68 protein-coding genes, 1 other RNA gene and 1 pseudogene are annotated in these 44,378 nt (G+C 41.9%); 60 read left to right on the forward strand and 10 right to left on the reverse strand.

Annotated elements, in window-relative coordinates; all coding sequences use genetic code 11:
* The 3 genes from rnr to ssrA all read left to right on the forward strand — a co-directional run.
* A partial coding sequence (rnr, locus tag ciss_RS03620) for a ribonuclease R (RefSeq protein WP_201787764.1) occupies nt 1-1,970 on the forward strand: 1,970 nt, incomplete at its 5' end.
* Between the two features lie 84 nt (nt 1,971-2,054).
* A complete protein-coding gene (gene smpB / locus ciss_RS03625; RefSeq protein ID WP_011343238.1) occupies nt 2,055-2,504 on the forward strand; it encodes an SsrA-binding protein SmpB in 450 nt (149 codons plus the stop codon).
* Nucleotides 2,505-2,507: 3 nt separating this feature from the next.
* Nucleotides 2,508-2,866, forward strand: a transfer-messenger RNA (tmRNA) gene (gene ssrA, locus ciss_RS03630).
* A 446-nt stretch (nt 2,867-3,312) separates the two neighbouring features.
* Here the strand turns inward: ssrA and ciss_RS13785 are convergent.
* The 7 genes and pseudogenes from ciss_RS13785 to ciss_RS03675 form a co-directional block, all read right to left on the reverse strand.
* Nucleotides 3,313-4,368 (reverse strand): annotated as a pseudogene (locus tag ciss_RS13785) (recombinase family protein); the annotation flags it as partial.
* Between the two features lie 79 nt (nt 4,369-4,447).
* Entirely contained in the window at nt 4,448-5,005 is a 558-nt protein-coding gene (locus tag ciss_RS03650) for a hypothetical protein (RefSeq protein WP_075864948.1), read from the reverse strand.
* Nucleotides 4,989-5,558: a hypothetical protein gene (locus ciss_RS03655; protein ID WP_075864949.1), complete on the reverse strand. Its 570-nt coding sequence runs from the start codon at nt 5,556-5,558 to the stop codon at nt 4,989-4,991. The genes ciss_RS03650 and ciss_RS03655 overlap by 17 nt, the downstream gene beginning before the upstream one ends.
* Nucleotides 5,559-5,742: 184 nt before the next feature.
* On the reverse strand, nt 5,743-6,558 hold the full coding sequence (locus tag ciss_RS03660; protein ID WP_075864950.1) for a thermonuclease family protein: 816 nt from the start codon (nt 6,556-6,558) through the stop codon (nt 5,743-5,745).
* 30 nt (nt 6,559-6,588) lie between these two features.
* Entirely contained in the window at nt 6,589-7,695 is a 1,107-nt protein-coding gene (locus ciss_RS13520) for a thermonuclease family protein (protein WP_075864951.1), read from the reverse strand.
* A 94-nt stretch (nt 7,696-7,789) separates the two neighbouring features.
* The gene (locus ciss_RS03670) at nt 7,790-8,212 is read right to left on the reverse strand and encodes an ImmA/IrrE family metallo-endopeptidase (protein WP_075864952.1); all 423 of its coding nucleotides are present in this window, start codon (nt 8,210-8,212) and stop codon (nt 7,790-7,792) included.
* A 109-nt stretch (nt 8,213-8,321) separates the two neighbouring features.
* Complete coding sequence (locus ciss_RS03675; protein WP_075864953.1) at nt 8,322-8,732, reverse strand: helix-turn-helix domain-containing protein; 411 nt, start codon at nt 8,730-8,732, stop codon at nt 8,322-8,324.
* A gap of 145 nt (nt 8,733-8,877) precedes the next feature.
* On the opposite strand from ciss_RS03675, the gene ciss_RS03680 reads away from it, so the two are divergent.
* The 40 genes from ciss_RS03680 (at nt 8,878) to ciss_RS03865 (ending at nt 30,287) form a co-directional block, all read left to right on the forward strand.
* On the forward strand, nt 8,878-9,132 hold the full coding sequence (locus tag ciss_RS03680; protein ID WP_075864954.1) for a helix-turn-helix transcriptional regulator: 255 nt from the start codon (nt 8,878-8,880) through the stop codon (nt 9,130-9,132).
* A 14-nt stretch (nt 9,133-9,146) separates the two neighbouring features.
* Entirely contained in the window at nt 9,147-9,302 is a 156-nt protein-coding gene (locus tag ciss_RS13790; RefSeq protein ID WP_369689004.1) for a double zinc ribbon domain-containing protein, read from the forward strand.
* Nucleotides 9,303-9,511: 209 nt separating this feature from the next.
* Nucleotides 9,512-9,712 carry a hypothetical protein gene (locus ciss_RS03685; protein ID WP_075858028.1) on the forward strand — a complete coding sequence of 67 codons (201 nt, stop codon included), beginning with the start codon at nt 9,512-9,514 and terminating at the stop codon, nt 9,710-9,712.
* Nucleotides 9,713-9,795: 83 nt separating this feature from the next.
* Nucleotides 9,796-10,269 carry a helix-turn-helix domain-containing protein gene (locus ciss_RS03690; protein ID WP_075864955.1) on the forward strand — a complete coding sequence of 158 codons (474 nt, stop codon included), beginning with the start codon at nt 9,796-9,798 and terminating at the stop codon, nt 10,267-10,269.
* Nucleotides 10,270-10,313: 44 nt separating this feature from the next.
* Complete coding sequence (locus ciss_RS03695) at nt 10,314-10,568, forward strand: hypothetical protein (protein WP_075864956.1); 255 nt, start codon at nt 10,314-10,316, stop codon at nt 10,566-10,568.
* On the forward strand, nt 10,569-10,811 hold the full coding sequence (locus ciss_RS03700) for a hypothetical protein (protein ID WP_075864957.1): 243 nt from the start codon (nt 10,569-10,571) through the stop codon (nt 10,809-10,811). It abuts the gene before it with no gap.
* The gene (locus ciss_RS03705; RefSeq protein ID WP_075864959.1) at nt 10,812-11,114 is read left to right on the forward strand and encodes a DUF6166 domain-containing protein; all 303 of its coding nucleotides are present in this window, start codon (nt 10,812-10,814) and stop codon (nt 11,112-11,114) included.
* Nucleotides 11,115-11,429: a hypothetical protein gene (locus ciss_RS03710; protein ID WP_075864961.1), complete on the forward strand. Its 315-nt coding sequence runs from the start codon at nt 11,115-11,117 to the stop codon at nt 11,427-11,429.
* Complete coding sequence (locus ciss_RS03715; RefSeq protein ID WP_075864962.1) at nt 11,429-11,938, forward strand: helix-turn-helix domain-containing protein; 510 nt, start codon at nt 11,429-11,431, stop codon at nt 11,936-11,938. Before ciss_RS03710 ends, ciss_RS03715 begins: the two co-directional genes overlap by 1 nt.
* Entirely contained in the window at nt 11,931-12,797 is an 867-nt protein-coding gene (gene bet, locus ciss_RS03720) for a phage recombination protein Bet (RefSeq protein ID WP_075864963.1), read from the forward strand. The genes ciss_RS03715 and bet overlap by 8 nt, the downstream gene beginning before the upstream one ends.
* A gap of 63 nt (nt 12,798-12,860) precedes the next feature.
* The gene (locus ciss_RS13260; RefSeq protein ID WP_166503978.1) at nt 12,861-13,064 is read left to right on the forward strand and encodes a hypothetical protein; all 204 of its coding nucleotides are present in this window, start codon (nt 12,861-12,863) and stop codon (nt 13,062-13,064) included.
* A gap of 2 nt (nt 13,065-13,066) precedes the next feature.
* Nucleotides 13,067-13,372 carry a LysM peptidoglycan-binding domain-containing protein gene (locus ciss_RS03725; protein ID WP_075864964.1) on the forward strand — a complete coding sequence of 102 codons (306 nt, stop codon included), beginning with the start codon at nt 13,067-13,069 and terminating at the stop codon, nt 13,370-13,372.
* A gap of 9 nt (nt 13,373-13,381) precedes the next feature.
* Nucleotides 13,382-14,143: a cyclic nucleotide-binding domain-containing protein gene (locus tag ciss_RS03730; RefSeq protein WP_075864965.1), complete on the forward strand. Its 762-nt coding sequence runs from the start codon at nt 13,382-13,384 to the stop codon at nt 14,141-14,143.
* Nucleotides 14,088-14,894: an ATP-binding protein gene (locus ciss_RS03735; RefSeq protein ID WP_075864966.1), complete on the forward strand. Its 807-nt coding sequence runs from the start codon at nt 14,088-14,090 to the stop codon at nt 14,892-14,894. The genes ciss_RS03730 and ciss_RS03735 overlap by 56 nt, the downstream gene beginning before the upstream one ends.
* Nucleotides 14,895-14,899: 5 nt before the next feature.
* Nucleotides 14,900-15,256 carry a YopX family protein gene (locus tag ciss_RS03740; protein ID WP_075864967.1) on the forward strand — a complete coding sequence of 119 codons (357 nt, stop codon included), beginning with the start codon at nt 14,900-14,902 and terminating at the stop codon, nt 15,254-15,256.
* Nucleotides 15,249-15,650: a single-stranded DNA-binding protein gene (locus ciss_RS03745; protein WP_075864968.1), complete on the forward strand. Its 402-nt coding sequence runs from the start codon at nt 15,249-15,251 to the stop codon at nt 15,648-15,650. Before ciss_RS03740 ends, ciss_RS03745 begins: the two co-directional genes overlap by 8 nt.
* A 258-nt stretch (nt 15,651-15,908) precedes the next feature.
* A complete protein-coding gene (locus tag ciss_RS03755; RefSeq protein WP_075864970.1) occupies nt 15,909-16,184 on the forward strand; it encodes a hypothetical protein in 276 nt (91 codons plus the stop codon).
* Nucleotides 16,177-16,323, forward strand: coding sequence for a hypothetical protein (locus ciss_RS13265; protein WP_166503979.1), 147 nt, complete (start codon nt 16,177-16,179; stop codon nt 16,321-16,323). Before ciss_RS03755 ends, ciss_RS13265 begins: the two co-directional genes overlap by 8 nt.
* Nucleotides 16,324-16,339: 16 nt before the next feature.
* The gene (locus ciss_RS03760) at nt 16,340-16,747 is read left to right on the forward strand and encodes a hypothetical protein (protein ID WP_075864971.1); all 408 of its coding nucleotides are present in this window, start codon (nt 16,340-16,342) and stop codon (nt 16,745-16,747) included.
* Between the two features lie 60 nt (nt 16,748-16,807).
* Entirely contained in the window at nt 16,808-17,020 is a 213-nt protein-coding gene (locus tag ciss_RS03765) for a hypothetical protein (protein WP_075864972.1), read from the forward strand.
* Nucleotides 17,021-17,422 (forward strand): RusA family crossover junction endodeoxyribonuclease, encoded by a 402-nt coding sequence (locus ciss_RS03770; RefSeq protein WP_075864973.1) that lies wholly within the window; start codon nt 17,021-17,023, stop codon nt 17,420-17,422.
* Nucleotides 17,423-17,680: 258 nt separating this feature from the next.
* Nucleotides 17,681-18,334: a hypothetical protein gene (locus ciss_RS03775; RefSeq protein ID WP_201787765.1), complete on the forward strand. Its 654-nt coding sequence runs from the start codon at nt 17,681-17,683 to the stop codon at nt 18,332-18,334.
* Nucleotides 18,335-18,365: 31 nt separating this feature from the next.
* On the forward strand, nt 18,366-18,581 hold the full coding sequence (locus tag ciss_RS03780) for a hypothetical protein (protein ID WP_235837232.1): 216 nt from the start codon (nt 18,366-18,368) through the stop codon (nt 18,579-18,581).
* The gene (locus ciss_RS03785; protein ID WP_075864975.1) at nt 18,578-19,081 is read left to right on the forward strand and encodes a hypothetical protein; all 504 of its coding nucleotides are present in this window, start codon (nt 18,578-18,580) and stop codon (nt 19,079-19,081) included. Before ciss_RS03780 ends, ciss_RS03785 begins: the two co-directional genes overlap by 4 nt.
* 159 nt (nt 19,082-19,240) lie before the next feature.
* Nucleotides 19,241-19,441: a hypothetical protein gene (locus tag ciss_RS03790; protein ID WP_075864976.1), complete on the forward strand. Its 201-nt coding sequence runs from the start codon at nt 19,241-19,243 to the stop codon at nt 19,439-19,441.
* A gap of 121 nt (nt 19,442-19,562) precedes the next feature.
* Nucleotides 19,563-19,742, forward strand: coding sequence for a hypothetical protein (locus tag ciss_RS03795; RefSeq protein ID WP_143298467.1), 180 nt, complete (start codon nt 19,563-19,565; stop codon nt 19,740-19,742).
* A 141-nt stretch (nt 19,743-19,883) separates the two neighbouring features.
* On the forward strand, nt 19,884-20,447 hold the full coding sequence (locus ciss_RS03800) for a type IV toxin-antitoxin system AbiEi family antitoxin domain-containing protein (protein ID WP_075864978.1): 564 nt from the start codon (nt 19,884-19,886) through the stop codon (nt 20,445-20,447).
* On the forward strand, nt 20,425-22,257 hold the full coding sequence (locus ciss_RS03805; RefSeq protein WP_075864979.1) for a phage terminase large subunit family protein: 1,833 nt from the start codon (nt 20,425-20,427) through the stop codon (nt 22,255-22,257). The genes ciss_RS03800 and ciss_RS03805 overlap by 23 nt, the downstream gene beginning before the upstream one ends.
* Before the next feature lie 17 nt (nt 22,258-22,274).
* Nucleotides 22,275-22,502 carry a DUF6148 family protein gene (locus ciss_RS03810; RefSeq protein WP_075864980.1) on the forward strand — a complete coding sequence of 76 codons (228 nt, stop codon included), beginning with the start codon at nt 22,275-22,277 and terminating at the stop codon, nt 22,500-22,502.
* On the forward strand, nt 22,499-24,052 hold the full coding sequence (locus ciss_RS03815) for a phage portal protein (RefSeq protein WP_075864981.1): 1,554 nt from the start codon (nt 22,499-22,501) through the stop codon (nt 24,050-24,052). The genes ciss_RS03810 and ciss_RS03815 overlap by 4 nt, the downstream gene beginning before the upstream one ends.
* Nucleotides 23,997-25,082, forward strand: coding sequence for a head maturation protease, ClpP-related (locus tag ciss_RS03820; protein WP_201787766.1), 1,086 nt, complete (start codon nt 23,997-23,999; stop codon nt 25,080-25,082). The genes ciss_RS03815 and ciss_RS03820 overlap by 56 nt, the downstream gene beginning before the upstream one ends.
* Nucleotides 25,082-25,438, forward strand: coding sequence for a head decoration protein (locus ciss_RS03825; protein ID WP_075864983.1), 357 nt, complete (start codon nt 25,082-25,084; stop codon nt 25,436-25,438). Before ciss_RS03820 ends, ciss_RS03825 begins: the two co-directional genes overlap by 1 nt.
* An 18-nt stretch (nt 25,439-25,456) precedes the next feature.
* Nucleotides 25,457-26,473, forward strand: coding sequence for a major capsid protein (locus tag ciss_RS03830; protein WP_077177424.1), 1,017 nt, complete (start codon nt 25,457-25,459; stop codon nt 26,471-26,473).
* A gap of 12 nt (nt 26,474-26,485) precedes the next feature.
* Nucleotides 26,486-26,680 carry a hypothetical protein gene (locus ciss_RS03835; RefSeq protein WP_075864984.1) on the forward strand — a complete coding sequence of 65 codons (195 nt, stop codon included), beginning with the start codon at nt 26,486-26,488 and terminating at the stop codon, nt 26,678-26,680.
* Between the two features lie 4 nt (nt 26,681-26,684).
* Nucleotides 26,685-27,008: a hypothetical protein gene (locus ciss_RS03840; RefSeq protein ID WP_077177425.1), complete on the forward strand. Its 324-nt coding sequence runs from the start codon at nt 26,685-26,687 to the stop codon at nt 27,006-27,008.
* Complete coding sequence (locus ciss_RS03845) at nt 27,005-27,568, forward strand: phage tail protein (protein ID WP_075864985.1); 564 nt, start codon at nt 27,005-27,007, stop codon at nt 27,566-27,568. Before ciss_RS03840 ends, ciss_RS03845 begins: the two co-directional genes overlap by 4 nt.
* Nucleotides 27,565-28,023: a hypothetical protein gene (locus ciss_RS03850; RefSeq protein WP_075864986.1), complete on the forward strand. Its 459-nt coding sequence runs from the start codon at nt 27,565-27,567 to the stop codon at nt 28,021-28,023. The genes ciss_RS03845 and ciss_RS03850 overlap by 4 nt, the downstream gene beginning before the upstream one ends.
* The gene (locus ciss_RS03855) at nt 28,020-28,295 is read left to right on the forward strand and encodes a hypothetical protein (protein WP_075864987.1); all 276 of its coding nucleotides are present in this window, start codon (nt 28,020-28,022) and stop codon (nt 28,293-28,295) included. Before ciss_RS03850 ends, ciss_RS03855 begins: the two co-directional genes overlap by 4 nt.
* A 4-nt stretch (nt 28,296-28,299) precedes the next feature.
* Nucleotides 28,300-29,751 carry a phage tail sheath family protein gene (locus ciss_RS03860; protein ID WP_075864988.1) on the forward strand — a complete coding sequence of 484 codons (1,452 nt, stop codon included), beginning with the start codon at nt 28,300-28,302 and terminating at the stop codon, nt 29,749-29,751.
* A gap of 14 nt (nt 29,752-29,765) precedes the next feature.
* A complete protein-coding gene (locus tag ciss_RS03865) occupies nt 29,766-30,287 on the forward strand; it encodes a phage major tail tube protein (RefSeq protein WP_075864989.1) in 522 nt (173 codons plus the stop codon).
* Between the two features lie 49 nt (nt 30,288-30,336).
* On the opposite strand, the gene ciss_RS03870 is transcribed toward ciss_RS03865, so the two are convergent.
* Complete coding sequence (locus ciss_RS03870) at nt 30,337-30,636, reverse strand: hypothetical protein (RefSeq protein ID WP_075864990.1); 300 nt, start codon at nt 30,634-30,636, stop codon at nt 30,337-30,339.
* A gap of 49 nt (nt 30,637-30,685) precedes the next feature.
* Here ciss_RS03870 and ciss_RS03875 point away from each other — a divergent pair, with 49 nt between their 5' ends.
* From ciss_RS03875 to ciss_RS03935, 13 genes are all read left to right on the forward strand, one after another.
* Complete coding sequence (locus tag ciss_RS03875) at nt 30,686-30,970, forward strand: phage tail assembly protein (RefSeq protein ID WP_075864991.1); 285 nt, start codon at nt 30,686-30,688, stop codon at nt 30,968-30,970.
* 26 nt (nt 30,971-30,996) lie between these two features.
* Nucleotides 30,997-31,128 (forward strand): hypothetical protein, encoded by a 132-nt coding sequence (locus tag ciss_RS13665; protein WP_268874193.1) that lies wholly within the window; start codon nt 30,997-30,999, stop codon nt 31,126-31,128.
* A gap of 3 nt (nt 31,129-31,131) precedes the next feature.
* Nucleotides 31,132-33,528 carry a phage tail tape measure protein gene (locus ciss_RS03880; RefSeq protein ID WP_075864992.1) on the forward strand — a complete coding sequence of 799 codons (2,397 nt, stop codon included), beginning with the start codon at nt 31,132-31,134 and terminating at the stop codon, nt 33,526-33,528.
* Entirely contained in the window at nt 33,521-33,730 is a 210-nt protein-coding gene (locus tag ciss_RS03885; protein ID WP_075864993.1) for a tail protein X, read from the forward strand. Before ciss_RS03880 ends, ciss_RS03885 begins: the two co-directional genes overlap by 8 nt.
* Nucleotides 33,730-34,743 (forward strand): phage late control D family protein, encoded by a 1,014-nt coding sequence (locus ciss_RS03890; protein ID WP_075864994.1) that lies wholly within the window; start codon nt 33,730-33,732, stop codon nt 34,741-34,743. The genes ciss_RS03885 and ciss_RS03890 overlap by 1 nt, the downstream gene beginning before the upstream one ends.
* On the forward strand, nt 34,743-35,222 hold the full coding sequence (locus tag ciss_RS03895; RefSeq protein ID WP_075864995.1) for a phage baseplate assembly protein V: 480 nt from the start codon (nt 34,743-34,745) through the stop codon (nt 35,220-35,222). Before ciss_RS03890 ends, ciss_RS03895 begins: the two co-directional genes overlap by 1 nt.
* 12 nt (nt 35,223-35,234) lie before the next feature.
* Nucleotides 35,235-35,624 carry a phage tail protein gene (locus ciss_RS03900; RefSeq protein ID WP_075864996.1) on the forward strand — a complete coding sequence of 130 codons (390 nt, stop codon included), beginning with the start codon at nt 35,235-35,237 and terminating at the stop codon, nt 35,622-35,624.
* 32 nt (nt 35,625-35,656) lie between these two features.
* Nucleotides 35,657-35,953 (forward strand): GPW/gp25 family protein, encoded by a 297-nt coding sequence (locus tag ciss_RS03905; RefSeq protein ID WP_088775855.1) that lies wholly within the window; start codon nt 35,657-35,659, stop codon nt 35,951-35,953.
* Entirely contained in the window at nt 35,946-37,067 is a 1,122-nt protein-coding gene (locus ciss_RS03910; protein WP_075864998.1) for a baseplate assembly protein, read from the forward strand. Before ciss_RS03905 ends, ciss_RS03910 begins: the two co-directional genes overlap by 8 nt.
* On the forward strand, nt 37,060-37,623 hold the full coding sequence (locus ciss_RS03915; protein ID WP_075864999.1) for a phage tail protein I: 564 nt from the start codon (nt 37,060-37,062) through the stop codon (nt 37,621-37,623). The genes ciss_RS03910 and ciss_RS03915 overlap by 8 nt, the downstream gene beginning before the upstream one ends.
* On the forward strand, nt 37,624-38,469 hold the full coding sequence (locus ciss_RS13455; RefSeq protein WP_075865000.1) for a phage tail-collar fiber domain-containing protein: 846 nt from the start codon (nt 37,624-37,626) through the stop codon (nt 38,467-38,469).
* Between the two features lie 344 nt (nt 38,470-38,813).
* Nucleotides 38,814-39,782 carry a Kelch repeat-containing protein gene (locus ciss_RS03930; protein ID WP_075865002.1) on the forward strand — a complete coding sequence of 323 codons (969 nt, stop codon included), beginning with the start codon at nt 38,814-38,816 and terminating at the stop codon, nt 39,780-39,782.
* A gap of 13 nt (nt 39,783-39,795) precedes the next feature.
* The gene (locus ciss_RS03935; RefSeq protein WP_075865003.1) at nt 39,796-39,987 is read left to right on the forward strand and encodes a DUF4907 domain-containing protein; all 192 of its coding nucleotides are present in this window, start codon (nt 39,796-39,798) and stop codon (nt 39,985-39,987) included.
* Between the two features lie 180 nt (nt 39,988-40,167).
* Here the strand turns inward: ciss_RS03935 and ciss_RS03940 are convergent, their stop codons facing one another.
* Complete coding sequence (locus ciss_RS03940; RefSeq protein ID WP_075865004.1) at nt 40,168-40,386, reverse strand: hypothetical protein; 219 nt, start codon at nt 40,384-40,386, stop codon at nt 40,168-40,170.
* A gap of 79 nt (nt 40,387-40,465) precedes the next feature.
* Here ciss_RS03940 and ciss_RS03945 point away from each other — a divergent pair, with 79 nt between their 5' ends.
* From ciss_RS03945 to ciss_RS03960, 4 genes are all read left to right on the forward strand, one after another.
* Nucleotides 40,466-40,879, forward strand: a complete 414-nt coding sequence (locus ciss_RS03945) for a phage holin family protein (RefSeq protein ID WP_075865005.1) — start codon at nt 40,466-40,468, stop codon at nt 40,877-40,879.
* The gene (locus ciss_RS03950) at nt 40,869-41,618 is read left to right on the forward strand and encodes a peptidoglycan recognition protein family protein (protein WP_075865006.1); all 750 of its coding nucleotides are present in this window, start codon (nt 40,869-40,871) and stop codon (nt 41,616-41,618) included. The genes ciss_RS03945 and ciss_RS03950 overlap by 11 nt, the downstream gene beginning before the upstream one ends.
* A gap of 242 nt (nt 41,619-41,860) precedes the next feature.
* Complete coding sequence (locus ciss_RS03955; RefSeq protein ID WP_075865007.1) at nt 41,861-42,100, forward strand: hypothetical protein; 240 nt, start codon at nt 41,861-41,863, stop codon at nt 42,098-42,100.
* Complete coding sequence (locus ciss_RS03960; protein WP_075865008.1) at nt 42,093-43,127, forward strand: hypothetical protein; 1,035 nt, start codon at nt 42,093-42,095, stop codon at nt 43,125-43,127. Before ciss_RS03955 ends, ciss_RS03960 begins: the two co-directional genes overlap by 8 nt.
* Before the next feature lie 211 nt (nt 43,128-43,338).
* On the opposite strand, the gene ciss_RS03965 is transcribed toward ciss_RS03960, so the two are convergent.
* Nucleotides 43,339-43,692, reverse strand: a complete 354-nt coding sequence (locus ciss_RS03965) for a hypothetical protein (RefSeq protein ID WP_075865009.1) — start codon at nt 43,690-43,692, stop codon at nt 43,339-43,341.
* Between the last annotated feature and the right edge of the window lie 686 nt (nt 43,693-44,378).

Genomic DNA, 44,378 nt, shown 5'->3' on the forward strand with positions numbered 1-44,378 from the left:
AGATTCAGGGGCATCCGAAAGGATTTGCCTTTTTAATACCCGAAGACCGGGAAAAGCAGGATGTATTTATTTCCCCAACCAATTTAAAAGGAGCAATGCATAACGACCGGGTACTGGTAAGATACCTTCCCTTTTCCGATGGTAACCGCCCGGAGGGAGAAGTGGTAAAAATTTTAGAACGGGCCAATAAAACGGTGGTGGGGAGTTTCTACCGGCGGCGGCACTATGGCCTGGTGGAACCGGATGATGAACGGATAACCAGTGCCATAATTATTCCCCTGGGGAAAAAGGGAGTAAAAGCAAAGAACGGAGAAAAGGTGGTTGTGGAGATTACCGTTTATCCCCGGAAAGGAGAACTTCCAGAAGGTAAAATTATTGAAATTTTAGGCGATCCCCAGGATCCTCAAACCCGCTTAAATGCTATTATAAAAAAATACGGTCTTTTAGATTCCTTTAAGCCTGAAACCATCAAAGAAGCCAGGGCTATTTCCCGGGAAATTGACCCGGAAGAGCTAAAAAACCGCCGGGATTTAAGAGGGGAAATGATTGTTACCATTGATGATGAAGATGCCAAGGATTTAGATGATGCGGTGAGCTTAAAAAAGCTTTCTAACGGTAATTACCAGTTGGGGGTGCATATAGCCGATGTCTCGTATTACGTGCGGGAAGGTTCGGCTCTGGATAAAGAAGCGTTAGAGCGGGGGACCAGTGTTTACCTTGCGGGTAAAGTGTTGCCGATGCTTCCCCCGGAGCTGTCCAATGGGATATGCAGTTTAAACCCGCAAGTAGACCGGTTGACCCTATCGGTGGTAATGGAAATTACTCCTGCCGGAGAAGTGGTAAGTCATGAAATTTTTCCGTCGGTTATTAAAACCCGGGCCCGGCTTACCTATACCATGGTGAAAAAAGCTGTTTTGGATAAAGACCCCAAAGCCCGGGAAGAGCTTGGGGATTTGGTGCCCATGCTGGAGGAAATGGCCAACCTTGCCATGATTTTAAGAAAGCGTCGACTTGAGCGGGGAGCAATTGATTTTGATCTTCCCGAGGCTAAAGTAATTCTGAATGATAAAGGGGAAGTGGTGGATATCGTCCGGCGGGAGCGAAACATTGCCCACCAGCTAATTGAAGAGTTTATGTTAATAACTAACGAAACGGTAGCGGAAAGATTTTTCTGGCAGGAAGTGCCGTTTTTGTACCGCATTCACGAAGATCCCGACGAAGGGAAAATTCACAGCTTAAAAGAGTTTTTAAGGCTTTTTGGTTATAACTTAAAGGGTGGCCGGGACGGAAAATACCACCCCCGGGAATTTCAACGGCTATTGGAAAAAGTGGCGGGGAGAAAAGAGGAAAGGGTAATTAATGCGGTCATGCTGCGGTCAATGAAGCAGGCCCGTTATTCGGCGGAAAGAATCTGGCATTTTGGGTTAGCGGCGGAATACTACACCCACTTTACTTCACCCATTCGCCGTTATCCCGATTTAATGATTCACCGGATAATCCGGGAAGTATTAGAAGGGAAACTTACGCCGCGACGGGAAGCAAAACTTGCCAAAAATTTACCAAAGGTTGCCAAGCAGTCGTCGGAAATGGAGCGCCGGGCCATGGAAGCGGAACGGGAATCGGTGGAAATGCGGATGGTTGAGTTTATGGCAGGGAAAGAAGGTACCGAATACGATGCTATAATTTCCGGGGTAACTTCTTTCGGTTTTTTTGTGCAGTTGCCTAATTTAATCGAAGGGTTAGTGCGCGTATCTACTTTAGAGGACGATTACTATCTTTATGATGAAAAAAGTTATGCCCTTATAGGCCGCCGTACGAAAAAGGTGTTTCGTCTGGGGGATGAAGTACGGGTCAGGCTGGTTAAAGTAAACACTGTCGCAAGAGAAATTGATTTTGTACTTGTAAAAAAACTTGGAGAAAGCCCCGAAACAAATGAATCGGCGGAAGAAATTTTGGAGCGGTTAATGTAGAAAAATTTCTAAGCAAAAATTTTAGAAAATATGATATAATAACTTAAGTCATGTATGTTACGAATTTTTAAGGGGTATGTTTTTATGGAAAAGATAATTGCGGAAAATCGCAAAGCTTATCATGACTATCATATTCTCGAAAAATACGAGGCAGGAATAGCATTAAAAGGAACCGAGGTTAAATCCATTCGCCTGGGCCGGGTAAATTTAAGAGACAGCTTTGCCCGGATCGAAAACGGTGAGCTCTGGCTTTACAACATGCATATAAGCCCTTACGAGCAGGGGAACCGCTTTAACCACGAACCAAAAAGACCCCGGAAGCTTTTAATGCATAAAAGGGAGATTATGCGCCTGTTTGGTAAAACCAGGGAAAAGGGTTTAACTTTGGTACCATTAAAGCTTTACTTTAAAGGAAATTATGCTAAAATAGAATTGGGCTTAGCTAAAGGGAAAAAGATTTACGACAAACGGGAAGAGATGGCCAAAAGGGATGCAGCCCGAGAAATTGAAAAGGCTCTGCGAGCTCGTTATTAACCCGGGGGCGTAAAGGGTTCGACGGGGGAGCGAAGGGCCGAAAGTAGCGAGGCGAGGACCCCATCTTACCTCGTTAAAAATGGTGGGAAAATATAACTGCCAACGAAAACTACGCTTTAGCTGCTTAATAACGCAGCTACGTCCTGACGGAAGCTTGCCCGGGGCTTCTGTCGGGGCGTGACCGGACCGGGCTGGCTTATGAAGGGTGTCCCGGCTCTTCATAAGCGAGATTTTACGGGATAGCCCGATTGTGGCCTGCCGGTAGGCACCAATCGGGTGAAAGCTAAAATACCGGCTGCCCTCGGAGAAGCTTTCGGTTCTTGTCCTCCGGACGGTGGGTTCGATTCCCCCCGCCTCCACCATCAATAACCACAGTTATTTTAAATTCAACGTCGGTTTTATCATTGTTTACAGTAACTTTATCAATAAATTCCTGGCAAAGCGATTTAAGAGCGACTGGATCATTACTATCCAGTTGCTCTTTTTTGCTTTTTAAGAAGGCAATAATATTGTCTTTGGTGACAACGTTATCCTGTAACTTTAAATACCACTCCTGGAGTTGCACTTCGAGGGTGGCTTTTTTGCTTTCTAATAATTTTAGTTGCTCGACGATAGAATTTACGGTTGATGCTCCATTAGCCAAAGCATTGACCAGGTTGGCTATTTTTCTCTCTGTTTCTTTTAACTCTTTCTCAATATATTTAACTTCTTTCCCCATTTCTTTTTTCTGGCTGGTAAAGCTTGAGTAAATTTTCTCGGCCAATTCCGGGATAGCTTTTTCCGCAAAAAATCTTTCTCTTAATTGCTTTAAAACAAACTCTTCTACTAACTCTTTCCGGACCTTTTGGGAATTGCACTGCCCGGTCCGGCCGTTATAATTGCAGGTATAATAATATAGCTTTTTATGCTCTTTGTTTTTTTTGGTAAGATAACTTGATGAATCGCCTATCATTGCATTCCCGCATTCACCGCAATAAATTAAGCCAGAAAGGAGATAAACTGTTTTAGCTTTATTAGAAGCTCTGTTTCTTTTCCTTTTATCCATGATGGACTGAACCCTCCAAAAAAGTTCTTCATCAATAATAGCCGGAATAGCGCCAGGGATTTCAACGATTTCATCAGGTGCTTTACTTAAATGATTGTTACGTTTACCTTCCTTTTTTGAGACACTACGATTGAAAACATAAATACCAATGTATTTCTTATTACGTAATATCTCAAAAATGCTGTTTTTACCAAAAGGCTTGCCTTTTTTTGTTTTAAAGCCGTGCTGATTAAGAGTGAAAATAATGTCGTTGTAACTTTTGCCCTGGGCATACAACTCAAAAATAAGCCTTACAATTCTTGCCTCGGATTCATTCACTACAAGCTTTTTGGTTTCCGGATCAACATCATATCCTAAAGGTGGTAGCCCGCCATTGTGTTTGCCTTGGAGGGCATTTTCCATCATGCCCTTCATTACTTCCCGGGCTAAATTGCGCGAGTAGTATTCGGCTAAGCCTTCCAGAACACTTTCAAGGATAATGCTTTCCGGGCTGTCGTCTAATTGCTCCAATACACTTTCAACTTTAACGCCGCAACGTCTTAATTCCCTTTTATAAATGGCACTGTCGTAGCGATTTCGTGCGAAGCGGTCTAGCTTATGAACCAGGACCACGTCAAATAAGCCGAGCTTGGCCTCGTTAATCATTCTAATAAAGTTTGGCCTGTCATCAGTTAGTGCTGAACGTGCTTCATCAGCGTATATTTTGACAATGTGGTAGCCTTTTTGCTTTGCATATTCAGAGCAGGCCCTTACCTGGGCAGTTATAGATTCTTCGCGTTGGTTGTCACTGGAAAAACGGGCATAGATTACGGCACGCATATTACTACCTCCAAAACAAATGTTCGATTAAGGGAATAAAAAGAAAAAGCGGTGGGCCGCTTTAGTCTAATTTTTTAAGTTATTTACTAATCAAAACAGTAATAACCATTGTTGCAATGCCTATTATGGTTGTAACAGCCATGGTAATAATGAATTTATTTGATTGGTCAATTTTAGAATTCATAGAATCTATTTTTTGGTCAATTGTAGAATTTATAGAATCTATTTTTTGATTGATTGCAAGAAACTCTTGGTGTCTTTGATTATCTCTATCACGTATTTCTGATAAGGTTTGGCTAATCATTTGGGCGACTCTTTCTTCAGTTGCTCTTAATGATGCCTTCATATCACTTATATCCCGGTCTAATTTATCTAAATATTTTTCTTGCCAGTCCATATTTATCCCCTCTTCTTTAGAAGCTGTAGCCTCTTCTTGGCTTTTCTTTAAAATAGTATTTGCCATGCTTACTTTTAGTGTATCATAAAGAAACGAGGTTTTTAAGAGATCTAACATCTTTTTTTCGTCTATCGGGATGTAAAAAGTAAGGAATTTATCAGTTAAGGAGGGCTGGTCAATTTGAGGATTTTTGTTTATTCCTGGCATAAAGATTACATTTTTTTCAGCTGTTTCCTTCATTTCGCCCCACTTCTTTCTCCTTAGTTTTTGAGAGGATATCATTAAGTATCTGAATCGTAGTTTCTAAATCTTCGACTGTTATCTCTAAATCCAATTTTTCCCCATCTAAGCGAATAATTGTAATTAAAGGAGGTCTATCATTATAAAAAGAAACATTAACACCTGCAAACCTAAGAGGAGAAGCTACTCCTAATGAAGCTTGTTTTATAATTGGACTTATGGTTTCGTGAAATATCTTTAAATCATCAAGAAATCTTTCCGGCAAATTTTCCGGCCATACTATCCGTGGATCATCTAAATATCTCTCAACGAAAGATGCAATGGAAGATAAAGAATCACCTAATATCTCTTTGATTGTTTTATCCAAATCTTTCACGCAAAAAGGCCAATCTTTACGCAGCATATATACAGGTATTAGTTGAGTGGCTTTAGTGAAGATGAGGGGGTCTTTTCTATAACGTTCAATACAGTTTCCAATGTAGTTAACAACTTCGTATCCATTCTCGTATGCCATTCTCATCTCTGCCTCCTTTATACCAACTACTTTTTTCATACTTCCTTGTCATAGTAATAGTTTTCAACCACTTCATAGCTTTTGAATTAAATACTCATATTTGTCAATTATCAGCCGTATTGCTTAAGAATCGACTTTATTCGTTCTTTATCTTTCACCTCCTTTTGGAAATAAATCTAATCTACGTAACTTATAATACGGACCTACAAAATCTCCTTAAATTTTAATAAGGCGGATTACACACGCTACAAGGCTCATATCCTTCATTAATGGCATCACCAAGGCTAATTGGGATTTTACTGTATCTCAAATATCGGCACCAGCTACGATGGTATTTATGACCTGTTAATGTCACATAAACTATAATATTTTGTTTTTTAACGCTTTTATTTGAATCGGGTGGGGCATGTGGTGCTGTACTTATTGACCATATTCCTTTCTTATGAGCAAAAGCTTCAAATTCGCTTCGCGCTAATTCACTTTCATATTTTTTATTTGGCGAAGTGCTAGTATATTTGCCATACCCATTTAATAAGAGAATGGCATTAACCATTTTTTTCTGTACTTCGGAATCACTTATTACATTTGGTTTAATATCCGGTATTTCTAACCAAACATAACGGAGCAAGTAACCATTGCTATCTCTATCAACAGCATCTTTTTCAAGATAAACAGTTTTACCCCATAAATCAGCTAAAGTTAACTTTGCTGGATCTTTACTGCTTAAATTTATAAGAGTATCTTCAACGGGAGCATCAATACCAATTAGTCTAACTTTCTCCTTCGCTCCATCAGGTAGCTGTACTGTGATTGTTTCACCGTCATGAATTCTGACAACTATAGCAGGAACAAATTCGGAGGTAGATTGCTGTTCTTGTTTTTGGGTTGTAGTTGTCTTATTAACGGCATTGTCTTCTTTTTCTTGAATTGTTTGGGGGTGCGTTAAGCCTATAACATATACCAAAATAAAAAAACATAATCCAATTAATAAACTTTTTTGTTCTTTTAATGATTGTTTAATTTTTTCTATAGAACTCATCTAAATACCCCCAAGGATTTTGCCTTAAGGCTATGGATTACACACTTTGCATGGAACATATCCGGCATTTATAGCTGCTTCTCTCGATTTAAAGTAAACCCTATTAGAAGGTGCAATTTTTTTAGCCCACCGGCAGTCCTCATAATGGAATTTCCTACTATTTTTATTCCCGACATACTGAATAGCTAAGCTAATATCCTCTTCTTGAGTTGGTGAAATTCCCCAAAGTCCTTTTTCGGCTTCTCTTGCTTCTTGTTGAAACTTAGTAAAGAAATCTACATACTTTACGTCGGGTGGGTACGTAGCAACCTGGGCATATCCACCAAGTAAAAGGATAGCATTAAACATTTTTGACCTAATTTCGCTTTCACTTATTTCTTTGGGCTTTGCTAACCAAATGTAACGGAGCAATCTTCCATATTTGTCTCTTTCGCTAACGTCTTTTTCAAGGTAAACAGTTTTGCCGGCCAACTTAGACTTTGTATAATTTGAAGCTTCATTGCCATATGGCTCATTTTGAATTGTGCTTTCAGGAGTGTCAACTCCGATAAACCTAACCTTTTCTTCAGAACCATTGGGAAGTCGAACATAAATAGTATCACCATCAACTACTTTTGTAACTTTAGCGGCAATTAAAGGGATAGGGGCTTGCTGATCTTGGGAGGACTGTTGAGTATTTTCATTTGTTTGTGAATTTTGGCTTTGAGAGGCTATGGTAGGTGTTTTTTCAGAGCTTAATGAATCAGTAGTGGATTGATTTTGCTGGGAGGTAGCTACAACTTCTTGTTTTGAAGTAGGCTTAGAGGTATTATTATTCGGTGCTTGCGAAGTTGGAGAATTTATTACGCTAACAAAAAAAACTAAAAAAGCAATTCCTGCTCCAGCTAACCACTTTTTCCAAAGAGGATCACGCTTAAAAGCTAAGAATATTGAGGCAATTACACTTATTGGTAACAAAAAGAATAATGAAAAAATTGCAACAGTTTCCCAAAAATTATTAGATGATTCACGAATTATGCTAATCGCCATAACCAGGTATGTAAAATAAAAGATTGATGCTATTATCATGTTTAAAGGTTTACCACTTCTAAAACCGGGAATTTTTCTAAACCAAGGAAACTTTTCCGGTAAATTCATTCTAATCCCTCCACCAAAATTATTTAAATGTTGATGCTTTTAAAAACAAGCTATTAGCTCAAACGCATCAGCATTTTTTAAAAGCTTTATATCCTTATTTAGCAATTTTATACCGCAGCATTTCTTTGGGTAACCCAATCCTTGCTGCAAAGTGTTCCATGGTTTCATCAAGATCTGGTTCCTCACCCCACGTTAAGAGTTCTACGGCAAATCTATTAGCATCATATTCAATCTTAGATTCCATCAGAGTGTAATCTGCCAGGAAGAAATATCCCACACCCTGCGGGGACAATTTTCTGTGCCCTAATTCGTGAGCCAGGACCAAGCGTTTAAACCAAGCTGGGAGGTTTGAGTTCAGGACAATTGTGACTTTTCCGGCAATTTCAATTATCAGCCCCTTAATACGACGAAAAGGAAATTCATCCACGTCGATACCTAAGGATTGCGCCAAAATATAAGGATCGTTTGTTTCATATTCTTCTACTAACTGTTTTACAGTTTGTTTAACATAATCCATAAGAATCACCTACTTGACCTTAAAACAATGTCGAAAATTGTCATACTGCTTAATTAAACCAAAACCTGCTACTCGTTTAGGTAGCAGGTTTTTTAATAGCAATGGAACTTTATTTTTTACTATCCTTTTCCCGTTTTTTCTTTTCGCGCTCCCACTTAACTTTAAGGTAAGTAAGGATATCTTCCTTATCCTCTTCATCCAAAGGGGTACCATCAAAATATATGTTGGCGTTTTTGAGGAATTCTTCGAGTTCTACATTAGTTGGCGGAGTGTCGCGATACCACCATGAAGGGGTAGAAGGAGAGGCTTGTTGATTATTTCCTAGAAGGTAGTCGACAGAAACACCGAATATTTCAGCCAAACGTGCCAAAACTTCTGGATCAGGTAATCGTCTACCTTGTTCCCACATCCCGACTGCAGCTTCTGTAACGTTTAGACGTCTACCAAGTTCTTTTTGGGTAAGCCCTTGGGATTTTCGTAGCTCTCTAAGTTTTTTCCCAAAAAATTGTCTTATATCCATAAAATCACCGTTTTCATTATACCACATGGTGTTGGGTTATAAAATTAACCAAACAAAATGTTGTTTTTTATATTGACAACACAACTTTATGTTGGGTATAATTAAACCAGAAACACAACAATAAGTTTGGTAAGGAGGTGGAAAAATGAAGCGAGTACATCTTATAAATGCAAGGAAAAATCATGGTTGGACACAAGCTCAAGTGGCTGAAAAACTTGGTATAACTCCAAGTTTTTACGGCATGATTGAACAAGGTAGCAGAAATCCAAGATTGCCATTGGCATTGGCGATGGAGAAACTATTTGGTATTCCCGCCTCTGAACTTTTCCCTGACTTATTTAATACCCAAAAACCAAACAAAATGTTTGGTAAACTAGAACAACAACCCAAAGCGGGGTAAGGAGGTGAGGGAGAGTGAAGGCTATCAAAAGCAAGGAGAAGTCAAAAGAGCCATCCATTTTATGCCCTGCATGCCAACACGAAAATAAATCTCACTATAACTTCTGCATCAAATGTGGGAAACAACTCAAAGAGAACCCTGTTATTCTTGATTATAAGTCTTTGGCTTAATTAATCCTTGGCGAAAATATTCAGTTTCACTCCCGCACAGAACAAGGATAATTTGTTACCAGCAAGGGACTTGGTAGTGGGGCTAAATCAAATCCGAAGTTAGTTCTTTTTTCGACACAAAGAAGGAAAATCCTTCAAAGCGGGGTAGGAATTTAGCCCCACCGCTTGCGGGGGTTCGGGGTGGGGCCGGGAGGGAAGGAGGTAATAACTTGGAACGGCCAAAGGAAAAGGTAATCAGGTTTAAAGTAACCGGCATCAAAGTGGGCAACAAGTTGGTTGCCGTAGAAGATCCAGAAGTAGATAAATTACTGGACTCAGATGAAGTAAGAGAGGCAATCACTGACAAACTTGCCGAAATATTTGCACCAATAGTTTATCGTGAATTAGTTGAAAAGAAGTCGGCGGGGTAATATCCCGGCCGGTGGCCAGCCGACCGGGTGGAGGGTAGGAGGTTTTTCTACTCTTAGTAAACCACAGGAAGGGGGTGAGTACAATGCTAAAAGAAGCCAGAAAAAAAGCGGGATTGAGCATTCAAGAAGCAGCATTTAGGCTCCACATAGGCGCAAGAACGCTTGTAAGTTATGAAAACGGTCACACTATGGTACCACCAGATGTAATATTGAAAGCCGCTGAGGTGTACAATGAGCCGATGTTATGTGCAAGATACTGCGCAAAAAGTTGTCCTATTGGGCAGGTATATGCTAACCCGGTGGAAATAAAGGACCTGGCAATAGCAGTATTGGGATTATTGAAAGAAGAAGCTGATGTTCACAGGACGGTAAACCGCTTAATAGACATAACTCATGACGGGATAATTACGGAAGATGAAATGGAAGAGTTTAAGAAAATCTTGCAGGAGTTAATTGAGCTGGAGCAAAGAATACAGGCGCTCAAGTTATGGGCAGTAAAAACACTATCGCTGCAAATAAAGCCAAAAGAAAAAGCGGCCTTGAAAGCCGCATACTAAATCACCTTTTAAAAAAATTTTACCACGAAAGGAGAAAAAGCGCAATGTGGATTTCGCGGAATGGTGAGATGTTTAACCTGGATAACGTAGTAAAAATATCATCGGAGATTGATGAATATAACGAAAACTTTATAGCAACTGTGTATTTTGTAACAACTGCTGGCGAGGAGATAGTTTTCGCAAGAAGAGCATTCCCTAACAAGTATCATGCAGATAGATATGTTATCAACGTTTTAGAAATTGTGAAGGCTTATCTGAAAGCTGCGGACATCAAAATTGATATCAAGGAGGCGGTCTAGGTGAGAAAAACTCATTATTACTGTGACCGGTGTTTAAAAGAAGTTGATAATAAAAATCTTTATCTGGTGACCATTTACTCAGTACCAACAGATGCGGTATACCCCGATAATAAAAGAAACGTGCAGGTTGAACTTTGTGTGGATTGTTTGCATGAAATTGAAGCCATAATTCAACCAGCTTTACATGAAAACGGGATTAGTCGTCTAACTGGATTACGACTGAAAGATAAGGAGGCGGTTTAAGTGGCTGGCGAAATCATCCTGCGTCGTGATGGCCACCTTGCGATCACAAACATCCCCCACCTTATCGGTGGTGGGCACAGCCCGGACGGTTTTGAGTGGGGTTACGGTGGTAGTGGACCTGCAGAGCTGGCACTTAACATTCTCTATGTGATCACAGAAGATAAAGAGTTAGCCAGAAGGTTCTACCAACAATTTAAGTGGGATTTCATTGCCAAGATTCCGTACAAGGGCGGTGTGATAAAGCGAGATGAAGTAATTAATTGGCTGCGACAGCAAGGTTGTGAAATAAAGGAGGCGGTTTAGGTGGCGGTGGAGCAATTAGCTGTGTTAAATGAAGCGCTCCCAATTGAAGAAATACCGGCTGAAATTGACCGGATTAGGGCGATGATACAAAGTTTAGAAGCGGTTAAGAAGGCGTACGAAGACAAACTCAAAGGCTGGATGAAAGAAAATAGCCTGGATAAGGCAGAGTTAAATGGCTACATTTGCACTATATACCGGCAAGTACGGAAAGACCTGGACAAGGAGGAACTGGCCAAGGTGATAGATTTGACGCCATACATTAGAGAAAAGGTTATCGAAGGCTTTAAAATTACCCGGAAGAAAGGGGCGGAATAATGGCCAAAAAAGAATACAAGCTTGAATGGCAGAGGAAAAAACGCAGGGAATTTAAAGAAAAGCACGGCTATTCGTTATGTCGATATTACGACAATCAGGGTTTAAGAGATGCAGTTTTAAAAAGGGATAATTACCGATGCGTAGAGTGCGGAATGACTGCAGAAGAACACTTAAAGAAATGGGGAAGACCTATCACCATTCACCACAAAAATAAAAATCATAAGGACAATAGATTAGAAAACATGGAAACCCTTTGCTTATCCTGCCACGGAAGAAAAGATATATCCCCGCATTTAATTGAACCAAAAGTCCCAAGATTTAAGCAAGAAATTATATGGCTAAGAGCTTTTGGATTTAGCATTGAAGATATTGCTGATTACTTTAACTTTTCTGTTGCAGCTGTTTGGAAATGGCTAAAAAGGTGGGAACCGGAAGTTGAAAAAATGCGGTTAAAAGTACCTGAGGTAATGATGAGATTGGAACATAAGGCGGTGATAAATAATGAGTGATAAAACTAAGGCACTGGTAAGTTTTGAATATGAAACCGATACCGGGACAATAAAACTTACCCCAGAAACGGTAAAGCGGTATCTGGTGAACGGTGAACCTGATAAGGTAACGGATCAAGAAGTAATGATGTTCCTTGCGCTTTGCAAATACCAGAAGCTTAATCCATTCTTGCGGGAAGCTTACTTAATAAAATACGGCAATGAGCCGGCCACGATTGTTACTGGGAAAGAAACATTTACAAAACGAGCGGCCAAAAATGAACTTTGCACTGGCTGGCAAGCTGGGGTAATCGTCCAGAAGAAAGACGGAAACATTGAGTACCGGAATGGAACGCTGGTATTGCCAAACGAAGAGCTGGTTGGTGGCTGGGCAAGAGTAAGTCGCAAAGACTGGAAGGAACCGTTAGAGATAACGGTCTCCCTTAAAGAATACGAACGCAAAAAAAGAGATGGAACACTAATGCGGAACTGGCGAGAAATGCCGGCGACAATGATAAGGAAAGTTGCATTGGTGCAAGCATTGAGAGAGGCATTCCCCGAAACCTTCCAGGGAATGTACTCACCGGAGGAAATGCCGATTGATGACTCGCAGCTACCGACTAAGACGATTGATGTTGAGTATACCGAAACGAATGAAGAAGCTCAGAAAGAAGATTTAGCAACCGAACTGCAACGGAAGAAAATTTATGCAATGGCAAACAAGCTGGGATACGACAAAGAAACAATGCACGCTATGATAAGCGAGCGTTACGGCAAGGAAAGCAGCAAGGAGCTGACCAAGAGCGAAGCAAGCGACCTGATAGAGCATTTGGCAGAACTGGAAAAGCAGATGACGATAGATGCGGAAGTAGTGCAATAACCTAACGGCGGGCGGGCTCGGCCTGCTCGCCAAATAAGTAAAATTTGTAGGAGCGTGAAGCTAATGCCCAAGTATAAAGAATATAAGCCTGGTGATAGATGCAATCATTGCCCGTTTTATGCTTATATACCTGGAAAATTATATTGCAAATATGATTTTCAACCACTCAAGAGCATAGGAGAAGGAACCTCCGGGTTTATTTTCGTACCAAGCGAAGAATGTCGTGTGGAAAAAATTCGGGTGTATCCAAAAAATGCGGAGGAATAATTATGGACCGTGAATTTAAAATCGTCTTTTTCATCATGCTCCTGGCGGCGGTGATTGGTGCCGTCGCCAGGCTGCCATACCTGATAAATTCAGAGCAAATAGTAATTGACCCTGCCAATACCCAGGAAATTGTAGTCGAAAAAGGCGATACACTTTGGGGAATAGCCAAAGAGTTAAACATACCAGGTAAGGACATAAGGGTGGTTATCGAGGAGATCCGGATTCTGAATAATCTCGAAGATTCCACGATTTATCCCGGGCAAATTTTAAAAGTGCCAATAAAACAAAATGAAATCGCTAAAAGATAGGTGAGCTCAATGAACTACATAAAAGAATTGAATGCGTTCAGGGATTGGGCCGTGATAAACCGACCGTCAACCGGACAAGTTGCATTATGGTACACACTGATATCCATCTGCAACATGACTGGTTGGCAAGAATGGTTTACGGTGCCCAATCAAACGCTTCAATTAATGACCGGCCTATCCCGGCAAGGATTAGAGAGAGCGCGTAATCAATTAGTTCAAAAGGGACTGATTGAGTATCGGAAAGGCACTTCTAATCAAGCCGGACGATACCGGATTATACCTTTCGATAAACAAAGAGTTGACTGTCAAAAAGTAGGCACAGAAGTAGGCACAGAAGTAGGCACAGAAGTAGGCACGAACCGGGCACACGAGGAGGCACAAACCGGGCAATTAAGTAGCACATTATATAAACTAAACAAAACAAAACAAAAAAATATTAATATAGTTACTTCTAACGAAGTAACAGCTGACGCTGACGAAGGACCACCAACTAATCAGAAACTAATCGCCGAGCTTACCCAGGAGTACAGAAAAATTTTGCCAAAAGAGAAACATAAAACCGGCGACTTTGCTTTTGTTGGACGACTTTATAACGAATATGGCTATGATAAAGTGCTCCTGGCGATTAATGAACTTGGGTATAGAGTAGAAAGCGGCTTTATACCAGAAGATCCATTGGTATATCTTAGAGCTATTCTCAAAGGAGATGGTAAAAATGGCGGCCGAGGTAAAAAAACTGCCGCAAACGACTACTCATGGTATTTCGATTGAAGGAATGCTGGCTAAAAAAGCTGATGAGGAATGTCCTAAGTGCGCTGGACTTGATTATTGCAAAATGCCGCAAAAAGGTTGGCGACCTGTATTGCACGAAGAAGCGACGAAACTTTATAAAACACCTACCTATGCCTGGACGTCTTGCAAATATTTTGAGCGGAAAGTAGTAGAAGAACAAAAACGTGAATATCTAAACGAACGATTTGAAGGTAAAACATTTGAAAGCTTTAGCGTTAACATGCATAACAAGAAAGCGTTCGATAAGTGCTTTGAGTATGCCCAGAATTTTAACTGGAATACTACCGAAGGATTAATCCTTGCTGGTCCGGTTGGAACGGGGAAAACACATCTGGCAGCGGCAATTTTAAAAGTAGTGCTTGAAAAAGGGATACCTGGGGCAATGATACTGGTACCAAAATTATTGGACGAGATACGCATTTCCTACCATGATGAAACGGCGGACCGGCGGCTGGCGGAGAAAGTAGCAACCAAACGATTCCTGGTATTGGATGATATTGGTGCCGAAAGAACGACTGACTGGGTACAGGAAGAACTTTTCAAGCTAATTAACACCAGGTATGAGAAGAAATTGCCGACTGTACTAACCACGAATTGCACGATGGAAGAATTAGTGGACAAGCTTGGGGAACGGATAGTGGACCGGATAATTGAGATGTGTGAGCCAGTAAAGTTAGAAGGGAAATCGTACCGAAAAGAAATGAGAAAAAGCAAGATGGGGAGGAAGTAAAAGAAATGCGTGAGTTTAAGTTTAGGGCCTGGGATAAGGTTAATGGCAGGATGTACGATGTAGAGTTTATTGGTAAGAACGTGATTAAGCTAAAAGAAGCAGAATGGGAAAATCGGGATGATTTTATAGTTATGCAATACACTGGCCTAAAGGACAGCGAAGGTCGGGAGATTTACGAGGGGGATGTAATAGAAACCCAAAGAATTAAAGGCGTAGTAAAATGGGATAACTTTTTTGGTTGTTGGCAGGTTATCAATAAAACAGACAGGTCAATGTTAACAAATATAGATGTAATAAGAAGCGAAGTTCTCGGTAATATCTACGAAAACCCCGAATTATTAGGAGGCAACGACAATGTTTAACCGCATAATCCTGATCGGCCGGCTCACCCGGGACCCGGAGCTTAGGTACACGCAAAATGGAACCACAGTAGCAACAATGACCGTGGCCGTGAACAGGCCCTATACGACCAAAGAAGGCGAAAAAGAAGCGGATTTTATCGACGTAATAGCCTGGAACAAGCTGGCGGAAATAGTGAATGAATACGGGCAAAAGGGACGACTTGCCTTGGTAGAAGGCAGGCTCCAGATTAGAAGCTATACCGACAAGGAAGAAAAGAAGCGAAAAGTGGCCGAGGTTGTGGCCAATAATGTACGGTTCCTGGATAAGCCGAAGCAGGCGGAAAGCGGTGAAGAAATAGACTGGTCAGATTTTGGTACGGAGATTGAGGTAGATGAGGAGGACATTCCGTTTTAGAGATGGATAACATGGATTGTTTAAATGCAAACAAATACGGTTGCTACTGCGAATATATGGGGCATTTTCAACAAGGCGGAGGGTCAACTTCGGAATATAGCTATATATACTGCGAATATTTAGGTGTGGAAGTGAGAGTGGATCCTGTTGAGTTTGATTTTTCTTTAAAAAGCAGAAACATAAAGCCAGTTATACACTTACCGGAGGACTGCCCGCATAAAAAAGTGCAGTTAACACTATTTTAGGGAGGTAAAATGAATGAGTACACAAGCGAATTGGGCTTTTCATTGCGGCTCCCAGTATGCGGATTGGGTGGATAGAGAGTGCGGACCGTGTGAATATTATGATCCGAAAGCTGACCAATATTACTGCGAAATTTTAAAAATTGCCGATGAAGCGGCATTGGGAGTTGAACATCCAGTACCAAAGGAATTGGAGCTAATAGACATACTTGCTTATCACCCTTACCGGTGTAAAAGGCGTAAAGTACGGGAGGATCATGTGAAATATGCGAGAGGTGGAGAAAATGCCTAAATGGTTCCTCAAACGTGAATCGGGCACAAAAAATTATCTGCTGAAGCTGAAAGACATATTAATCCGGTTACCGTATGAAAAGAAAGTGACCGGGATTGAGGCTATCGGCTGGAGATGGCAGGCCAAGTTTGAAGATTAAAGCAGGAGGGAGAACTATGGGGAAATTTGATAGAGTGCCGATTAGAAATGTTAAACATTTAAAAGACGAGGAACGTTTAGAAGAAGCTTCTGAGTTACAAGTAACTTTTGACCCGAATGCGTTTAAGTGGTTCAATTATAGGCCTAACGGGATGAACCGTGATATACCAATGTTAATGTTACACAATGCTGGCAAAAAATATACGTATTTGAGATTAAATAAATGTGCTATTGAAAAACTTTTTGGGGAAAACCCAAAAGAACCTTTAACAATAGAGATTGGTATAGCACCCAGAGCGATTGCAATAAGAAAAGCAGTTCAGGGGTTAGTTCTTATAAAGCACGCTGGTTCAAAAAGTATGATTTTCACCATAAGCGGTATAGATTTACCCTGGATATATCAAAACTTGATAGGTTGCCGCTAATTTGGGACGGAAGAAACAAAATGCTGGTTGGAAAGATTCCAGACTAAGGGAGATGAAGAAATGAGGGAAACGAACGATAAGCGTAAATCGTTATTTTGGGACTGTAAAAATGCTTATGCTGATAAGTGTGAGTGGGTAGGTAATTTAACAAAAGTATGGAAAAAAGCAATCGAAAAAGAAACGCCAAGGAGTGATGGGAGAGATGTTTATACGATTTATACTGTGATTAAATGCAAACATTTTGTGCCAGAGGAAGAAAAGGCGGTGGGCTAATTGGAGGGGTACAAAATTATTATTCCCGGCAGACCAATTGCAAAAGAGAGGCCGCGGCAAGGTAAATACGGGGTTTATACTCCAAGACGGACAAAACAATTTGAAAACAAAGTCAGGATAGAAGCTACAAAACAGGTAGATGAAATATTAAGCGGAAGGCTGGGAATTAAGATAAAATTTTACATTCATGGCGGAAGATTGCCTGATATAGATAACCTCACAAAGTCGGTCCTGGATGGGCTAATTGTTAAGAGAGTACCAAAATTCGGAATGGCTGGAATAATCGAAGATGACAACATCATTGAGAAAATTTCGGCAGAAAGAATTATTGTGTTAAGTAAGCGAGAGGAGAGGACCGAGATTTACATTTATCCGAGGGGAGCGGTGAATATGGCGGGGTAGCCCGGGTAGAGAGAGTAAGGCAAGAAGAGTGTGTGATAGTAAATTGCAAGGACTTCCAGAGATGCCAGGTAAAATGGGGCCGTGATTGCGTAAGACAGATGGGGAGAAAAATCCCAAGGCTGGTGCAGTGTTATTATGAAAAACCAGTTTACCTGGTCATTACCGGGGGACCGGGTGAAGAGATAAAGGTCAGAAAAGCAAGCGGTGACCCGTTCTTCGGGTAATGTTTATTAAAATGCAATAGTGGGGGTGAAGGTAGTGGAAAGGCCCATAATTTTTTCAACCGAAATGGTCAGGGCGATACTTGAAGGGCGAAAAACCCAGACGCGGCGAGTGATAAAACCGCAACCGCCTAATTATGTCGATAAAATTTATGGCCCCGAGATTTATGAGCCTGCAATAATTAATAAAGATGGCGAATTGGTTCCTGGGAAGCCTGTTTATGGCGTATATGACGAATGGGGTGAATGGGGAGTTAAATGCCCTTACGGCCAGCCTGGAGATATTCTCTGGGTGAGGGAAACGTGGATAAAAGATGCCGCGGGATATCATTACAGGGCAAATTTTAATCCAGGCATGGAAGAAACGGTAAAACCGACATTAAGGTGGCGACCCTCAATCCACATGCCACGCGAAGCTTCCAGATTGTTTTTGCGCGTAAAGAACGTCCGAGTTGAGAGGTTGCAGGACATCTCCGAACAGGATGCTATAGCCGAAGGAATTGAGTGGACGGAGGAAGGCCCGTTGCATGCTCACTACTTAGACAAAAATATTTGTAAGACAGGAGCATGGTTAAATTTCACGACAGCTCGAGAGGCATTCGCAAGTCTTTGGGATAGCATCAATGCCAAAAATGGCTATGGGTGGGACGTGAATCCTTGGGTGTGGGTAATTGAGTTTGAATTGGTTTAGTAATGCATATTTTAAGGGGGTAGGAGCGGTAATGATGACAATTTACGAATACATAAAAGCAAAACAGCCGGATGTGTTAACGAAGTTAAAACAGATAGGGCTGCTGGATGAAGAAAATTTAATACAGAGAAGCGGCGAAGAAGAAGAATTGACTACGGCAGAGATTATCTCATTGATGAGGCATGACTACTGGAAAAGAATTCGGGGGGCAATACGGCAAATGAATACCAGGAGGGTGATCGGATGAGGCAATACCAGGCCGATCCTGCCCCTATTGATTTGGAGTTTAAAAAAGAAAATCGCAAAGTGGCCAATTGGCTGCTATTCTATGAGGAGAGAAAGGCAGAGTATGAGAGACTGCGAGAGGCAATTATAGAATCATCACCGTGTTTAACGGATGCCGTTCCTGGCGGGAAAAATGCAGTCTCTGATCCAACAGCCAGGAAGGCAGTTGAACTTGCACGATTGCAAGAAACTGAAAAGTGGTTGCAGTTGGTGGAAGAAGTGGAAAATAGATTGCCGCTAAAAATGAAAGTTTTTTTGCGGTTGCGGAGAGAATATCGCTACCGAACTGGCCGTAATGGGTGGATTGCACCAGTTCAATGGAGATATGCGCAAGAATTGGCAAAGATACTTGGGAAAAATCCAGAGGATACTTGGATTGAAAGCAGAACTACTTTTTATTACTGGTGGGAAAGAATTGTAGAGTATGCAGCAAGATTAGCGGCAAAGAAAGGTTTGCTGTGAAAAAAATTATTTATTGTTCTGAACAATAAAACAGAATTAACGTGGTAATATGCTATTAAAGGAAAGCCGTCCGAGGAGACGGCTTTTAAATTTGAGAGTAGCTCAAAAGCAGGAATTAGCTTTTTCCCACCGAATGCTTAGAAGCAGGAGGTGGAAATGATGACAGAAAAAGAAAAGATAATAAATTATCTTAAAAGCGTAGGGGAAGCAAAAACTGTTCAGCAAATTTCAAAAGATACAGGAATTGAGCAAAAAGTGGTTCTATCAATTTTAAATGAGCTACCAAGAGATATTGTTGCAATTGAAGTTGAGCCGCTTAGTGGGAATAATACTTCGGTAAAGTACCGATTTGTAAAATGACTTACAGGTAAGAGCCTCACGGCTCTTTTTTTATTGAACTTGGCAGTGCCCTTTTGGGCGGGTAAAAGCACCCATGACAAAACCGCCAGGGTGGGGGCGGTGGGTGAGGAGAGGTGAGAAAATGGAAAAGATAAGCTTTATCGCGTCGTTACCGCCAATTCAGTCGGCAGTAAGCGTAAGTGGCAACGGCGACGGTGCACGGGTGAAGTTAGACGTACCTGGAAGCGAGATGAGCGAGGTATTGAAGCTACTACTCCTTACTGGCAAGACCTTTAGGGTTACAGTAGAAGCGGTGGAGTAGTGTTGATGGGTTATAAGTGCGGGTCCTTCTGGAAGGGGTAAAGGTTACGGGTCTGGCGAGCCCCGAAATTTTTTTAGCGACAGGCTTAAAAAAAGCATTTCCGTTTCCGTTTTAAGCTCTAATTATAAAGGTGGTGAAGCCTTGAGTAATCAGAAATCCAGGATAGTCAGCACGTCCGAATTAGCGGAAATTCTTGGGGTAACAGACAGACGAATTCGACAGCTTGAGAAAGCCGGGGTAATTTCTAAAATTGAACGAGGAAAATTTGACTTAGTTCAAGCAGTTCAACAGTATATCGGTTGGATTAAATCTCAGTATGCCGAATCAGATGAAGAGCTTGACCTCAAAAAAGAAAAAACACTGCTTACCAGGGCTCACCGCCAGAAAGTTGAGCTGGAACTTCAGATAATGCGGGGTGAACTTCATCGTTCAGAAGATGTCCGCCGGGTAATGAATGATATGCTTGGCGCTTTTCGTGCCCGCTGTCTTGCTATCCCGTCGAAGGTAGCACCGAAAATTCAAGGCAAAACAGACTTAGCCATCATACAAGATTTAATAAAAAAAGAGGTTTACGAGGCACTATCGGAGTTATCCGACTATGATCCGGAGGTATTTTACAGACAAAGCAAGGATAAGCTCGTTTTAGAAGAAGATGTAGAAGAAATTGAAGGGGAGCCACGCCGTGGCAGTGGGAAGAAAAAATGAACTTTACAGGCTTTTTCGGGAGTGCGCCCAGGTTGTTGCGCCACCTCCGGATTTAACCGTATCACAATGGGCTGATCTTTACCGCAGGCTATCTCCCGAATCATCAGCGGAGCCAGGGCAATGGAGGACGGACCGGGCTCCGTATCAAAGAGAGATAATGGATGCAGTTAATGACCCTGCAGTAGAGACTATTATTGTCATGACTAGTTCACAGGTAGGAAAGACCGAAATACTTTTAAATATCATCGGATACCATATCGATTATGATCCTGCTCCAATTTTGGTGATACAACCGACACTTGAAATGGCCAAAACATTTTCTAAAGACCGCTTAGCGCCGATGATAAGAGACACTCCGGCATTACGCGATAAGGTCAAAGATGCACGGTCAAGGGATTCCGATAATACAGTGTTGCACAAGAAATTTCCTGGAGGTCATATTACGATTATTGGTGCAAATTCGCCATCGGGATTGGCAAGTAGGCCGATAAGGATACTTCTTGCAGATGAGGTGGACCGTTATCCTGTCAGTGCAGGAACGGAAGGTGATCCGCTTACATTGGCGGAAAAGCGTACAACAACATTCTGGAATAGAAAAAAAGTTTATGTCTCGACACCAACTATAAAAGGAATGAGCCGCATTGAAGCGGCTTTTTTAAATTCCAGTCAGGAAGAATGGTGCTTACCGTGCCCAAGTTGCGGTAAATATCAGCCGTTAACATGGGCGCAGATACGTTTTGAAGATGCAACTCATGAATGTTCATATTGTGGTGCGCGACATGGGGAATTCGAGTGGAAATCTGGCCAGGGTAGGTGGATCGCCAAAGAGAAAAACATTAGAGTTCGCGGCTTTCACTTAAACGAGCTGGCCAGCCCATGGAAGCGCTGGGAGAAAATCATCGAAGAATTCCAGGAGGCATATAAAGAAAAGGAAAGAGGCAATATTGAGTTACTTAAAGCATGGGTGAATACAACCTTAGGCGAAACATGGGAGGAACAAGGGGATGGTGTTGAAACAAATGACCTGCTAAAACGCAGAGAGAATTACGGTTGTGAAGTCCCTGAAGGGGTTTTGCTTTTGACTGCCGGTATAGACGTCCAGGATGATCGACTTGAGGTAGAGGTTGTAGGATGGGGAATCGGCAAGGAATCCTGGGGGATAGAGTACCGTGCAATATATGGTGATCCTGGACAACAAGCGGTATGGCAGCAGTTGGATGAGTTTTTAAACCGTACCTGGAAATATGCTGATGGTACTGCGATAGGAATAGCCTGTGCATGTATTGACTCTGGTGGTCATTTTACCCAGCAGGTATATGATTTTTGTAAACCCCGAGAGCATCGAAGAATCTTTGCAATTAAAGGGCAGGGAGGAGCAGGACTTCCGCTTGTTGGAAGAGCTACACGTAATAATAGAAAGCGTGTTTTGCTTTTCCCGGTCGGTGTAGATACGGGAAAAGAATTAATCATGTCGCGGTTAAAAGTAGAAGAAGAAGGACCAGGATATTGTCACTTTCCGCGGGAACCAGAGAAAGGATATGACCAGGCTTATTTTGATGGTTTAACTTCTGAAAAAAGGGTTCTTCGTTACTATAAAGGACGGCCCAGCTTTGAATGGGTAAAGCGACCAGGTACCCGTAATGAACCTTTGGACTGCCGTAACTATGCTACGGCAGCATTAGAGATTCTGAATCCTAACTTAGAAGCCCTTGCACAAGCACCAAAAAAAGATTACTACAAGCAAAATGCCCCGATGACAGGTGCACCTTCGAGAAGAAGGCGAATCCTGAGCCGGGGCATCAGTGTTTAGAAAGGCGGTGAAAAAGCATGTCGTGGACGCTTGATGAGGCCAAACAACACCTGAGAGTCTGGCTTGAAGCTGAACTGGCAGTATCTACAGGTCAAAAATATAAGATTGGTACCAGGGAATTGACCCGGGCAGACCTTGGAGAAATTGCAGAAAGAATCCGCTTTTGGAGCAATGAAGTAGCAAGATTAGAACAAGGGAGGGGGCGCGGGGCCCGTGTCCTGCGGGTTGTGCCGCGAGACCTATGAACATTTTCGATAAAGTAATAGAAATTTTATCTCCTGAAAGGTATTTACGTCGGCAGGCAGCAAGGCAAGCCTTAAAGGTCTTGAATAGCGGCTATTCTAATCATGGCGCCAGTAAGACAAAAAAGTCTCTTTTGGGTTGGAACTATAAAGGCGGTTCTCCGGACGATGATATTACGGATAATTTGGATATCTTGCGGCAACGTTCCAGGGACCTTTATATGGGCGCTCCACTGGCTACCGGTGCGCTAAAAACTTATCGTACAAACGTTGTGGGCTTCGGTCTACGACTTAAAGCCCAGATTGATGCAGAATTCTTAGGAATGGACCCTGAGGAAGCTGACGAGTGGGAAAAAACAGCCGAACGAGAGTTTGCGCTTTGGGCTAAGGACTGTGATGCTACAAGAATGATGGATTTTTATGAAATGCAGGCCCTGGTTTTTTTGTCCATGCTTATGAGCGGCGATGTTTTTTGCGCTTTACCTATGATTCAGCGGCCAGGTAACCCGTATTTGTTAAAAATATCCTTAATTGAGGCAGACCGGGTATGTAATCCGCCAGAAATTACAGACGATAAAGTGCGTGGTGGTGTTGAAGTTGACCAGTATGGGGCACCGGTGGCTTATTACATTGCTCAGAAACACCCTCTCGATAAATACACAATGGGAAAAAATAAATGGATCCGGGTACCGGCTTTTGGCGAAAAAACTGGCCGAAGAAACATCCTTCATATTATGGAATTCGAGCGGCCTGGTCAGCGACGCGGAGTGCCAATACTTGCCCCGGTGATTGAGACGCTAAAACAGCTTACCCGGTATAGTGAAGCAGAATTAATGGCGGCAGTTATTTCTGGTATGCTAACTGTATTTATTACATCCAACACCCCGGAAACACCTCTTGGGGAAAGTATTCCTTTGGAACAGCAGATAGATACTGCTGATCAGAATAGTTACGAATTGGGTAATGGTGCAATTATCGCTTTAGCTCCGGGTGAAGATGTCAAAGAAGTTAATCCCAATCGTCCCAACACAGCCTTTGATAGTTTTGTAACTTCGATGTGCAGGCAGATAGGGGCAGCGTTAGAAATACCTCATGAGTTGCTGATTAAGCATTTTACTGCGTCTTATTCGGCAAGCCGGGCTGCACTTTTAGAAGCCTGGAAAGCATTCAAGATGCGGAGAACATGGCTTGCGGCGAAATTCTGTCAGCCCATTTATGAAGAATTCTTAATAGAAGCGGTAGCCAGAGGGCGGATTAAAGCTCCTGGCTTTTTTGATGACCCTGTAATTCGAATGGCATATTCAGGAGCAGAGTGGTATGGTCCGAGCCAGGGACAAATTGACCCGCTAAAAGAAGTAAATGCGGCTGCTTTACGAGTAAAAGAGGGCTTTTCAACAAGGGCACGGGAAGCGGCCGAACTTACAGGAAGTGATTTCGAGCGTATTGTTCGCCAGCGAGCCCGTGAAGAACGAATGATGAGAGAAGGAGGGTTGACCGGTGGGCCAACAGGGGAAGAAGTTCTGGCAGTTCAAAGCGATGACAACGAAGAATGAAGCGGAGTTGCTGTTATATGGTCCAATCAGCGAAACTACTTGGCTGGGTGATGAAGTAACTCCAAAACAATTTGCAGAGGACTTAAAGGCACTTGGTGATATTACCGATTTAACAGTGAGAATTAATAGCGGTGGTGGTGATGTTTTTGCGGCTCAGGCAATCTATTCGATCCTGAAAAGCCATCCAGCAAAAGTCACGGTATATGTAGATGGCTTAGCTGCCAGTGCAGCATCGGTAATTGCAATGTCTGGAGATGTGGTTATAATGCCAAAAAATGCAATGATGATGGTGCATAATCCCTGGACTATTGGTATAGGTAATTCAAACGACTTTAGGAAATTAGCTGATGATCTGGATAAAATTCGGGAAGGGATGATTGCTGCTTATCAAACGAAAACCAATCTTGATCGAGAAAAGTTAATAGAATTGCTGGATGCCGAAACGTGGATGACTGCAGATGAAGCTCTGGAATATGGATTTATTGACCAGATAGATGAAAAGATACAGGTTGCTGCTTCTATTAAAGGAAATGTACTTTATGTAAACGGCCTGGATGTTGATTTATCCAGGTTTAAAAATAAGCCAAAGGTGCCAGAAATGGTGCCGGAAACTCGAAAGGAGGTGAAAAATATGGAATTGACAGCAGAGATTTTGGCTAAAGAGTATCCGGATTTATATGCCGAGATACGAAAACAGGCTTATGAAGAGGGTAAAGAAGCCGGGATTAGGGCTGAAAGAGAAAGATTTAAGGCTTTACAGGAGTTAGAAGTTCCCGGGAATGAAGAAATCCAGGAAATTCTAAACAAAGCTCGATATGAAACTGGCCAAACTGCTGATGATTTGGCTATGAAAATTGTCAGCATCTTAAAAAATCAAAGATATAACTTACTCAATAACTTAGTACAAGATGCTGCTGTTTTAAAGGATATTGAACCAGCTCCCACACCAATAAAAGATGAGGATACTGAAAGAAAAGCTTTTGCAAAAAAAATGGCCATAGCGGCCAATAAAAAGCGAGGTGTTGAATAATGAGTGAAATCTTTACTCCCGATAACCTTTTTGTAGGGCATGTAATGCCAAAAGTAACTGATGTTGGGACTATTGCTGCAGGTCAAAATCTTCCAAGGGGAGCCGTCCTTGGTAGGGTGACTGCCGACGGCAAGCTAAAGTTAGTTGACAAAACTGCTACTGACGGCAGTCAGAACGTCTATGCTATTTTGGCTGAAGCAACTGACGCCACAACTGCTGATAAAGTGGCACCTATTTATCTTACAGGCGAGTTTAACGAAAACGCTTTAACCCTTGCAGCGGGAACTACTGTGGCAGATATTAAAGCTTCTGCCCGGGCTGTTGGGATATTTATAAAATCAGCCGTTAAGGCATAGATGAGGAGGGGATAATAAATGCCTATTGATCTTTTTTCTACCCGTACAATGTTGGAAGCCGTCCAGCAAATGCAGCCAGTACGGACCTTCCTTAAAAGCACTTTTTTTGTAAACGAAAGAACCTTTGATACTGAATATGTGGATGTTGATATTATTAAAGGTAAAAGGCGGATGGCTCCATTTGTAAGTCCAAAAATAGGCGGGAAAGTTGTTGAGAGACAAGGATATCGTACTAATACCTATAAAGCTCCTATGCTTGCACCTAAGTTGCCGACAACTGCTGAGCAATTATTAAAACGCTTGCCTGGAGAGCCTCTTTATTCCGGCATGTCTCCGGAGGACCGGGCAGCGGAACAGCTTGGCAGAGACCTTGCCGAATTAGATGAAATCATTACCCGGCGGGAAGAGTGGATGTGTGCCCAGGCGTTGTTTACCGGGCAAATTCATATTACCGGAGATGGAGTAGACGAAATAATTGACTTTGGACTCACCAATAAAGAAGTTCTTACCGGAACCGCAAAGTGGAGCGACCCGAACTCTGACCCCTTGGCCGACTTGAAGCGCTGGCGTCAGGCTATTATTAAGGCTTCCGGATTTAGCCCAGATATATTAATTATGGCTTCTGACGTGCTTGATGCTTTTCTTGGCCACAGCAAAATTCAGCAGTTGCTTGATCTAAGACTGGTTGATACCGGGCAGATTAATCCGCAAACCTTGCCTAACGGTACCACCTATATCGGCCGTATTGCAGAGTTAGGGGTGAATATTTACACTTACGACGAGTGGTACCTTGATGATGATGGCAACGAAAAGCCGATGGTACCTGAAAAAACGGTACTTATGGCCAGCACTTCCGCAAGATTTGACCTCTTATATGGTGCTTACGTTGACGTCGAAGAAGGTGTTTTTGATTTACCACGGGTGCCCAGGTCCTGGGTAGAAAAAGATCCGTCGGTGCGCTGGGTTCAGATGATTTCCCGTCCGCTACCGGTGCCGCAGCACATTGACAGCCTTTATGTTGCTACGGTTCTGTAGGCGGTGGTTAACATGGCCTTAAAAGCTTTATGGAGGATAAAAGCTGGCAACATGATTTATGAGCCCGGTAGTATTATTACCGGGCTCAATACTTTAGAAGAGGAAGAATTAGTGGCACTTAGGGCGGCTGAAAAAGTTAAGGAGGAAGTAGTTAACGAGGAACGCAAACCTGAACAGGAACAAAGCCCCAAGAAAAAACGGAAGTAGTGATATGGTGACGTTTAAAGATTTCATAACACGGGATTTAGATTATTTTTTTAATTTAAATGAATTTGCCGAATTGCACGATATAGATGGCCGTGAAGTACCGGCAATAGTTGATAGCGATATCCTGAAAATCAGAAGCGATAACAAATATGAGCGTTACGATGGAGTTTACAAAGGAGAAGTAACCGTATATGTTAAAGCAAGCGATTTTGTAAGCCGGCCGGTATTTGGGCAGCATCTGCGGCTTGATGGAAAGCTATACCTCGTTGTGGAATGTAATGAAGTTTCAGGCATTTTGGAAATTGTACTGGGAGCGAATGAATCATGATTACGGTTAGCGCTGAACAAATGAAAAGAGCAGAGTTACTGCTTAAAGGGATTCCTAAAGGAGTTGAGAAAGCAGTAGCTGCTGCTCTTAATCGAGCTGCCGAAGGAGCGAGGACTGTTGCAATAAAAAAAGTACGTGAACGTTATTACATCAAAGCAAAAGATGTAAGAGATACGATTGAAATAAAAAAAGCAACGATAAGTAATCCAGTTGCTCTTATAAGAGCTTCTGGAAGTCCAATTGCACTGTCAAAATTTCGAATTACTCCATCTGCTCCCCCGGCAAAAAGACGTAAAAAACCAATAATTGCAAGAGTAGTGAGGGGAGAAGGCGGGCCAATAAAAGGAGCTTTCGTGGCAAGAATGCAATCAGGGCATATAGGAGTATTCAGGCGCATTGGGAAGGAACGCTTGCCTATTACCGAACTTTACGGCCCTTCAGTTCCCCAGATGCTTGGCCATGAGACGGTAACAGAATATGTTGAACAAATAGCCAGGGAACGGTTAGAAAGCCGACTTGAACACGAGATAAACCGTATATTAAGGGGCGTGGGTAAATGATTACACCAGTTATTTTGATAGATGAGTTAAAGGCGTTTATTGAAGAAGTAGTTCAAAATTATAGACTGGAAACGAACCAGCAAAATAACGTAAAACCGCCCCAGGTAGTTACAGGCTATTTGCCGCCAAAAAATTCAGGACCGGACCCGGATTTCCCTTTTGTAATAGTACGGTTGGCCGAGGGAGTAGATAAAGAGGAAGGAGCTACTGTTACCGTTAAGATTATTGTTGGTGCTTATTCAGAGGATTCGCAGCAAGGGTGGCGTGATGCTGCCAATATGATTCAACGTATCTGGCAAGAACTTTTTAAGCGGCGGGTAATAGCCAGAAAATTTCGAGTTGAATATCCAATGAAGTTTGAAATTCCTGAAGAACAGCCGTATCCTCACTGGATCGGGGTCATGACTACTGTTTGGACGGTTGCTCATCCTGTAATGGAGGAGGTTGATTTATGAGCGGCAAGAATACTAAATCCGCTCCCAAATCTGAGAGGTTAATTTACTGTGGCCCAAATATTCCTGGAGGTATTCTGCAACGCTACACAGTATATAAAGGCGGTTTGCCATCCCATCTTGGCGAGCTTTTTGAAAAATGCCCGGCAGTAAAAAGGTTATTTGTTTCAGTAGAAGATTTAGCCAGGGTTGAGACTGCTATTGCAACCAAGGGAACACCGGAGCATTCCGCTTTTCAAGAAGTGCTCCAATTTACAATGAAAGGTGGTGCCTAGTTAGATGACCTACAAACACGGTGTTTATGTTTCGGAGATACCGACATCCGTAATTCCGCCGGTCCGCACCAGTGCCGGATTACCGGTGGTTTTTGGTACCGCACCAATAAATCTGGCAACCGAACCTGCACCGGTAAACAAACCTGTACTTTGCTACACTTATGAAGAGGCTGTAAAACAATTTGGTTACAGTGATGACTGGGCCAATTATACTCTGTGTGAGTTTATAAAATCCCATTTTGCTTTATTTAATGTTGCACCGGTGGTCCTGGTTAACGTCCTTGATCCAGCTGTTCATAAGCAGCATGTAACTGCTGAAAATGTAACTTTAGTAGATAATAAGGCGATACTTGCTAATTTTGGTGTACTTAAGGATTCTGTAGTAGTAAAGAGTCAGGACGGTGCTACTACCTATACGCTTAATACCGACTATACGGTGGAATTTGATAGCGACGGAAAGGCGGTTATCTATAGGTTAACTACTGGTACCATGCCGGCTGGCGCTACATTAAAAGTGGACTATGACTATCTTAATCCGGCGGCAGTTACAGCAGCGGATATTATAGGTGGTGTGGACGTTGCTACCGGAGCTTATGAGGGATTGGAACTCTTGAACAAGGTTTTCCCGATGTATCGGTTGGTACCCGGTATGGTCCTGGCCCCAGGATGGTCTCAAGACCCAACGGTGGCTGCGGTAATGGTAGCCAAGGCCAGCAATATTAATGGGCACTTTAAATGTATTGCGCTAACTGATGTACCAACAGACACTGTAAAGAACTACACGGATGTTGCGGCCTGGAAAAATGATAACAATTATACTTCTTCTCGCCAGGTTGTCTGCTGGCCTAAGGTGAAGCTTGGCGAGGAGAAATATCATCTTTCCACTCAGTTGGCCGGGGTAATATGCCGGACAGATGCAGAAAACGATGATATTCCGTATGCCAGCCCTTCGAATAAGTCTTTGCAGGCTAATGGGGCGGTATTGGCGGATGGTACGGAGATAACATTGGGGCCGGATCAGGCTGCATACCTGAATGGTCAAGGCATAATTACTGCTTTGAACTTTATTGGCGGTTGGAAGGCCTGGGGTAACCGGACCGGGGCCTATCCAGCAGTAACAGATCCGAAAGATGCATTCCTACCTATTCGCCGGATGTTCGACTGGATAGCCAATACTCTGGTGCTTACTTTCTGGCAAAAAGTAGATTTTCCGATTAACAGGCGGTTGGTGGAAACAATAGTTGACTCGGCTAACATCTGGTTTAACGGTCTTGCGGCAAGGGGTTATATCCTTGGCGGCCGGGTGGAATTTATCCCTGAGGAAAACCCGGAAACGGATCTATTGGATGGCATTATTCGCTTCCATGTGTATGTCACTCCGCCGTCGCCGGCCAGGGAGATTGACTTCGTTGTTGAGTATGACCCAGAATACCTTAAGGCATTGTTTGCCGCTTAAAGGGGGTGTAACACTTGAATCAAGTTCCGGAAAAATTAATAAATTTTCGTGTTTATGAGGATGGCATTGACTTACTTGGTATAGCCGACGTAGAGCTGCCATCAATTGATGCCATGACCGAGACGATTAAGGGCGCAGGGATTGCTGGTGAAGTAGAAAGTCCGGTCCTCGGACATTTTGGTAATATGTCCTGCAAGGTTAACTGGCGAACTGTTGTGAAGCCTACTGTTCATCTTGCAGCGCCGCGTGCTCATAATTTAGATTTTCGTGGGGCAACACAAATTTATGATGCTGGTTCGGGTGAATATAAAGTACAACCCTTAAAAGTTACAGTTAGAGGCATCCCCAAGAAAACGGAACTTGGGAAACTCGAAGTAGGTGCAGCAGGTGACGCTTCTAATGAGTTTGAAGTGGTTTATTTAAAGGTAGTTGTAGACGGGGCAGAAGTTTTGGAGATTGATAAATTTAATTATATCTGCAAGGTTAATGGGGTTGATTATTTGCAGCAGGTACGCCAAGCGTTAGGATTAAGCTAAGACAAATAAGGCCCGCCTTCTTAAACAGGTGGGCCTTATATTATCATTATTACTTTTGGCTAAAGTAACGTTTTGCAAATTTTATACGGCGGTATATTGCAAATGGAGATGGTGATCTTGTTGGTTTATTGTCGCCAAAGAAATTTTCATACAAATAAATGATAAAAATTATTACGCCAAGAACAAAACCAGGCCAAAACGCCCATTTGCCGATAATACTTTGTAGAAAAGCACCCAACAAGAAACCAAAAATACTCGAAAAAGCCAATACAACTCCAGAAACAAACAAAACAAATAAAATTGTTGCAACGTAATAGATGATATCAGAAATTAAAGCGAAAATATTCATGAAAATCCCTCCCTATCCAAAATTATACTACGAAAGGGGTTTTAAGACGATGGGGAAGATAATTTTTTCCAAGCCATGCGTTTTTGAAGGAAAGGAATATACTGAAATAATTCTGGATTTTGAGTCGCTAACAGGACAGGATTTAATTAATGCTTCAAATCAGGCCCGTGCCTTAGGAGATAATTCTCCTGTTTTAGAGCTATCCAAGACGTATTTAGCAGTGATAGCGGCTAAAGCTGCAAAAGTTCCTGTAGATATGATACTTGCATTGCCGGCAAAGGATTTTACTAATGTTACATTATCGGTACAGAATTTTTTATTAGAGCAGATTTAACCGGATGCGATATTCGTAAGACTTTAATGAAAACTGTTATTATCATGGCTGCAAAAACTTATACTCCTATTTCTTTTTGGTTGAGTATGCCTGTTTTAGAGTTAATTGATTGGCTTGAGGCAATAGTGGAAGTGGTGCCCGGCAAAGAGAGGGATTAAAACATGGCTCGGATGTTTGAATTTGTTTTTCAACTTGCAGGGAAAATAAATTCCTCGTTTAGTGGTACATTTACTTCAGCTGGAAGCAGACTTCAGAAGTTAAGTCAGCAAGTAGCTTCTTTTAATGCAGATCTACGAGAACTTGAAAGGGCTCAAAAGGCCGGTAAAATTACCGCTGAAGAATATGCAGCGGCTTATGCAAAACTATCAGCTCAGCTGCAAAAGGCATCTTCCAAGCTATCTGACCAAATTCAGAGGACCGAAAAAGCAGCTAAAATTCAGGAGAAAATAAGTAATTTTCGGGATAAGATGCGTGGTAACTTGCTTGGAGCGGTTGAAACTGGGATTACTCTTGGCGCACCGGTGAAAGCAGCTATTGAGTTCGAATCGGCAATGGCTGATGTAAGGAAAGTAGTCGACTTTGAAACACCTCAGCAATTTAAACAGATGGGGAAAGATATATTAAACCTTTCAACCAGAATACCTATGGCCGCAAAGGATCTGGCTCAGATTGTTGCAGCTGGAGGTCAGGCGGGGATTGCTCGGAATGAACTACTTAGTTTTGCAGAGAGTGCTGCCAAAATGGGGGTAGCTTTCGATATAACAGCTGAAGAAGCCGGGCAGATGATGGCCGAGTGGCGAACAGCGTTTGGTATGAACCAAAAGCAGGTCAATACCCTGGCCGACCAGATAAACTATCTGGGTAATACAACTGCTGCCTCAGCACCTAAAATTTCCGAAGTTGTACGCCGGATAGGACCGCTTGGTGAGGTTGGCGGTGCGGCCGCTGGTCAAATTGCTGCTCTGGGGGCCACAATGGTATCAGTCGGTATCCAAGAAGAAATTGCTGCAACAGGGATAAAAAATTTGATTCTCGGGCTTGTAGCAGGTGAAAGTGCAACAAAATCTCAAGCAGAAGCTTATAAAAAGCTTGGATTAAACGCTAAATCAATGGCTAAAATGATGCAAAAAGACGCTCAGGGGGCAATACTGAAAGTCTTAGAAGCGCTTAAAAAATTGCCAAAAGATAAACAGGCAGCCGTATTGACCGACCTCTTTGGAAAAGAAAGTGTTGGAGCTATTGCACCGCTTCTTACAAGACTTGATGAATTAAAGAAAAACTTTAAGGCGGTTGGAGATTCCAGTAAATATGCCGGCAGCATGCAAAAAGAGTTTGAAGCACGTTCCGCGACTACCGAAAATAGTTTGCAATTACTCCGGAACCAGATTCAAAAGCTAAGTATATCAATTGGTGAAATTTTAAGACCGAAGGTAAATGATATTGCTAAACTTTTAGCAAAAGGTGCAGAATGGGTGCAAAGATTCGCGGAGAAGCATCCTGGATTAACAAGAAATGTGGTGCTGGGAACTGCTGCAATCCTCGGTGCAAGTGTTGCTTTAACGGGGTTGGGTTATATCATTAGTATCATAATTAGCCCATTTGCGACTTTGTATTCTTGGATAATAAAATATAAAACAGCTACTGAAGGAGCTACTATAGCACAAAGAGCGTGGAATGCAGCTAAAAGAGCTGGACAAGGATTATTAAATGTTGGGCGGTTAACTTTATACCATGCAAAAACTTTAGCTATTACAGCAGCTACCAAAGCCTGGACAGCAGCACAGTGGTTATGGAATGCGGCAATGAATGCGGGTAAGGGATTGCTTTCAGTAGGTCGTCTTGCGCTCTATCATGCAAAAACTTTGGCTATTAATGTAGCTACCAGAGCCTGGACTGCTGCTCAATGGCTATTAAACGCAGCTTTATCTGCAAACCCTATTGGTTTAGTCGTCGTTGCGGTAGCAGGTTTAGCAGCAGGGTTGTATCTACTTTATCAGCGAAGTGAAAAAGCTCGGGCTATAATGAATAAGCTTTGGGAAGGATTAAAATCTGGTGCTGCCTCGGCAATAAACTTTGTGATTGATAAAATTAACTATTTGATTATTAAACTAAATTCTTTTATTGATAAGCTAAATAAAATTCCGGGTATAAATATTGGACACATTGATACTATTGGTCGGGTTAATTTTGGGAAGAAAAAAGGTACAAGTGCTATAAGTACCAATGCTCTTATTAATGAAAAGCTAAAGCTAAAAGGCCATGCTGAAGGTGGTATATTTACTAAGCCTCATATTGCCTGGTTTGCTGAAAAGGGACCGGAAGCAGTTGTACCGCTGGATGGGTCAGCCAGGGCAAAGTCTATCTGGGCGAGTGCAGGAGAAGCTCTTGGAGTATTTTCGGGGAGCGGTCCTAATATCACTTATGCACCGGTCTATTATATTTACGGCGGTAGTGATGTAGAGCAGCATGTTCGGAGGGCAGCAAAATCCGCTGAAGATGATTTTGCTAGACGTTATAAAGCTTTCCTGCGTCAGGAAAGGCGGTTGAGTTATGCGTGAGTATATAACTGTTCAGGGTGATACATGGGATATTATTGCTCTAAAAGTTTATGGTAGCGAAATATATATGACAAAACTTATAGAAGCCAATCCAGAACACCGGGAAACGGTGTTTTTTAGTGCCAATGTAAAACTTAAAGTTCCTGAGATAGAAACTCCTACATCGACAACTCTTCCGCCCTGGAAGCGTGGTGAAGAATAATGGCTGAATCCAGGCGGGCTAAGCTTTATTTAAAATACAACAAAAGAGATATTTCCGCCGATCTTTCCCCTTATTTGCTTAGTTTTTCATATACCGATTATGCCAGCGGAAAGGCTGATGACCTGCAAATAACCCTCGAAGATAAGGCTGGGATATGGAATGCGTCCTGGATGCCGGAGAAGGGGGCTACTCTTTCGGCGTCTTTAATAGTGCAGCACTGGGAGAAAGAAGGAACGACGAAGAAACTTCCCTTAGGCACGTTTGAGGTAGACGAAATAGAATGTTCTGGACCTCCCAATGTTGTTACAATCAAGGCGGTTTCCGTGCCGGTATCATCTTCGCTGAGAGGAGAAGATAAAACTAAAGCATGGGAAAAGACTAGGTTATCTGTAATAGCCAAAGATATTGCTAAAAATGCTGGTTTAAAGCTATTGTACGATACGAATTACAATCCGACTTATGACCGCATTGAACAGACCGCCGAATCAGATCTTTCTTTTTTACTCCGGCTATGCGAAGATGCTGGCTTAGCCCTGAAAATTACTAACAAACAAATCGTAATTTTTGACGAAAGTAAGTATGAAAAAATGGCTCCAATTACTACTATTACTCGGGGCAAATCACCGGTTATTTCATATGACGGAGTATCGGCAACTCGTGAAGTTTACTCGGCGGCCCGGGTGGAATATGAAGGTCGCAATAAAAAAGTTATCAAATATACTTATAGACCACCAAATCGCCCTAAAACCGGGAAAATGCTTATTATTAATGAAAGGGTTTCAAGCTTGGCTGAAGCGATAAATTTGGCAAAAATGCGACTTAGACAACAGAATAAGGAAGAAGTAAAGTTCAGCCTTACTATGCTCGGTGATATTCGGCTGGTTGCTGGAGTTACTGTGATGATAAAAGGCTGGGGTAAGTTTGACGGTAAATATTTCGTAGAGACGGCAGAACACAGCGGCCCTGGGTATACGATACGGCTGGAACTTCGCCGTGTATTGGAGGGGTATTGATGGAAAATATCTTGAAGAATCTTATCAAAATTGGACGTGTATCCTCTGTAAACCCAAATACAGCAACTGCCAGGGTATTATTTGAGGCACAGGGCCTTGTTTCCCATGACTTACCCGTCCTTCAGCGTCAAACATTGAGGAATAAAGATTACTGGCTTCCGGATGTAGGAGAGTATGTAGTTTGCATTTTTTTGCCAACCGGAAATGCTGATGGGTTTATTCTCGGTTCCATATATTCTGACGATGACCAGCTACCCGCAAGCAGCAAAGATAAAAGGGTTATTCTATTTGAGGACGGGACGAAATTAGAATATGACCGGGCGTCGCATACATTAACCATTAATGCTGTAGGTCCAATTAATATTGTTGCTTCCGGTAATATCAACGTTACTGGGGACGTTATTGCCGATGGGATTTCCCTTAAAAACCATGTTCATCCGGAAAATGATTTGGGTGGCCCAACCGGTCCGCCGCTGTAGGTGGTGAGAAACATGATAGGAGCTTTAGGTGATGTGGTATTTGTTGTGTCGGATAAGACAATCCGTACATTTGACGATTTTGAACGCAGTGCAGAGGGCCGGTGGGCTAAGCATGACATACACCTTGCAAAGCCGAAATTGGAGTTTTTGGGGCCAGAGCTTGAAACAATCAGCTTTTCTATGCGTTTTGACGTGTCCTATGGAATTAATCCCAGAAAAGAACGGGATAGATTAGCTAAACTGGCACGGTCCGGCAAAGCAGTTCCCCTGGTGATAGGAGGCAAAAAGTTAGGTGACAAACTTTGGGTCGTTAAATCGTTAAAAGAGAAATGGAGTAATGTGGATAATCGGGGCAATGTTCTTGTTAGCGTTATTGAAGTTGAACTGGAAGAGTATGTTTAAGGAGGTGAACCACTCTGGAAGAATTTGAGGTTGTGGCTGGAACTGGAGAAATTGATTTTGCTCCGTCTTCTGAAGTTGCAGAAATCTTACAAAATGTACGGACCATAATCAGCACTCCTAAGTATTCTGTACCTTTAAATCGGGAATTTGGTGTTGCAATTAGCTGGCTGGATGAACCGCTGACAGTGGCTCAAGCAAGATTAACGGCTGAGATAATTACTGCAATTGAAGAATGGGAACCACGAGTTACTGTTACCCAGGTAAGTTTTGACGGTGACCCCCAAGAAGGTGTTCTCCGACCGAAAGTGAGGGTGAGGTTAGTTGAGTAGCTTAAAAAATCTACCAGAAATTGAATTTGTTTCAACCGACGTAACTGAAATTGAGGAGAATATTATAACGGTTTATGAAAGTTTATCGGGACGTAAGCTGGCTCCTGGTGACCCTGTAAGACTATTTTTGCAAGCAATTGCAGCTATTATTGCGCAGCAGAGGGCCTTAATTAATTATGCAGCAAAACAAAATCTCCTGGCATACGCAGAAGGGGTTTACCTGGACCACATTGGAGCACTGGTAAGAACTGAAAGACTGCCGGCAAAAGCAGCACAAACCACGTTGCGCTTTATTTTATCCTCACCTCAACCACAAGCGGTCGTTATCCCTGCTGGTACCAGAGTAACACCGGACGGCGAAATATTTTTTGCAACGGTTGATGCAACAACAGTTCCAGCCGGGGCTACTCAAATTGATGTTTTGGCAGAGTGTACTACGCCAGGAACAATAGGCAATGGCTGGCTGGTTGGACAAATTAATAAGCTGGTTGATCCTTTGCCGTGGATCCAAAAGGTAGAAAATATTACTTCCAGTTCTGGCGGAATGGATGAGGAAGATGATGAAAGTTACCGCGAGCGAATAAGAGGCGCTCCAGAAAGTTTTTCTGTAGCTGGCCCTGAAGAGGGTTACAGGTACTGGGCAAAGACGGCACACCAATCTATTGTCGATGTTTCTATAACTTCGCCGGCACCCGGCCAAGTGGAAATTCGTCCTTTATTAGAAAACGGCGAAATTCCGAGCCAAGAAATATTAGATGCCGTTGCTGCAATTTGCAATGACAAGAAAATAAGGCCACTCACAGACCAAGTATTAGTATTAGCTCCTGAAGTGGTCAATTATAATGTGGAGCTTACCTATTATGTAGCCTTAGAAAATGCGTCTATGGTGACAAGCATTCAGGAAGCAGTAACAAAAGCAGTAGATGACTATGTAGGATGGCAGAAGTCCCGGTTAGGCAGGGATATTAATCCTTCAGAATTGATTGCCAGAGTAATGGCTGCCGGCGCCAAAAGAGTAGAAGTTATATCGCCAGTATTTACCCAGATTGCCCCTACCCAGGTAGCTATAGCTGGTATTGTTTCTGTACAATATGGGGGTTTAGAAGATGATTAATATTCGAGAAATTCGGTTAATAGATATTTTACCGCCAAATATTGCTCAGGATAGCAAGGTTAGGTCCGCCGCTGAAGCACTGGACCGGGAATTACAGGCGGTTACATCTGCTATTGACCAGTGCTTGCTCCTATCCAGAATTGAAGAATTACCCGAGTCGGTAGTCGACCTTCTGGCATGGCAGTTTCATGTGGATTTTTACGTTGCAGGGCTTTCGATAGAGCAAAAGCGGATCCTGTTAAAGAATTCATTGATCTGGCACATGAGAAAGGGTACACCAGCAGCGGTTGAAGAAATAATAATGGCTTTATTTGATGATGGTAAGGTGGTAGAATGGTGGGAATATGGAGGGGAACCATATAAGTTTAAAATTGTCACCAATAATGCTGCAGTTACTAAAGAAAAGGCACTTGAATTCATCAAGCTATTGGAATCTGTTAAAAATGCCAGATCGTGGTTAGAAAAGATTGAAATTACCATAACGGATAGTGTTCCTTTTTATTTTGCTGGCGTGGTTTATATGGGTGACAGATTAGAACTGAGGCAGGTGGTTTAAATGGCTGCATTTGGCGGGCTAATCATTACAAATAGGGGACGGGCTTTGCAGGCAAAGGTGCAAATTGGTGCTCAGTTAACTTTTACGAGAATAGCAGTTGGTGATGGGGAATTAGGCGGGAGTTCTATTCTGGACCTTACTGGACTTAAACACGAAGTCAAATCGCTATCCATCTCCAAAATTAAAACACTTTCTGGTGGTAGAGCCCTTGTTGGTACTGTCCTAAGTAATCAGGACATAACACAGGGCTTTTATTTACGTGAAATAGGAGTTTTTGCCCAGGATCCGGATCTTGGAGAAATATTATATTGCTACGGTAATGCTGGTGCTTTAGCCGAGTACATCCCAGCCGGCGGAGGAGCGGATATCATTGAGAAACAAATTGATATTATAACCATCATCGGCAATGCCTCAAGCGTTAGTGCAGTCATAGATGAATCACTTATTTTTGAAACCCCGACTGGAGCTCAGGAAAAAGCTAATGCGGCAGAAAGTAACGCAAAAGCTTACACGGACCAGCAAGTTGCTTCCAGGGTTTTAAACTCCGGCGGTGTTCCCTCCATCGAGGCGGGACCGGACGCCAATAAGCCCGTCGCGGGAACAGCAGGGCGGATTTATATCGCTACGGATACAAAAATAATCTACCAGGATACAGGAACAGCGTGGGAAAAACGGGGCGTGGTGAAGTGGGATGATATTGAGGGGAAGCCATCCACATTCACGCCGTCCGCTCATAAATCCACCCACGCAAGCGGTGGTGCGGACGCCATTTCTCCGGAGGACATAGGCGCAGCTACGCTGGCTTACACCGATGGTTTAGCAACTCGCTGGATAATGGAATATTAGGGGGAGTGATTTATTATGTGGACACCTATTGAAATTTACCAAGGCCAACCAGGAACTGCTGAAACTACGTTTGCCACTGTTCCTTCCGGTAAGCAGTGGGTTATAAAAGAAATCATCCTCTGCAATACCACCACCACTGACCGTACCATTACTATACACGTCCGGAGGGGTGGTGCAGCAGCGAATGTAACGTGCCGGATTGCCTCTTCATTGACAGTAAAGGCCAACGAGACAATTTACTGGCCATGCTCCATTGTCCTAAATGCAGGTGGCGTTCTATCGGGTTTCGCGTCTGCGGCATCTGCTATAACTGTTACCATTTCTGGAGAGGAGAGAGTAGTCTAATGAGTGGACGCAGACGACCGATGAAAATCGAGGCAGCGCAAAGTTTGTGGAGGGTGCCTCCAATATTTGAAGTTCTGGTAGAGGGGACTTTTACAGCAAGAGCTGCTACGCCTGCTACTATTGACTCTGGTGGCGCTCTTGTCTATACTGGTGGCGATTACATCTATGCTTTTCGGGGTGGTTTTACTACCAGTTTTTACCGTTATTCTATTAGCGCTAATACTTGGGCAATAATGGCAGCTATACCTGCCGAGGTTGGTGCTGGCGGTGCACTTGTCTACACTGGCGGTGATTACATTTACGCTTTTCGAGGTTATGACCGTTTTACTGGTACTGGTTCTGCTGACTTCTACCGTTACTCTATCAGCAATAATACTTGGGTAAAGATGGCTTCTGCACCTGCTGGCGTCAGTGCTGGCGGTGCACTTGTCTACACTGGTGGTGATTATATCTATGCTTTCTTTGGTGGCTATAATAATGGATTCGCTCGTTACTCTATTAGTGCTAATACTTGGACTTGGATGGCTTCTACGCCTGCTGGTGTTGAGGTAGGTGGTGCTCTTGTCTATACTGGAGGGGATTTCATTTACGCCTTTCGAGGCAACTCCAGCACCGACTTTTGGCGTTACTCCATTAGTGGTAACTCGTGGACGGCAATGGCTTCTGCACCTGCTGGCGTCAGTGCTGGCGGTGCACTTGTCTACACTGGCGGTGATTACATTTACGCTTTTCGAGGTGGAGGCTATATCGATTTCTGGCGCTACTCTATTAAGGCTAATGCTTGGACAATAATGTCATCTTTGGTACCTGCTGGTGTTAGTGTTGGTGGTGCTCTTACCTATGTAGGCCCTGTAACCACTGGATTTATCTATGCTTTTCGAGGTAACATCTCTACTGATTTCTGGCGGATGCCTCTTGTACCGGTTGTTTCAGTTTCACTTGACTCATGGCAACCATGGATGAGATAGGAGGTGCGTGATAGTGCAAATCGAGATTTTTGAGATTGAAGGTGGTTTTGGTTATCGTATTATTGATAATGAAAGAAACATTTACATTGAACAGCCGTTTAAGCCAAACGTTGTAGGCTTCCAGCTAATGACCAAAGAAGAAGCGGAGCAGATAGCTACGGAAGTTGTAAATGAATTACTAAAACAAATAGGAGCTACGCAGTAGAATTTAAAAGAACATTTGATATTATTTTGGTTAGATTTTTAGTTAGAGCTTTTGCAAACCAAGGGTAGCCACGCTGCCCTTTTTTTGTTGCAGGAAGGAGGCGCAGAAATGGACAATAATCGCAAATATGACCATGTTACCACTATTTCATTCAACAGTAAAACCCCCACTTAGGGGGTTTTACCATCTTTTGTAACCTTTTTTGCCGGTGTAGGGGTTGTAATTGCCCCAAGAGCTCCAGTTGTTATAGCGGTAGCCGTCGGAGTAGCTGCGATAATGTGGCTGGACATAAGTGCCATTACTGCGGAAATATCCTCTTACACGAACTGCGGCAAATACCGGGGCGGTGGTTGTTAGTAAAATAGCTGCGGCAAGAAATAAAGCAACCCATTTTTTCATTTAATCACCTCCTTAGCTAAAAAATACCATCCAAAAAATTAATTTGTAAAGTTTAAATTACCGAAAGGGGGATATTATCATGAAGCTCGATTATGCCCTAGACTACGGCAGGTACGTTTTTGCCGCGCTTGGAACGGTACTCGTTACATTATTAGGGGGGTGGGATAAATTGCTACAGGTACTGGTGCTCTTTGTGGTGACAGATTACATTACAGGGGTTGTGGCAGCTTGGTTCGAGAAAAGACTTTCCAGCGAAGTTGGAGCAAAAGGCATACTAAAGAAACTTCTCATCTTTGCCGTCGTAGCAATTGCCACCTCCCTGGACAAAATGACCGGTACCAACGAGGTATTCCGGTCCCTCGTGGTTCTTTTTTACGTGTCAAATGAGGGACTAAGCGTAATTGAAAACCTTGGTAAGTGTGGAGTGCCGGTTCCTGGAGCACTTAAAGAGGCAATCCTGAAGCTTAAAGAAGGTGAGAAAAATGTTAATTAAGCGCGGGGATAAAGGTAGCCAGGTTGTAGAAGTGCAAAAGATGTTGAAGCAACTTGGCTACCTTAAAGATAAGGTAGATGGCGTATTTGGTTCCAATACCGAAAATGCAGTGAAAGCATTTCAGAGGGTGAAACAAGTCAAAATAGATGGCATTGTCGGGCCGGTAACGTATGGGCTTTTAAAGCAAGCATATCAGCAAGCATTAAAGCAGCAACAGGCCAAACTTCCAGCAAATACGATATTAACCCCAATTATTAAGCCTGCTCCTAAAAAAGTGAAAGGAACACCGATTAAAAAGGCAGATATAAAGTATATTGTAATTCACCATTCAGCGTCTACTAAACCTTTAACATGGAAGCAGATTGACGCAGAACACAAAAGAAAAGGCTGGTCAGGTTTTGGATATCATTTCTTAGTTGACCCGGATGGAACGATTACTGCTGGCCGTGCTCTAAATATAGAAACTATTGTTGAAACTAACACAATAGCTGCGGGTGCCCAGGCAAAAGGATTGAATTTACAGAGTATTGGAATATGTTTTAATGGAAACTTTGAGGAAGAAGAACCAACTCCAGAACAAATTACAGCAGGAAAGCAGTTAGTGCGATGGTTAAAATATAAGATTTTAAATAAACCTCAGACGCTTGGCCATAAGGAAGTAGTCAAAATAGTACCTGGAGCAACAATTACCGCCTGCCCCGGACGCAATTTTCCCCTTGATGCATTTAAAAGCCTCTGATCCGTGCCCCATCTGCGAAAGCCTGTGGGACGGCGAGGGGATATGCCCGGACTGCGAATTAGATTTGGCACTGAAAACCCCCGGTTGAGGCCGGGGGATTTTTGATTATTAGGACTAAATGACGGGCATAATATAGTATTAATAAAAAATGTGGAAAGGAATGATATGTTATGATAATATTGGAATTGATAGGAAGATTTATGTCGAAAACTTTTAAGAAAGGACATGAAAGGGGGATTTTATTGAAGAAAGGCGTGATAAAAGCAGTTCATGATGATGATTTAGAACAATTTTTAGATTCATTAGGCTTATTAAAGAAAATAAGGAAAGGTAAAATGCGTTGTGCCAAATGTAATACTACTATAACTTTAGAAAATTTTCAATGTGTGTATCCTGAAGAGGGGAAAATTAAAGTTTGTTGTTCAAAGTTAGAATGTTACAGAAAAGTAATTAATTGGGGGGAAGTTATAATTAATGAGTAACATACCCTGGTTATCTATTCTATTTTATTTGCCTTGGGGTATAATTTTTGTATTACTTTATTTAATTTTTTTTCATATTGAAAGGATTGAATTAGTAGTATCTAAAATTTACGGGTATTTTAGGTTTATGAGCAAAACTTTTGAGAAAGCTGCTGTTTCAAAACATATACGGGGGACAATTTTATCTTTTACTAAGGAATTAAATCGAGAACTTAAAGATATTGCTCCATATGATTTAAAAATACAATGGGTTAAAGAAGAAAATAAAGAAACATTTCTTAAAGAAAATCAAATAATTTTGAGAATGTATAAATACGATAATCAAGCAAAAAATGTTGTTGTTGCATTAACAGAATATGTAGAAAAGGGAATTATGCCAAAAGCTAAGAAATATATACATAAAAATGTATCACGAGCAACCGACCTTGCAATTACCAGAAAAATTCTTATTTCAAGATTTTCAGATTCTTTAGATTACTTTGATGAAGAATTTTTAAAACCGTTGCTTAACGATGATGAACTAAAAGAAACATTTTTTAAAATAAAAGATTTAGATGAAAGTGGAATGTTAACACAAGTGGTACTGCGGGAATTTATTGAACTTGGGAAAAAACTGTATCCAAGCGTACCGGATGAAAACATAAAAAAAGAAACACAAGAATTTATCAATTATCTTTATGAAATTGCTACAAAGGAACCAGGTAATTATACAAATCTTTGTTTTAATAAAGGCTATATAAAAGTAGCTGTTGTATTAATTGCAAACCAAGAAACTTACAACCTTTATGGGAAAAAACCTTATCCTAGAAGAATAAAGATAAATTTAGATGCTGGCATTGATACAGTGTATGTCATAGCTCCGCTAAAATATAGAAAATTATTACAAGAAGTTGTAAATGAAATAAAACGCGACGATCGTATTAAAGGTTTAAAAGAATTTAATTACTATTATATGTTAAATAGAAAAAAGATAAAAAGCATATGCGTAGCTTTATATACTAATACTGGTTTAGATAAAGCATCTTAATACGTCTATTTCTACCAGCTGAAACCAAAAGTTTTTGGTGCCATTTTATTTCCCTAAACACGCAAAAATGCTCAAAGTGGAAAAATACAAGTAAAATTTAATTACGTTTTCTTAACACAAAGGTCGGAACTGTGGTTTTCGTACGGTACGCCCCGCCTCCACCAAAATGACAGCAAAAAAGACCTGCGCTTTGCAGGTCTTTTGTAATAATTTAAGGCTTTATTCTTTTAAGATTGAAAATATCGGCATCGTGGTTTGCAAGCTTAAACAGGGCATAGTCCAACTTTTCGGTATGTTCTTTAAGAGTTTCTTTTACTTCCTGCATATCCTTTTTTAAGATAGTAACATCGCTTTTAAGCACTGCAACGTCGCTTTTAAACACTGCAACGTCGTTTTTAAGCACTGCAACATCGCTTTTTAAATCTACATCCTGTCTTAATTCTTTCATGTCACTTCTTAATTCTTCAATGGCGGCATTGTTGTTTTCTACAATGCGAATTAATTCGGTAAGCATATTAGTTATCTGGTCTAAACGGCCTTCAATTTTAACATAGTCAACAGACATAAAATCACCACCTAAAATTATGGTGTTTTCAAGAAAATCATAACATATTTTTAAAACTTTTTAAATGAACTTGCCTAAATCTTTTTTGCGAAAATGTAGGTACAATTTGCGCATCTTTAGGGACAAAAATGCCCATTTTTCAAGGGGTGCAGGATTTTAACTGACAAAGTTGGGAGGATTTTTTCAACATACATTTAATAAATTTTTTAAGCGTAGTTGATTCCTCAAGGATCAATTGCGCTTTTTGCTTTTTTAAAATTCATAAAATCCAATGCCTACGACAATATGACCAGTGAAACCGCGAGCGACGTTAAGACAAACACTTAGCTCTATAATGAACTTAACAGGTTAAAAGAAATAACATATTATGATTGTAAGAAGACTACCTACATTTATGACGCCATTGGTAATAAGCTAAGTATGGCCGATTCCAGCGGCCCCACCACCTATGAATATGCCATGGCCATAGTACTGGAAGGGGACGCTTGGAAGGGCCGAAACGTTTGGCTGGTTCTACAAATGTTTAAAAAAACTGTTCGCTTTGCAAGCGAAAAGTCCTAGAAAACTCAATATTTTAATTTAAATATTGACTCTTAATCCAAAAGTGTTAGTCTAAGAAAAGATAAGTTATAATTTTTTGCAGACCTTGTTTTTTTGAAAACTTAAGAAAAGGAGAATGGCGTTAC

It is taken from the genome of Carboxydothermus islandicus (assembly GCF_001950325.1).
Classification (GTDB): domain Bacteria; phylum Bacillota; class Z-2901; order Carboxydothermales; family Carboxydothermaceae; genus Carboxydothermus; species Carboxydothermus islandicus.

Excerpts from the sequence above, each read along its gene's own strand:
- smpB (WP_011343238.1), top strand. The coding sequence starts at position 2,055 with ATGGAAAAGATAATTGCGGAAAATCGCAAAGCTTATCATGACTATCAT.
- ciss_RS03650 (WP_075864948.1), bottom strand. The coding sequence starts at position 5,005 with ATGAAGGAAACAGCTGAAAAAAATGTAATCTTTATGCCAGGAATAAAC.
- ciss_RS03655 (WP_075864949.1), bottom strand. The coding sequence starts at position 5,558 with ATGAAAAAAGTAGTTGGTATAAAGGAGGCAGAGATGAGAATGGCATAC.
- ciss_RS03660 (WP_075864950.1), bottom strand. The coding sequence starts at position 6,558 with ATGAGTTCTATAGAAAAAATTAAACAATCATTAAAAGAACAAAAAAGT.
- ciss_RS13520 (WP_075864951.1), bottom strand. The coding sequence starts at position 7,695 with ATGAATTTACCGGAAAAGTTTCCTTGGTTTAGAAAAATTCCCGGTTTT.
- ciss_RS03670 (WP_075864952.1), bottom strand. The coding sequence starts at position 8,212 with ATGGATTATGTTAAACAAACTGTAAAACAGTTAGTAGAAGAATATGAA.
- ciss_RS03675 (WP_075864953.1), bottom strand. The coding sequence starts at position 8,732 with ATGGATATAAGACAATTTTTTGGGAAAAAACTTAGAGAGCTACGAAAA.
- ciss_RS03680 (WP_075864954.1), top strand. The coding sequence starts at position 8,878 with ATGAAGCGAGTACATCTTATAAATGCAAGGAAAAATCATGGTTGGACA.
- ciss_RS03690 (WP_075864955.1), top strand. The coding sequence starts at position 9,796 with ATGCTAAAAGAAGCCAGAAAAAAAGCGGGATTGAGCATTCAAGAAGCA.
- ciss_RS03695 (WP_075864956.1), top strand. The coding sequence starts at position 10,314 with ATGTGGATTTCGCGGAATGGTGAGATGTTTAACCTGGATAACGTAGTA.
- ciss_RS03715 (WP_075864962.1), top strand. The coding sequence starts at position 11,429 with ATGGCCAAAAAAGAATACAAGCTTGAATGGCAGAGGAAAAAACGCAGG.
- bet (WP_075864963.1), top strand. The coding sequence starts at position 11,931 with ATGAGTGATAAAACTAAGGCACTGGTAAGTTTTGAATATGAAACCGAT.
- ciss_RS13260 (WP_166503978.1), top strand. The coding sequence starts at position 12,861 with ATGCCCAAGTATAAAGAATATAAGCCTGGTGATAGATGCAATCATTGC.
- ciss_RS03725 (WP_075864964.1), top strand. The coding sequence starts at position 13,067 with ATGGACCGTGAATTTAAAATCGTCTTTTTCATCATGCTCCTGGCGGCG.
- ciss_RS03730 (WP_075864965.1), top strand. The coding sequence starts at position 13,382 with ATGAACTACATAAAAGAATTGAATGCGTTCAGGGATTGGGCCGTGATA.
- ciss_RS03735 (WP_075864966.1), top strand. The coding sequence starts at position 14,088 with ATGGCGGCCGAGGTAAAAAAACTGCCGCAAACGACTACTCATGGTATT.
- ciss_RS03740 (WP_075864967.1), top strand. The coding sequence starts at position 14,900 with ATGCGTGAGTTTAAGTTTAGGGCCTGGGATAAGGTTAATGGCAGGATG.
- ciss_RS03745 (WP_075864968.1), top strand. The coding sequence starts at position 15,249 with ATGTTTAACCGCATAATCCTGATCGGCCGGCTCACCCGGGACCCGGAG.
- ciss_RS03755 (WP_075864970.1), top strand. The coding sequence starts at position 15,909 with ATGAGTACACAAGCGAATTGGGCTTTTCATTGCGGCTCCCAGTATGCG.
- ciss_RS13265 (WP_166503979.1), top strand. The coding sequence starts at position 16,177 with ATGCCTAAATGGTTCCTCAAACGTGAATCGGGCACAAAAAATTATCTG.
- ciss_RS03760 (WP_075864971.1), top strand. The coding sequence starts at position 16,340 with ATGGGGAAATTTGATAGAGTGCCGATTAGAAATGTTAAACATTTAAAA.
- ciss_RS03765 (WP_075864972.1), top strand. The coding sequence starts at position 16,808 with ATGAGGGAAACGAACGATAAGCGTAAATCGTTATTTTGGGACTGTAAA.
- ciss_RS03780 (WP_235837232.1), top strand. The coding sequence starts at position 18,366 with ATGATGACAATTTACGAATACATAAAAGCAAAACAGCCGGATGTGTTA.
- ciss_RS03785 (WP_075864975.1), top strand. The coding sequence starts at position 18,578 with ATGAGGCAATACCAGGCCGATCCTGCCCCTATTGATTTGGAGTTTAAA.
- ciss_RS03790 (WP_075864976.1), top strand. The coding sequence starts at position 19,241 with ATGACAGAAAAAGAAAAGATAATAAATTATCTTAAAAGCGTAGGGGAA.
- ciss_RS03795 (WP_143298467.1), top strand. The coding sequence starts at position 19,563 with ATGGAAAAGATAAGCTTTATCGCGTCGTTACCGCCAATTCAGTCGGCA.
- ciss_RS03810 (WP_075864980.1), top strand. The coding sequence starts at position 22,275 with ATGTCGTGGACGCTTGATGAGGCCAAACAACACCTGAGAGTCTGGCTT.
- ciss_RS03815 (WP_075864981.1), top strand. The coding sequence starts at position 22,499 with ATGAACATTTTCGATAAAGTAATAGAAATTTTATCTCCTGAAAGGTAT.
- ciss_RS03825 (WP_075864983.1), top strand. The coding sequence starts at position 25,082 with ATGAGTGAAATCTTTACTCCCGATAACCTTTTTGTAGGGCATGTAATG.
- ciss_RS03830 (WP_077177424.1), top strand. The coding sequence starts at position 25,457 with ATGCCTATTGATCTTTTTTCTACCCGTACAATGTTGGAAGCCGTCCAG.
- ciss_RS03835 (WP_075864984.1), top strand. The coding sequence starts at position 26,486 with ATGGCCTTAAAAGCTTTATGGAGGATAAAAGCTGGCAACATGATTTAT.
- ciss_RS03840 (WP_077177425.1), top strand. The coding sequence starts at position 26,685 with ATGGTGACGTTTAAAGATTTCATAACACGGGATTTAGATTATTTTTTT.
- ciss_RS03845 (WP_075864985.1), top strand. The coding sequence starts at position 27,005 with ATGATTACGGTTAGCGCTGAACAAATGAAAAGAGCAGAGTTACTGCTT.
- ciss_RS03850 (WP_075864986.1), top strand. The coding sequence starts at position 27,565 with ATGATTACACCAGTTATTTTGATAGATGAGTTAAAGGCGTTTATTGAA.
- ciss_RS03855 (WP_075864987.1), top strand. The coding sequence starts at position 28,020 with ATGAGCGGCAAGAATACTAAATCCGCTCCCAAATCTGAGAGGTTAATT.
- ciss_RS03860 (WP_075864988.1), top strand. The coding sequence starts at position 28,300 with ATGACCTACAAACACGGTGTTTATGTTTCGGAGATACCGACATCCGTA.
- ciss_RS03870 (WP_075864990.1), bottom strand. The coding sequence starts at position 30,636 with ATGAATATTTTCGCTTTAATTTCTGATATCATCTATTACGTTGCAACA.
- ciss_RS03875 (WP_075864991.1), top strand. The coding sequence starts at position 30,686 with ATGGGGAAGATAATTTTTTCCAAGCCATGCGTTTTTGAAGGAAAGGAA.
- ciss_RS13665 (WP_268874193.1), top strand. The coding sequence starts at position 30,997 with ATGAAAACTGTTATTATCATGGCTGCAAAAACTTATACTCCTATTTCT.
- ciss_RS03880 (WP_075864992.1), top strand. The coding sequence starts at position 31,132 with ATGGCTCGGATGTTTGAATTTGTTTTTCAACTTGCAGGGAAAATAAAT.
- ciss_RS03885 (WP_075864993.1), top strand. The coding sequence starts at position 33,521 with ATGCGTGAGTATATAACTGTTCAGGGTGATACATGGGATATTATTGCT.
- ciss_RS03890 (WP_075864994.1), top strand. The coding sequence starts at position 33,730 with ATGGCTGAATCCAGGCGGGCTAAGCTTTATTTAAAATACAACAAAAGA.
- ciss_RS03895 (WP_075864995.1), top strand. The coding sequence starts at position 34,743 with ATGGAAAATATCTTGAAGAATCTTATCAAAATTGGACGTGTATCCTCT.
- ciss_RS03900 (WP_075864996.1), top strand. The coding sequence starts at position 35,235 with ATGATAGGAGCTTTAGGTGATGTGGTATTTGTTGTGTCGGATAAGACA.
- ciss_RS03915 (WP_075864999.1), top strand. The coding sequence starts at position 37,060 with ATGATTAATATTCGAGAAATTCGGTTAATAGATATTTTACCGCCAAAT.
- ciss_RS13455 (WP_075865000.1), top strand. The coding sequence starts at position 37,624 with ATGGCTGCATTTGGCGGGCTAATCATTACAAATAGGGGACGGGCTTTG.
- ciss_RS03930 (WP_075865002.1), top strand. The coding sequence starts at position 38,814 with ATGAGTGGACGCAGACGACCGATGAAAATCGAGGCAGCGCAAAGTTTG.
- ciss_RS03940 (WP_075865004.1), bottom strand. The coding sequence starts at position 40,386 with ATGAAAAAATGGGTTGCTTTATTTCTTGCCGCAGCTATTTTACTAACA.
- ciss_RS03945 (WP_075865005.1), top strand. The coding sequence starts at position 40,466 with ATGAAGCTCGATTATGCCCTAGACTACGGCAGGTACGTTTTTGCCGCG.
- ciss_RS03950 (WP_075865006.1), top strand. The coding sequence starts at position 40,869 with ATGTTAATTAAGCGCGGGGATAAAGGTAGCCAGGTTGTAGAAGTGCAA.
- ciss_RS03960 (WP_075865008.1), top strand. The coding sequence starts at position 42,093 with ATGAGTAACATACCCTGGTTATCTATTCTATTTTATTTGCCTTGGGGT.
- ciss_RS03965 (WP_075865009.1), bottom strand. The coding sequence starts at position 43,692 with ATGTCTGTTGACTATGTTAAAATTGAAGGCCGTTTAGACCAGATAACT.